Source organism: Tateyamaria sp. 7Alg 36, assembly GCF_059882455.1.
The window spans coordinates 1,302,252-1,357,054 of the sequence record NZ_CM187613.1 but is presented as its reverse complement, the minus strand read 5'-3'; the positions used below and the strand labels follow the sequence as shown (position 1 = coordinate 1,357,054).

The window sequence follows — 54,803 nt, the reverse complement described above, 5'->3', positions numbered from 1 at the left end:
GAACGGCTTGGCCTGACTGTGCGCTAAGGCTGACCCAGATATTGCCCGACCTCGTGATTGCCTGTGCGGCATTCATGCACACATTCAACAGCGCGCTTTCCAACTGGCCTGGGTCAAGCGTGACATTGAGGGGCGCATGGCCAAGATCAAGATGCAGCGCCACCGTGTCGGGCAGGGCGATGTCGAGCAGATCGACCATGCCCTCCACCAATGATCCGACATCGACCACCTCGGGATCGAGGTGCTGCTTGCGGGCAAAGGCGACCAGCCGTTCGGTCATCGACACGCCCAGATCAACAGCGGTGCGGATACGGCCCAGATGGATCGGCGCGGCGGTTTTCGAGGCGGTTTCGAGCAGATGCAGGTTGCCCGAGATTGTGGACAGGATGTTGCCGAAATCATGCGCAACCTCGCCCGTGACCTTGCCAAGGGATTCCACCCGCCGGATTTCTTCAAGCCGGTCGTCTATGCGCTTGCGCTCGGTCGCTTCGGACAGCAGCCAGACCGACCGCCCGTCGGGCAATTGCGATTTGCGCACTTCCAGCACATCGCCCGAGGGGGTGGTGTATTCTTCGAACCCGCCGCGATCGTCGGCGCTGCCTTGCAGGGTAAACGCCGAGGCTTCGAAATATTCCTCCATGCTGCGCACACCTTGGGCGGCGTCGGGGGGCAGGTGCAGCAGGGCGCGCACCTTGTCATTTTCCGCCTCGATCGTGCCGGTGGGCGAAAGGATGGCGACACCGTCCTTGATGTTGCTGAAAACGCTGGCAAACAGCGTGTTCTGCCGTTTGATCTGCGCAGTGCGGCGGTCAAGATTGCGGGCGTTTGCGCGAAAGACCCCAAAGGCGTGGAACAGGCGGCCAATCTCGTCATCGGGCAGCCCCTGATTGGGCAAAGTTGCCGCATGATCGCCCGAGGCAAGCCTGTGCATTCCGTCCGCAATAAGGCGCAGGTTGCGCGTCACATAGCGTGCCACGAACAGGGCCGAGATCACGGCGACACAAGCGCTGAACAGGGCCAGCAGCGCGACGCCCGTCTGCGCCACCGCCAGATCGCGCGAGGTTTGCATACGCGCCAGCCGCAACCGTTCCTGCGCCGCCTGAACCCGCTGCGTCGCATAGGCGCTGATGTCGCCGGACAGTTGGCGGATGCGGAACAGTGCGTTGTCCGCATCCAGTGCCGCCGTAAGGGAGCGGTACTTAAGCTGGAACAGATCGTCGCTCTGGCCTCTCAGGCTGGCCTCAATCTCCCGCAAGCCCTGACGCGCGATGGCCCCTGCGGGCAGGGACGCCCGCGCCGAGGTGTAGCGGCGGCTGAACTCGCCCACCTCGACCATGCCGTTCGCGCGGGTCACATTGCGCGCCTCGCTGGTCAGACGGTTCAAGGCGGCCCATGCCAGACGGTTGCGTGCGGTGGCGTCGGCAAGGTCGGCCTGCCGCGCGAACTTGTCCTGTAGCCGCGCGAGGTCCGCATCCACGCGGGCGATCTGGGTCTGTAGGCTGCTTTGTGGTGATGACACGCGCAGCAGTTTGTCGATGGCAACGCGGATGCGCGCCAGCGGCAGGGACAACTCGTCCGTATCCGCCGACAGCGCGTCGAGGCGGTCAATCGTTTCCAGTATCGCTGCCGCGTCGGCCTGACGCTGGAACGGCATCTGCACCGTCAGCAGAAAGGGCGCGGCCGTCGCCAGATCGGCGGCATTGCGCGACAGTTCCAGCGCTTGGGACACTTCGGCCAGCGTGTCGCGGTGGATGGTTTCCAACCAGTTTTCCGCATTGCGCAGCATCAGAAGGCTGATCCCCGAAATCACCAGCGTCACCGCACACAAGGTCAGGATCGCGAGCGACAGGCGGGCCTTGACCGAAAGGGCGCGAAAGGCGGACGGCATGGGCTAACCGGCATCCAGTTGAAAGAAATACCCTTGCGAGCGGCGCGTTTGCAGGTGCACGGGTTTGGAAGGCGTGTCCTCGATCTTGCGGCGCAACCGCAGGATCAGCACGTCGATGGTGCGATCCACATAGCGTTCCATGTCCGAACCAAGCTCGGACAAAAGCTCGGGGCGCGAAATGACGCGGGCAGGGTTGCGGGCGAGGTATTCAAGCAACCTGTATTCGCCATTGGTCAGCGGGATTTCGTGGCCCGCATGATCCAGCAGCACGCGGCTTTGCAGATCAATCCGTTTGGTTCCAAAGGCGATCGTGTGCTCTGGCGCGGACGGCGCGCGGTTGACCCCGTGCCCATAGCGACGCAGCACCGACCGGATGCGCGCCACCAATTCGCGTGGATTAAACGGTTTCATCAGGTAATCATCCGCGCCGGTCTCAAGGCCGATGATCTTGTCGATCTCGTCCCCGACGCCGGTCAGCATCACGATGGGCAGATCATAGCGCGCCCCGATATGCACGGCGAGGTCCAGACCGCTTTCGGCCCGCAGACGCAGATCAATGATTGCCAGATCGACAGGGGGCGGGTCGCCAAGGGCCAGAAAATCCGCGCTGCCTTCGCAGGCCACAGGGGAAAACCCGCTGCCTTCCAGCAGTTCGTACAAGGTCGCGCGGACCTCGTGATCGTCGTCCACAATGGCAACGACGGGCAAGGCGCGCATCTGGTTCTGGCTCTCCACCACTGCGCTGATCCTCCCCGATACACCGCCTCGACAGATGACTGTCCTAAAGTGCGTGTACGGTACAGGTCAATTCATGTCAGGGGAAACGGGTCTGTAACACTGTTAACATAAATCCCCCGCGCTGTAACGCTGTGTTAACACAGCCAGCCTCGCCCTGCGCCTGCACCTGCCCGTAGGGTTGCCGGATCGCCGTGGCAGCGGTTGGAGGACCCTGCCACATTATGCGATCAAATTAGGGAGATTTACATGACGATCAAAGTGACTCATGCAGCCTTGGCTGCAAGCCTTATGGTGCTTGGTGGTGTATCCGCCGTTCAGGCCGAAGACTGTGCGGAACGCGGTGCGCTGGACGCGCTTTATTGCGACGCCAACGGTGACATGGTGGCAGATGCCCCAACCGATCCGGCCGAACTGAACGACCCCAACACACTGGTCTTTGCCTACACACCCGTCGAAGACCCTGCCGTTTACGCCGACATCTGGGCACCGTTCATCGCCCACCTGTCCGAAGAAACAGGCAAAGAGGTGCAGTTCTTTGCGGTGCAGTCGAACTCTGCCGAGGTCGAGGCGATGCGCTCGGGCCGTCTGCATATCGCAGGCTTTTCCACGGGTCCGACACCGTTCGCTGTGAACCTCGCGGGCGCTGTGCCTTTCGCGATCATGGGCGGCGAGGATGGCCAGTTCGGCTATCGCCTTCAGGTCTTCACCCAAGCGGACAGCGACATTCAGGAAGTGTCCGATCTGGCAGGCAAGCGCGTTGCGCACACCTCGCCCACATCCAACTCGGGCAACCAAGCGCCACGCGCCCTGTTCCCCGGTCTGGGCGTTGTACCGGACGAGGATTACGAAGTGATCTATTCCGGCTCGCATGACCAGTCGATGCTGGGTGTTGTCGCAGGCGACTACGATGCCGCCCCTGTGGCGTCCGAGGTGGTGGACCGCATGGCCGAGCGTGGCCTCTATGACCCCGCAGACGTGCGCAAGATCTGGGAAAGCGATCCGTTCCCGACAACGTCGTTCACACTGGCGCATGACCTTGATCCCGACCTTGCCGAAAAGATCAAGAACGCGTTCTTCAGCTTTGATTTCGCCGGCACCACGCTGGGTGACGAATTCGAAGGCGTGAGCAAGTTCATCCCGATCACCTACAAGGACCAGTGGGCGGTGATCCGCGAGATCCAAGCGTCCAACGGTGTCGAGTACACGCCGCAGGGCCTCGCCGCGAACTAAAAACACCCCACACAGCCCGCCCCGATCGAATGATCGGGGCGGCACGCGTGTCTGAGAGGCAAAATGTTAGAAATCAAGAATCTTGTGAAAAGATACGGGAAAGGTGCGCCTGTCCTGAAGGATCTGAACCTGTCTGTGCAGGGCGAACAGTTGATGTCGATCATCGGATCGTCCGGCGCGGGCAAAAGCACCCTGTTGCGCTGTGTGAACCGTCTGGTCGAACCCACGTCCGGCACGATCACGCTGAACGGCACCGACTTTACCACGCTTGGGCCCAAAGAGTTGCGCAAGGCGCGTCGCCGGATCGGGATGGTGTTTCAGGGCTTTAACCTTGTTGACCGTCTGAGCGTGATGGAGAACGTGCAGTCGGGCCGCTTGGGCTACATTTCGACATGGGCCGCGGTCACGCGACGCTACCCTGCCGAAGACATCCGCCGCGCTTTTGAGTTAATGGAGCGGGTCGGGATCGCGCAATATGCCGACAAACGTGCCGACGAACTGTCGGGCGGTGAACGCCAGCGTGTCGGGGTTGTGCGCGCATTGATGCAGCGCCCCGAAATTCTGTTGGCTGATGAACCGACAGCCTCGCTGGACCCGAAAACATCCGAACAGATCATGTCGCTGCTGCGCGATCTTGCGCGCGAGTTGAACCTGCCGGTGATCATCAACATCCACAACGTGACCGAGGCCAAGCAATACAGCGACCGTATCGTCGGCATGCGCTATGGCCGGATCATCTTTGACGACAAACCTGCCGCACTAGATGCCGAGCAGATGGAAGAAATCTATGCCGGCACCCCGTCCGAAGACCGTCAGGAAATCGGGGCGGTCGCATGACGACGCGGACAACATGGCGCAAACCGCCGTTTATCAAATCGCCGCTGGTGCGCTGGATTTTCTTCCTCACGGTCGGGGCCTATGTCGTCGGCACCCTCGCCACCCTTCCGGTGGATTGGGAACGGACCTCCCAAGGGCTGACCCGTGCGGCGCGTATCTTTAGCGGGGCGTTTCCGCCCAGCTTTGAACGCTCCGGTCTGATGATCTCGGGCTTTCTGGAAAGCCTGAAGATCGCGATCCTTGCCACCACGCTGGGGATGATCCTGTCGGTGCCGCTGGCCTTTATGGCGGCGCGCAACATCTCGCCCAAACCGGTGTATTTTCTGGGGCGTGGCGTGTTCATTCTGGCGCGCAGTTTCCACCCCGTCATCGTCGCCATCATCTTTGTAAAGGCGGTCGGCTTTGGCCCCTTGGCGGGGGCGCTGACTTTGACGATCTACTCCATCGGTTTTGTGGCCAAACTGCTGGCCGAACGGATCGAAGAGATCGACTTTGGTCAGGTTGAGGCCATGCGTTCGGTCGGGGCACCGTTCTACAGCACGATGGTCTATGCGATCCTGCCGCAGATCATGCCGCGCCTAGTGGGCTTGGGGATTTACCAACTCGACAGCAATCTGCGCGCCTCTGCCGTGGTGGGGATCGTGGGGGCAGGGGGCATCGGTGCCACCTTGGCCAACGCGTTCGGGCGCTATGACTACGACTTTGCGCTGGCCATCACCATGGTCATCGTGGGCGCCATCCTGTTGTCCGAAGCCGTCAGTGGCGTGATCAGAAAGCGAATGACATGACACAGAACCAAACACATGAATGGGCGCGCTTTACGCCCGTGCAGCGGATGAAACGGTATCTGGCGCTGTTGTTCGTGACCGTGATCGTGGTCTGGGCCTTGGGCAGCATCAACGTGATCTGGGAATGGGTCTGGGACGCGCCGATCCAATTGGCCGACCTGTTCACCCGCATGGTGCCGCCGGACCCCACCAACCTGCCGTCGATCCTTGAAGCGACATGGCAGACGATCAATATCGCGACCATCGCGACGATGATTGCCGTCCTGCTGTCGCTGCCCGTCGCCTATATCTCGGCCCAGAACACGACGCCGAACAGGGTGTGCCTGTGGATTGGCCGGTTCATTCTGGTGTCCTCGCGCTCGGTCAATACGATCATCTGGGCGCTGTTGTTTGTGGCCATCTTCGGCCCTGGCATTATCGCGGGGATCATCGCGATCATGTTCCGGTCGATTGGGTTTCTGGGCAAGCTTCTGGGCGAGGCGATCGAGGAGATCGACCACGCCCCGATCGAAGCGCTGGAAGCCTGCGGCGCGTCGCGGTTCAAGATCGTGCTCTACGGTATTGTGCCACAGGTGATGCCCGCCTTCTTCGCGATCAGCATCCTGCGATGGGACATCAACCTGCGTGAATCCACCGTGCTGGGACTGGTCGGCGCAGGTGGTATCGGCATCATCCTGCAAGGCGCGATTGATACGTTCCAGTGGCAGGAAGTATCGATGGTTCTGATCACGATCCTTGCCCTTGTCATCACCGGCGAGGTGATATCCTCCGCCCTGCGCAAGAAGTTGCTGTAGGGTTACCTCGGATCGGGGCCTGCGCGGATGTGCGGGCCCCGATTGCCATTTGCGGAGCCTTGCCTGTCGCCCCTTTGCGCCGAAACTTTTCTTGCACGCGCGCCAGCGCGACCGTTAAGGGAGTGTCTGCGGCAACCCGCAAAGGTGTAAAGATGACGAGTATCCAAGACGACAAGGCGTGGTTTCTGGCCCAGTTGAAGCCGAACTGCGCCAAGATTGCCGAAAAGAACCTGACGCGGCAGGGGTTCGAAACCTTCCTGCCGCTTGAGGAAGAGACCCGCCAGCGTAACGGCAAATTCACCACCGCAATGCGGCCATTGTTCCCGGGCTATATGTTCGTGTCCTTCGACGTGGGGCGGGGCCACTGGCGGGCCATCAACTCGACCAACGGTATCACGCGGCTGGTCAGTTTCGGAAAAGAGCCGAAACCCGTGCCGACCGAACTTGTCACGCAACTGCGCCAGCGCTGCGATTCCGAAGGCAGGCTTGTTCCCTTAGAGGGTCTTGAAGCGGGCGATCAGGTCACGCTGACCCACGGCCCCTTCGCCAGTTTCGTGGCCGAGGTTGAAAAGATCGCGCCGGACCGTCGGGTCTGGGTTCTGATGGACATCATGGGCGGTCAACAGCGCGTCGGGGTCGCACCGGAACAAGTGCGCAAGATGTGACGGTTTTCCCAGACGGACGCGCACGGTTCCGGAGTGCTAGAACTGTCGCAGCTTTGTCGCTACCCCGTAAACAATCCGCCGGATTGGCTCAAAACGCCCCTCAATTCACCGCAAATATTGGAAAATTCTGGACTTGCGCAGTGCGCAAAGGCAGGGTGTCGCATATATATCGTGGTAAGTTTTCGAAATGAGGGAAGATATGCGTTTCACACGGGTAATCACCGCTGCCGTCGCAGTGACACTGGTCAGCACCGTTGCCGGCATGGCCCAGCCAAAGATCTATGCCTATAACAGCAGCCACAATTTCTGCCCTGCCGGTTTGCAGCCGGTGACGATGGATGGGGCGATTTGCTGTGGCCAGCCGAACCAGCCGATCAGCTATCAGCAGGCGATGTCGCATCCTGTGGCCAAGCGCAAAGTGCATGTGCGCCGCGTGGCGACACGGCGTGCTGACTGCCCTGTCGGCACCAAGGGCTGCACGTTCGACTGAAGACAGCCGTAACGGAATTAGGGGCGGCGCAGGGTGTGCAACCTTGCGCCGATCCTGTTTGATTAGGTCAAAGCAGCTTCAGATCGCCCGCCATTTGCCGTCCGTCGCGCCCTTCAAGCAGTTCAAAGCCCACTTTCTGGTCATCGGCCAGTCCGGTCAGTCCTGACCGTTCGACAGCTGAAATATGTACAAAGATATCCTTGCCCCCGTCATCGGGTGCGATAAATCCATAGCCTTTGGTGGTATTAAACCACTTCACGGTGCCAGTCGGCATAGTCCGTGCCTCCTTATTGCCTTGTAGTCAGCCCCGAAATGCGGGGCATGTGAACAGGCGCGCTTTTGCCCGCCCGATGTAACAACAGATTGCGCATTGACTGAAAAAATCAAGTCGGAGACTGGGCAAAGCGGTGGGGCTGCTGCTTTAATCAACAAAAATGTGATGGTGAGACATGAAAATCTACGGTTTGAAAACCTGTGACACCTGCCGCAAGGCAATCAAGGCGCTGCCGGATGCGACCTATGTGGACGTGCGCAAGGATGGCGTCCCGACCGAGTTGCTGGCGCGTGCGCATGACAGCTTTGGCGCGGCTTTACTGAACACACGCTCGACCACATGGCGCGGCCTTTCCGAAAAAGAACGCGCCACGCCGCCCCTTGATCTATTGGCCGCACACCCGACGCTGATGAAGCGCCCGTTGATCGTGGACGGCGATGATCTGCACCTTGGTTGGACGCCGCAGGTCAGAACCGCCCTTGGCGTCGACTAGCGCGCTGGTGGGGACAGCGCGCGGTCGAACGAAATCGGCCCCGCGCCCTTAACCACCAACACCAGCAGCACAAACACCCACAGGGCGCGCTGGTCCATGATCAGGCTGCCTGAGGGCGCATCGAACCACGCGCCCAGAACCAGCGCGTCGTCCCATTTGTTGTGGCCGTACAGGTCGGTCAGCGACTGCACCACGATGAACCCGATCATCCCGAGCGATGCGAGGCGCGTCAAAAGGCCGATGATAATCAGCGCGGGCAACAGGAATTCTGCCAAAGTGCCCGCCGTGACCACGGCCCAGTGATAGACACCCAGTTGCGTGGTGTCATAGCCCACGGCCTCCATCACCTTCGGGAAAATCTGGGCATAAGCGCCTAGCGAGGGCTGGAAAACACCCCAGATGCCGTCGCCCACTTTGGTCAGCGCCGAAATCCAGAAATAGACCGCGAGGACGGCGGCAAAGAGGAAACGGGCAAGGGTGGGCAGTACCCAGTCTGCGCGGTCATGTGGCGCAAAAATGCGGGCGTGAAGACGGGCAAGGGCGTTCATGGCATTTCTTTCGGGGGCTTGAGGTCAGCAATCGCGTTATGCCCAAGCAACAGCCCAAGCAGTCCGGCAAGGTCGAAATCGGCGGCTATGGCGCAGGCGATGTCCTGCGCGGTGCCCAGCGTCTTTTGTTCAAGGACGGCGTTGATCCACGCGGCCTGTGCAGGCGACAGGGCGTGCACACTGGGATCGAATTCGGTGCGCAGCACCAGTGCGGTCTGCGCCACGGCACAGGGCTTTTCCGCGCCTTCTTCGGTGTTGTAACGCCAGATATCGACCAGCGGCCATCGCGACGGGATGCATTGCACCGGCGCGGCCAAGGTCAATGTCGCGCCCATCAGCGCCTCGGGCGCCATTGCGGCCAGCCGCGCAGGGTCGAAGGTGGGCGGATCAGCCGCGTGGTAGGACCGGCGCAAGGCCAATTCCAACCGCGCCACATCCGACAGGTACGGGATATGGGCCAGCGGGCCGAAACCCTCCAGAAAGCGCGGCATCGCCCCGCCATAGTGCATCATCAACGGGCTGTCTGGCGGGTGCGCACGGGCAAAGCGCAGCGCGAGCGCGTCGAAATTCTGCGACCCGAGCAGCTTGGCCAGTACCGGAAAGGCAGCGCGCAGCGCATCCACCAGCGCCACCGTGACATTGTTGCGATAAACGTCAAAGCGGCGGGCAGCGGGCTGGCCATCGCCATCCACCAGACCGCTTGGCACAGCCGCCTCGGGGTCCAGAAGGGCGGCGCGGAACTGGGATTGCGGACTGGTCATTGTGCCATGTGCGGGGCAAGCACGCGGGCGGCGCGTTCGGCTTCGGCGCGCAATATGGGCCAGTCGGGTACATCATTGTCCCACTCAACCAGCACGGGCTTGGGCCCGCTGCGCGCCAAGGCATAGTCCAGCAGATCCCAAACCGGATCGGCCGTTTGCGTCCCGTGGGAATCGATTAGCAGAGGCGCGCCGCTGTGGTCCGTGTCCTCATCATGCCCGCCCACATGGATTTCACCCACGGCGTCCAGCGGATAGGCATCCAGATATCCCTGCGGCGTGTAGCCGAGGTTGGTGGCCGAGATGAACACGTTGTTCACATCTAGCAGCAAGCCGCAGCCCGTGCGCCGCGTCAGTTCGGCCAGAAAGGCGGTCTCGGTCCATGTGCTTTCGACAAAGGCGAGGTAACTGGACGGGTTTTCAAGTAGCATCTGGCGACCCAGCTTGTCCTGCACCTGATCGATGTGCGCAGCGACCTGTGCCAGCGTGTCGTCGGTGTAGGGCAGGGGCAGCAGATCATCCAGAAACTCGGCCCCGTGGGTCGACCACGCCAGATGTTCGGAAAAGCTTGCCGGTTCCAGCCAGTCCACCAGCGTCTTGAGGCGGTCCAGATGATCGGGGTCAAGCGCGCCTTCGGACCCGATGGACAGGCCGACACCATGGACCGAGATCGCGAAATCGGGGCGCAATGCGCGGAGCTGCGCATGCGGGCGTCCGCCGTCGCCCATGTAATTCTCGGCATGGATTTCCAGCCATTTCACAGGGCCGGGATCAGCGCGCAGATCGGAGAAATGGGCCGCCTTATAGCCCACACCGGGTGCGCTTGGCAGGGTGCGGGACAGGCGTGTCGCATCCAGCATGGGCCGCGTCCTTTATCGGATATGGGGGATGACGCGCCGGACGAAAAACTGCTCAGTCCGGCGCGTGCATGGGTCTTAGTCCTTAGGCGGGCAGGTCGCGGTCGAGTTCTTCGAGCGAGCCTTCGCGAGGCGTGCCGTCTGCCATTTCGGGCAATTCGATTTCGGTGCAGGTGCCTGCGTCAACCAGTGTCCATGCGTTACCTTGGTAATCCACGGTGGATGTGCCTGCGCATGTGGTGCCGGGACCAGCGGCGCAATCATTGTCGCCAGCCAGCGACACGCCATAGCATTTTTCCTTGCTGGCGGCCTGTGCAGGGTTGGTGGCTTGTGCGGCCAGTGCGGCGGCAACGGCACCGGCGAGTGCGACGGTTTTGGCGGTGTTGGACATGGTAGACTTTCCTCCGGATAGATGTGTGACGGGTCTTCGTACCAAAGTGATACGCCATCTGCCGGAACGTTTACCATTCACAGGGCTGTGTGTCACAGACCCGTTATGATTTGTCAGAGATCGGGCCCGAATTTTTCAAAACGGGCCCGAATGTTACATGGTTGAATGCGTGTAATGTTTCAAAACCGCGCTTAGCGCAGGTCTGGCGGTGTCGCTTCCAGTGCGAGATCACGCACTACGTCATCAAGTGATTGCACGCTTGTCTGCTTTTCCCCGAGGCGGCGAACAGACAGGGTGCGGTCTTCGACCTCACGCGCGCCGACGGCAAGGATGACAGGCACCTTGCCAACCGAATGCTCGCGCACTTTGTAGTTGATCTTTTCGTTGCGCAGGTCGGCCTCGGCACGGATGCCTTTGGCGCGCAGCATGTCGACCACCTCGTTCACATAGTCATCGCCATCCGAAATGATCGACGCGACCACGACCTGACGCGGGGCCAGCCAGAAGGGCAGCTTGCCTGCGTGTTCCTCGATCAGGATGCCGATGAAACGTTCGAAACTGCCCAAGGTGGCGCGGTGCAGCATGACGGGGCGGTGTTTTGCGCCGTCAGCACCGATATAGTTCGCATCCAGACGTTCGGGCAGGACGAAATCCACCTGATGGGTGCCGCATTGCCAGTCGCGCCCGATCGCATCGGTCAGCACGAATTCCAGCTTGGGACCATAGAACGCCCCCTCGCCGGGGTTGAGTTCGGGTTCGATCCCTGCAGCACGGGTGGCGGCCAGAAGCGCGGCCTCGGCCTTGTCCCACACCTCGTCCGATCCTGCGCGCATCTCTGGCCGGTCCGAGAATTTCACGCGGAAGTTTTCAAAGCCGAGGTCGCGGTAAATGCCCGACAAGAAGTCGATATAGACGGCGGTCTCGGATTCGATCTGGTCCTCGCGGCAGAAGATGTGGCCATCGTCCTGCGTAAACCCGCGCACCCGCATGATACCGTGCAACGCGCCCGAAGGCTCATACCGGTTGCACGATCCGAACTCGGCCATGCGCAGCGGCAGGTCGCGATAGGATTTAAGACCCTGATTGTAGACCTGCACGTGGCAGGGGCAGTTCATGGGTTTGAGCGCGTTCACCGATTTTTCGCGGGCGTGTTCCTCGTCCACTTCGACGATGAACATGTGTTCCTGATATTTTTCCCAGTGGCCCGACTGTTCCCACAGCTTACGGTCCACGACCTGCGGGGTGTTCACCTCGACATAGCCGCCCTTGCGCTGCTGGCGGCGCATATAGTCCTGAAGCTCGGTGTAGATGGTCCAGCCGTTGGGGTGCCAGAAAATCTGGCCCGGCGCCTCTTCCTGCATGTGGAACAGGTCCATCTCGCGGCCCAGCTTGCGGTGGTCGCGTTTGGCGGCTTCTTCCAGCATGTTGAGGTGCGCGCGCAGCTTTTCCTTGCCGGTAAAGGCGACGCCATAGATGCGTTGCAGCATGGCACGATCGGAATCGCCGCGCCAATACGCGCCCGCAATCGACATTAGCTTGAACGCATCGCCAGGCACTTGGCCTGTATGCTGCAGGTGCGGACCACGGCACAGATCCTGCCAGTCGCCATGCCAGTACATGCGCAGCGGCTCGTCACCGGGAATGGCTTCGATCAACTCGACCTTATAGGGCTCGTTACGGTCTTCGTAGTATTTCACGGCAACATCGCGGTCCCACACCTCGGTGCGGACAGGGTCGCGTTTGTTGATGATCTCGCGCATTTTCTTTTCGATCAGGCCCAGATCATCGGGCGTGAACGGTTCGGCGCGGTCAAAGTCGTAATACCACCCGTCCTTGATGACGGGGCCGATGGTGACCTTGGTGTCGGGCCAGATTTCCTGCACGGCGCGGGCCATGATGTGGGCCAGATCGTGGCGCACCAGTTCGTTGGCCTGTTCCTCGTCCGCCATGGTGTGGATGGCGATCTGGGCGTCGGTGTCGATGGGCCATGCCAGATCCCAGTGCTGGCCGTTCACGGTCGCGCTGATCGCCTTTTTCGCCAGTGATTTGGAAATGCTGCTTGCGACATCTGCGGCGGTGACGCCTGCGTCATAGTCACGTGCATTGCCATCAGGAAAAGTGAGAGAGATTTGAGCCATATCGGCCTCCTCGTCGGTTTGGCGCCCACGGAACGCCCGATTGCGGGTTATGTTGCAGGGGCGATGTGGCAGGGGATCGGCGCGCCGTCAAGCGCCGCGATGACCTGAGCAGCGGTGCGCGTTGCTGAGCGCAGCAGGTGTAGGGCGCATGAATGCGGTGGGTGGGGGCGGCAGAGTGCGGGGTCAAACCGACTCTCTGCCGTCATTTTGCGACGTTTTGGGCTGGACCTTTGGCGAAAAACCCTTATTTCTTCCCTTGTTCACTATCGGAAACTTTTGCAGGCAAAGGTGGATTTGCAGTGCCCAAATACAACACAACTTTTGAATTGAATGTCTCCGACCTCGACCTGATCGAAGATGCCCTGCGCCGCGCCAAGCTGTCGCCAGCGCAAGAGGGCCAGAGTGACGGGCGCAGCCACGAAGACGTGCGCCAGATCCACGAACTGCTGGGCAAGCTGCACAATCAAAAGACGTTCTACCGCCCCGCACGCGGCACCTATGTCGGCGGCTGATCCGCACGACTGACGCCCTGTAACGATGACAGCGCCGCGCTTGGCGCTGACGCCCTTTCACATTGCCAGCCTGCCGCCGCGTTGTCCCCGCAACGGGATGGACAGCCGCGCCGCCCCCGCGCATGATCGCGCAAAAGCGCATGGGGGACATATGGCATCGCCTGAATATCTGGAAACGCCACAGGGCCGTCGGCTGGCCTATCACCGTCTGGACGGAACCGGACCAACGGTCGTGTTCCTCGGCGGTCTGAAATCCGACATGGAGGGCACCAAAGCCGTGCATCTAGAGGCATGGTGCGCCGCACAGGGACGCGCGTTTCTGCGGTTCGACTATTCGGGCCATGGCCAAAGCTCCGGCACGTTCGAGGAAGGCTGCATTGGTGACTGGGCCGAAGATACGGCAGCCGCCCTGTCGGCGCTGACTAAAGGTAAGCTGGTCGTGGTGGGCAGTTCCATGGGGGGCTGGCAGGCATTGTTGTATGCGCGCGCCCATGCCGACCGCGTGGCGGGGCTCGTCACAATTGCCGCCGCGCCCGACTTTACCGAAGACGGCTATGCCGCGTCCTTTAGCGCCGAACAGCATGCCGCTCTGGAACGCGATGGCCGCGTGGAAATGCCGTCGGACTATATGGAACCCTATATCATCACGCGCAGTCTGATCGAGGACGGGCGCGCGCAACTGGTTCTCCGCTCAGCCCTGCCGCTGCCCTTTCCGGTGCGCTGCCTGCAAGGGACCGAAGACAGTGCCGTCAGCACCGAAACCGCCGTGCGGCTGCTGAACCATGCGGACAGCCCCGACATGCGGCTGCTGCTGGTGAAGGGCGCGGATCACCGGTTTTCGGATGGGCCATGTCTGGAACTGATCGAGGACGCGATCAAAGATGTGCTGACGGCAGCGTCATGAGGCGGGGGGCGGGCATCGTTGGCATTGTGCTGCTGGGCCTGTCGCTGTGCATTGCCGCGCTGTGCCTGCTGGGCCCATACGAGGATGCGACGCTGACGCCACGCGGCATTTCGATCAACCCCGATCTGGATGCGTATTTTGCTGAAGTCGAAGGCGCGTTTGACGACATCACCCCCGGCGTTGAAAAGCGTGTGATCTGGGCTGGTGCACCCGGTATCCAGACCGAATGGGCCATCCTGTATGTCCACGGGTTTTCCGCGACGAGCGAGGAAATCCGCCCCGTGCCGGACAGGCTGGCGCAACGGCTGGGCGCGAACCTGATCTATACGCGGCTGCAAGGGCACGGGCGCAGTGGTGATGCGCTGGCAAGCGGCTCGGTACAAGGCTGGGTCACGGATCTGGACGAAGGGTTGCATGCCGCGCGCATCGCGGGTCGCAAGGTTCTGGTGCTGTCGACCTCCACAGGCGGCACACTGGTTGCGGCGGTGTCGCAGAACCCCGAGATGATGCAGGATGTGGCGGGGCTGATCTTTGTCTCACCGAACTTCGGGCTAAACAACCCGCTGGCAAAGCTGCTGAGCTGGCCTGCGGCGCGCTACTGGTTGCCGCCACTGGCAGGGGCCACGCGCAGTTTTGAACCACAGAATGCCGATCACGGGCGTTATTGGACTACCGAATATCCAAGCGTTGCGGTCATGCCCATGGCGGCGCTGATCGACGCAACCATGGCACAGGATCACAGCAATCAGACCCTTCCCGCACTTTTCTGGTTCTCGCCCGACGATACGGTTGTGCGCCCTGATATCACGGCGCAAGTCTCGGCGCGTTGGGGCGGAGAGGCGACTGTCGTGAACCCCGTGATGGGGGCGAAAGACGATCCGAACGCCCATGTGATCGCTGGTGACATCCTGTCGCCCAGCCAGACCGACGGCGCGGTGAGCGGCATGTATGAATGGGTGCAAGGATTGGGGCGCGAGTGATGGAACAGCGGATTTCCCTGATCACCTTGGGCGTGCGCGACATGGACACGATGGCGGCCTTTTATACCGCACTTGGCTGGGCACGCGTTGACAGCCCCGATGGCGTGGTTGCCTTCGACCTGATCGGCCAGACGCTGGGCCTTTACCCGCTTGAGGCTCTGGCCAAGGACATCGGCGTCGATGTTGACACGTTGGGCCATGGCGCGGTCACGCTGGGCCACAACCTGCGCGAAAAGGACGACGTCGCCCCATTGCTGGCGCGGGCTGAGGCGGCAAGCGCGCGTATCCTGAAACCGGCGACGGACGTGTTCTGGGGCGGGCATCACGGCTATTTCGCGGACCCCGAGGGGCATATCTGGGAAATTGCGTGGAACCCGTTTTCGCCGCTTGGCCAGGACGGCGCATTCCAGTGGAACGGCGCTGGCTGATGCGCCGCCCTGCCAGCATATGGAGCCTTGAGACCCTAGGCCGCGTGCGTCTGTCCAAACATTTCTACATGCGTGATTTCCTGTATTCCGAGATCGGAAATTTCCACCGGATACAGAACCTGCCAACCGATCCCGACCTAGCGATTGAACACGGGCGGATGCTGTGCACGCAGCTTCTTGATCCGCTGGAAGAGACTTTCGGCAGGCTGGGCATCCGCTCCGGTTACCGCTCGCCCGAACTCAACGCCTATGGCAATGCGCACAAGCTGAACTGCGCGCGCAACGACTATCCAGCGGAATGCCACATCTGGGACCGTGCAGCGGGCGAGGGCGCGATTGCGGGCACATCTCTGGTGATCCCGTGGTTCGCCGACCAGTACGAACAGGGGCGTGACTGGCGCGATCTGGCGTGGTGGGTGCATGACCATCTGCCTTATTCCGCGATGTGGTTCTTTCCCAAACTCTGCGCCTTCAACCTTGACTGGCGCCCTGTGCCGCAGCGCGTGATCGCAAGCTATATCGCGCCCAAGGGGGTGCTGCTGCGCAAGGGGCAGGAACCGGACGAACCACCCGAGGCGCGCCGCGCACGCTATGCCGATTTCCCTGCGTTTCGCGGCATTACCTACCCGTAAGGGGCAGGGGCGCATGTCACAGTGTTCACAATATCTGCCTTATGCGTTGACGCGCCCCCACAATATGGGGAACCCTACGCGCACGTGTTGGGGAACGCGATGAAATGTATTCTGGGGATGGCGGCGATAATCGCGGCGGCGTGGATGACGCCTGCCGTCGCTCAGACCTGCGATGACATTTATGTGGTTCAAAGCGGCGACAGCCTGTCGGGTATTGCCGACCGTATCTACAAGGATGCGGGGCGTTGGGTGCGCCTACACCGCGAAAACGCCGAAGCCGTCGGCGGTGATCCCGACACATTGCGCATTGGCACGCGGCTGCGGGTCGAATGCCTTGAAACCGAACCCGCCATACCGGCCGCCGCCGCTGCGTCGCGCCCTGTTGATCCGTTGGACGGTTCGGTCCTCAATCTGGTGACGACGGGTGATTTCGCGCCCTTTGCAGATCGCGGGTTGGATCACGGTGGGTTGATCGCGGACATCGTCGATGCGGTGATGCAGGAAACAGGGCGGGGTGCGTCCTATCGGCTGAACTGGATAAACGACCGCTCGGCCCATCTGGACCCGTTGATGCGCGACGGGATGATGGACATGGCCTTTCCTTGGTACCGGCCCGACTGCGACGCCGTGCCCCAAGACCGGCTGTGCACCGATTTCCTGTTCTCCGACCCGATGTTCGAGGTGGTGGGCACCCTGTTCACGGCTAGCAAACGCCCCATCCCATTTGCCGAGGATCGCGATCTTGAGGGCCGCACCCTATGTCGCCCTGCGGGGTACAGCCTGCATGATCTGGACCGTCCCGACCGCGCATGGATACGGGACGGCAAGATCAAGCTGGTGCAGCCCGACCGTGTCGAGGACTGCTTTGACCTGCTTATGGCGGGCACGGTCGAGGCGGTGGCGATCAATGATTTCACTGGGCGCAGTGCGATCACCCGCATGAAGCTGGCGGGGCAGGTGACGCCCGTGCGCAACCGCGCCGTATCGCTCGAAACGCTGCATGTGCTGGTCGCGCAGTCCCATCCCGACGCGCAGAACCTGATGGCCAGCTTTAATGACGGGCTGCGGCGCATTCGCGAGAATGGCAAGTTCCAAGAAGTGCTGAACCGCCATTTGCGCCCCTATTGGGCGGTAAACTGATGCGATGGGCCATCATCGCCGCCTTTGCCATGGCGCTGGCTGAACGTGCAGCGGCTTGCGAGCCGCAGGTGACCGTCGGGCCGGGGGAGACGTTCTTTTCCATCGCCGAGGAACAATTGGGGGATTTGTCGCTTTGGTCGGCGATCTTTTATGCCAATCCGGATGTGCAGGGCGGGGGGCTGCTGGATATTCAACCGGGAACCGTGCTGACCATTCCGTGCCCCGATGCGCCTGCGCCCGTGGCAGAACCTGCGCCGCAAAGTGAACCCGCCCCACTGAATGCGCCTGTTTTGCAGGCAGCCCCCGCCGCGCCGACCCGCGTTGCGCCCATGCCGCGCCGCGCGCAGGACATCGGGATCAGCCTGCTGGCGCGGGCGGGGCATCCGCCGTTCAGTGATGCGAACTGGCCCGCACAAGGCATGCTGAGCGAGTTGGTGACAGCCGCGCTGGATGCGACGCCGAATGCGGTGCCCTACAGTCTGTCATGGGAAGGGGACTGGTCGCGCCACCTGTTCCCGCAGCTTGATGGTCACAAGTTCGACATGGGCTTTCCGGTGTTCAAACCCGACTGCGACGCCGAGCCAACGCAGGAGATGTGTACAGCATTCCACTTCTCCGATCCGGTGGTCGATATTGTCACGCTGCTTTTTACGCGCACCGATGATCCGATCACTTTCGCCGCTGACGAGGATTTGCATGGCAAGACGTTGTGCAGGCCCGCAGGCTATTTCACCCATGACCTCGACCGTGCCGACCGCCGCTGGCTGTCGCAGGGGCTGGTGATGCTGGTTCAGCCCGCAACCACGGCGGACTGTTTCACTATGCTGCTGGATAAACAGGTGGACGCCGTTGCGCTGGATGAATTCTTGGGTGTGCAAAAGCTGTTCGAACTGGATCTCACGGCGCGGGTGACGCCCCTGCCGCGCCCTTTGTCGGTCGAGGGGCTGCATGTGGTGATCTCGAAAACCCATTGGCGCGGGACGGCGCATTTGTTCCGCTTCAACGCGGGGCTGGCCAAGTTGAAACAGACCGAGCGTTTCAACCGGATCGTCAGCCGCCACCTCGCCCTGTTCTGGGATCAGGTCAAAAGCTGAAACCGCCGATGTTGGGCTTGCCGTGCGCGCAACTGCGGGCCATGGTGCACAAAAAAGAGAAACGGCAGGCAAAGATGACATTCGCAGTGGGGCAGGGCCATGGCTGAGCCGATTGTTTTCCTTCCAGGGATGATGTGCGACGCGCGCCTGTTCGGCCCGCAGATCGCGGAACTGTCTTCGGAATATGCGGTGATGGTGGCACCCGTCACCCGTGGTGAGCGGATCGAGGAGATCGCGAGCGTTTTGCTGGACGAACTGCCTGCGCGGTTCGCTCTTGCTGGGTTGTCCATGGGTGGGATCGTCGCGATGGAGTTGCTGCGCCGTGCGCCCGATCGGATCACCCGTCTGGCGCTTATGGACACCAATCCGCTGGCCGAAACCCCGCCCGTTGCCGCCGCCCGCGAACCGCAGATTGTCAAAGTGCGCGCCGGTCGTTTGCAAGAGGTAATGCGCGACGAGATCGTACCGAACTGCGTGAGCAACGGCCCCTACCGGAATGAGGTCGCCGGGTTGGTGATGGATATGGCGGACGCATTGGGGCCGGATGTCTTTGTGCGCCAGTCGCGCGCCTTGCAGCGCCGTCGCGACCAGCAGGGAACGCTGCGCAAATGCCGCGTGCCGACGATGGTGCTGTGCGGTGAGCATGACACTTTATGTCCGGTCAAACGGCACACATTCATGGCGGAACTAATCCAAGGGGCCGAGTTGAAAGTGCTGAACGACGCAGGCCACCTGCCCACCCTCGAAGCGCCCGCAGAAACCACCCAAGCCCTGCGCGGCTGGATGCGCCAGCCACTTATTCTGCGCTAGATAGACAAAAGGCGCGGACCATGCCGCGCCTTTTGTCTTGTATGCTGTACGGGCGCAATTGCGCCCGCTTGTCAGGCCGCGTTGGTATTCGCAGGCTTGGCTTTCGGAGCTTTGCTGGAATTTGCGTCGATAAAATCGAGCACGAGCGGACGGATATTGTTGCGCCAGCTTTTGCCCGCGAAAATCCCGTAATGGCCTGCGCCTTCCTCAAGATGGCTAGCCTTTTTGTCGTCTGGCAAGCCGGTGCACAGGTCCAGCGCCGCGATACACTGGCCGGGGGCCGAGATGTCGTCATTGGTGCCTTCGACGGTTTTAACCGCGACAGTGGTGATCTTGCCGATATCCACCTGTTTGCCCGCGACCACGAATTCGTTCTTGGCGATCTCGCCATTCTTGAAGATGCGGTCGACGGTGGACAGGTAGAACTCTGCCGTCATGTCCATCACGGCCAGATATTCATCGTAGAACTTGTTGTGCTTGTCGTGATCGCCTGCCGCACCGCTTGCCACGGCGCTGATCTGGTCCTGAAACGCCTTGGCATGTTTGTCGGCGTTCATCGACACGAAAGAGGCGAGTTGCAGCAGGCCGGGATACACTTTGCGCCCCACGCCGGGGTATTTGAAGCCGACGCGCTGGATCATCGTTTCTTCCAACTGGCCCATGGTGACGCGATGGCCGAAATCGGTCACATCGGTCGCATTGGCGTTGGGATCAATGGGCCCGCCGATCAGGGTCAGCGACAGCGGCTGCGCGGCTGGGTCTTCCTCGGCCAGATAGGCGGTCGCGGCCAAGGTCAGCGGCGCAGGCTGGCACACGGCGATCACGTGGGTGTCTGGGCCGAGGTGGCGCATATAGTCGACCAGATAGAGGGTATAATCCTCGATATCGAACTTGCCCGCGCTGACGGGAATGTCACGCGCATTGTGCCAGTCGGTGATGTAGACTTCGCAATCGGGCAGCAGCGACATCACGGTCGACCGCAGCAAGGTGGCGTAGTGGCCGGACATCGGCGCGACCAGCAGAACCTTGCGATCACGCGGTTTGCGTCCTGCGACGTTAAAGTGGATCAGATCGCCAAAGGCACCGGGTACGACCATTTCGATATCGACCAGATGGTCCTTGCCATCCTCGCCAGTTACCGAAGGGATGTTCCAGTCGGGTTTCACGATCATGCGCTGGAAGGTCCGTTCCGTGACTTCACCCCATGCGCGCATCCATTGCATCGCAGGGTTTGGCACCATCGCAAAAGCAGGATAGCTGCCCAAGGCCTGCGCGGTTGCGCCCAGCCATTGGTTCGTGTTTCGCACCGTCTCCATAAAGTCGTAGTTGGCCATATAGCGCATCACGCACTCCTAACTGCTGTTGGGGGCGGGCGTAGGGTGCCCGCTCTCGGACTCGATGTCGCTTTGCCCCCCGAAACATGCGACCATATGCAGGCAGACGGTTCGACGTTGCGAATGCTGCATGTGCAAAGATTACGAGGAAGACGTTAATATGACAACCGATGACACCAAAGATGGTGCCAACTCTGGCGAAAACCTCGATAAATTGAACACAAATCTGCGAAAAGTGGAGGAGCTGACGCAACGTCTCACCCACGTAATGACGCACCGCAGCATGCACAACGCTGCCCTTGATGGCCCGAATCAGGAACTGTTCACCAAGGCCGCCAGCGCTTACTGGACCGAAGCGTTCCGCGATCCGGCCAAAGTTCTGGAACACCAGCTACAGTTCTGGTCGAAATCCGTGACCCATTTTGTCGAAGCACAGCAAGCGCTTGCCAGCGGCAAATTGACGGCCCCCGCCAATCCGGGGCCAAAGGACCGCCGCTTTGCCAACCCGTTGTGGGACACGCATCCCTATTTCAACTTCGTCAAACAGCAATACCTGATCAACGCCAAGGCGGTCGAACAGGCCATCGAAGACGTCACCGACATGGATGACAAGGAAAAGCAGCGGCTCAGCTATTTCTCGCGGCAAATCCTCGACATGATGTCGCCCACCAATTTTCTGGCCACCAACCCCGATGCGCTGGAAAAGGCGGTGGCGACCGAAGGGCAAAGCCTTGTGCAGGGGCTTGAGAACCTGATCTCGGACCTTGAGGCCAACAATGGCGAACTGATCGTCAAACTGGCTGATGACAAGGCGTTCGAACTGGGCGGTAACATCGCTACCACGCCGGGTAAGGTGGTGTTCCGCAACCGGATGATGGAGCTGATCCAGTACACGCCCACCACCGAAACCGTGCACAAGACGCCCATCGTACTGTTCCCGCCGTGGATCAACAAATTCTACATCCTCGACCTGAAACAACAGAACAGCATGGTCAGATGGCTGGTCGAACAGGGCTATACCTTGTTCGTGGTCAGTTGGGTCAATCCCGACGCGGCCTATGCCGGTGTCGGGCTCGAGGACTATATTCAGGACGGCTACCTCGCCGCGATCGAAGAGGCCAAGGCGATCACTGGCGAAAAGCAGGTCAATGCGATCGGCTATTGTATTGCGGGTACGACGCTGACCCTGACGCTTGGCTTGCTGAAACAGCGCGGCGATACGTCGATTAAATCCGCGACCTTCTTTACCGCCTTGACCGATTTCGGGGATCAGGGGGAATTCGCGCCGTTCCTGACCGATGACTTCATCGACGGGATTGAGGCGGAATGCGCCGACAAGGGCATCCTGCCGTCGATCATCATGGCGCGCACCTTTACGTTCCTGCGCTCGAATGACCTCGTCTATCAGCCCGCGATCAAAAGCTACATGATGGGCGAAACGCCGCCTGCATTCGACCTGCTGTACTGGAACGGGGACGGGGCCAACCTGCCGGCCAAGATGGCGATGCAATATCTGCGCGGCCTGTGCCAGCGCAACGAACTCGCCACGACTGGTTTTGATCTGATGGGGCACCACCTGACGCTGGACGATGTCGAGGTGCCGATCTGCGCCATCGCCTGCGAAACCGATCATATCGCCCCGTGGAAGGCGAGTTATCGCGGCATTCAGGCGATGGGGTCAAAGGACAAGACGTTCATCATGACAGAGTCCGGCCACATCGCGGGCATCGTGAACCCGCCCAGCAAAAAGAAGTACGGCCATTACACAAACACCGACCTGAGCCTTGATTGCGAGGACTGGCAGGAGGGCGCGACGTTCCACGAAGGATCGTGGTGGCCGCGGTGGGGTGCGTGGCTGAAAAAGCGCGCCGGCGGTCAGGTAGAGGCACGAATCCCGGGCGATTCTGCGCACCCGATCCTGTGCGACGCACCTGGAACATACGTTACCGTCAAGGCGAAACCCTGAGGAAACGGGCGGATTATCCAAAGTTTTCGTAGGGTTAACTTTTCTGCTGCGCCGCAGCAAAAAAGGTTGAAATGCTGCGCCGCAGCATCTATATTCTTCTCAGACGAGAAACAGCGGGGCCCCTCCCGCAGAGATTTGAGAAGGATCTAATTCAATGGCTAATACACCTGACATGACAGCAATGTTCAAAGACGTAATGGGTTCTTTCCCTGTTGACACAGCAGCAATGGAAGACGCGTTTAAAACAGCAACATCGCTGAACGAAAAACTGAGCTCCGTAGCGATTGACGCGGCCGAGAAGTCGACAGAAATCTCCACAAAGTGGACAAAAGAAACTCTGGCGAAACTGGCGGACATGTCCAAAGCCAAGTCCGAGCCTGCCGACTACGCAAAAGCAATGACCGATTTCGCGTCGTCCTACGCCGAAGTCACATCCGAGCACATGGCTGCCTTCGCTGAAGTCGCCAAGAAAGTTCAGATGGACACAGTCGAACTGATGATGGCCGCTGGTAAAGACATCAGCGAAGACGCATCTGCCGCTGTTCAAAAAGCGACAGGCGACATGACAGCTGCTGCGAAAAAAGCGACAGCGAAGAAGTAAGTCGAAAAAGACCATCGCGCGATCTTCCTCCCTGAAATAGCGCGATTACTTCAACGGGCCCCTTTGCGGGGCTCGTTTTTTTGTGCCGGCTGTTGGGCAGGGTGTCGTTTCGACGCCTGCATACGCTGCACGAGCGTAGTCCTTTCTTTTTGCAAAGCCTGCCCCTAAGCTGCGATGCAGCACGCAGACAAGGGAGAGTCGGCTCGTGACAGAAAAACCAGCACCACTTTTGATCAAGCGGTATGCCAGTCGGCGTCTATATAACACTGAAACAAGCGACTACGTGACGCTGGACGATATTTCGGGGTTTATCCGTGATGGGCGCGAAGTGCAGGTGGTCGACCTGAAAACCGGTGACGACCTGACGCGCCAGTACCTGTTGCAGATCATCGCAGAACACGAAAGCCGCGGCGAAAGCGTGTTGCCCGTCGATGTGCTGAACGACCTTGTGCGCAGTTACATGGGCGGTGGGGCTTCGGTGGTGCCGCAGTTCCTTGAGGCGTCCTTTGAAATGCTGCGCAACGGTCAGAGCAAGGTTCTGGAGAATGTCAGCGCGATGAACCCGATGGCAAAAATGCCGGGGTTCGAGATGATGCAAGCCCAGCAGGCGGCCTTCATGAAGGCGATGACCGGCGGTTTGGCCCCTGCGTGGACGGCAACCGAAAGTACGGGCGATACCGCGAAAGACGCGGAAGACGCAGAGGATCTGGCCACGATCAAAAAGCAGCTGGCCGAGTTGCAGGACAAGCTGTCAAAGCTGTCGTGAGATGAAGGGCGCATCTGGTATGCGCCTTTCGTGATATTCTGCGGATTGGCTGCGTTTGCAGACCTTTTATGAGGGGCTCTGCCCCCGGGTGCGATGCACCCGTCCCCGGGATTTTTTTGAACAGAGAAGGTTAAGTACCGTAGGCCGCTTGGGGTTCTGAGGCTCCTGCGACCGCGTGCAGTAGGACATCTGCGACGGCATCAAGCGTGTCGGTTGGCAGGTGCACCGGAAGGCGCACGTCACAGGCCCGCATCAACATGCGGCGCGTGGCGGGCAAGTCGGGCAGGTCGGGGATGAACTGCCAGTTCCAGAAAGCGCGGGCATTATCGGCGCTGGCCCCGAACACCTGAACCTTGACCCCTTGGTCAGCAGCGAGCGAGACGAAGGTTGCCACCTCTTCATCCGTCATATTAACCAGATTGAACTGGATGCTGTCGGGGGCGCGGATTTCACCGGGCAAGGGGGCTGGCACATCGATATGGGCGCTTTGGTTAAGCAAGGCCGCGACATGGTCGTGGTTGCGCCGACCATCCACCACGCGCCGCGCCAGATGTGGCAGCTGCGGGCGGATGACTGCGGCGCTGAGGTTGGACAGGCGCAGGTTGTACAGCGGAAGCTGGTTCTGGTGTTTGGCAAAGGCGTCTTGCAGGACGGCGTGCTTTTTCCAGTTATGTTCGTAGGCGCCGGACATAATGATCGCGCGTGCCACCAGATCGGCGTCGTCGGTGATCATGATCCCGCCTTCGCCCGCATTGATCATTTTGTAGGATTGGAACGAAAAGCAGCCGATCTTGCCAATCGTGCCGATCTTGGCCCCGTGCCATGTGGTGCCAAGGGAGTGGGCGGCGTCTTCGATCACGGGCACGTTCGCCGCGTTACACAGCGCCATGATCGCATCCATGTCAGAGGTGTGGCCGCGCATGTGGCTGACGATCACAGCCTGCACGTCGGGCAGTTTGGCGGCAAAATCATCGATGTCGATGCGGTAGTTATCCCCCACCTCGCACAGGACGGGCAGGCAATCGGCATGCATCACCGCCGAGGGAACCGCGGCAAATGTGAACCCGGGGATCAACACGCGCGCGTCCCGTGGCAGGTCCAGCGCCTTTAGCGACAGGAAAAGCGCCGCCGAACAAGACGACACTGCCAGCGCGTATTTCGCGCCCATCATGTCGGCAAATTCGCTTTCCAGCAGGGACACTGGCGCATCAGACGCAGCAGTATAGCGGAACAGGTCGCCCGATGTCAGCAGGCGGTCAATCTCGGCGCGGGCGGCTTCGGGGATTGCTTCCGCGCTGTGCATGTCGGGCAGGGCCATATTTCAGATTCCTTATGGATAGATTTCGTTTTCATAAATCCGTTAGGCGAAAAAAGAAACAGGTTTGTGACGCGCAGGCGGATGCACGCGCGACATGGGGCATTTCGGCAATAGCGGTGAAAGGGGGCGTTAAACGCCTAAACGGTCGCGCAGTCCGTACCAAAGCATGGCCAGCGTCAGCAGCGGCGTACGCAAGGCAGGACCGCCGGGGAAGGGTGACACAGGCAGGCGCGCCATCGTGTCAAAGCCGCGCGCGGACCCGTCAATCACATCCGCCATCAGCTTGCCCGCATGGGTCGCCGTGCCAACGCCGTGGCCGCTATACCCCGAAGCGGACAACACATTTGGGGCCAGACGCGCCAGATATGGCAGGCGCTTCATGGTGATCGCCAGGGTGCCACCCCAAGCATAATCAATCTGGACGTCCGACAAATGGGGGAAAATCTGCGTCATCTGGCGACGGACCTTGCCTGCGATGTCGCTGGGAAATTTGTAGCCATAGCTTTCGCCGCCGCCAAACAGCAACCGCCCGTCATGGGACAGACGGAAGTAGTTCACCACGAAACGGCTGTCTGCCACGGCGATATCGCGGGCGAGCACGTGCTTGGCCTCTTCCCCCAGCGGCGCGGTGGCGGCGATGAAATTGTTGATCGGCATTACGCGGCGCGCAACTTGGCCGTCGAGCCCGCCCAGATACCCGTTGCAGGCAAGGACCAGATGGTCTGCCGTGACCACACCGCCATCCGTGGCAATCCTGACCTGCGACCCTTGGGTGATATTGTGCACCGCACTGCGTTCATGAATAACCGCGCCCGCCTTTTCTGCCGCCGCTGCCAGCCCAACGGCAAAACGCAACGGGTGCAAATGCGCCCCATCCCAACTGACAATACCGCCCTTATAGGCGGGGGAGGGGCATAACGCTTGCATCCCGTCCGCATCTAGCTGGTCCATCGGATAGGCATAGTGGCGCGCCATATGATCGGCATAGCGGTGCAGCGCATCGACTTCGCCCGCGCTTTCTCCGGTCCACGCAATGCCCGGCCGCAGATGGCAATCAATACCGTGCGTTGCGACAAGAGATTTGACCAGCGCCGTCGCCTCTTGCGCCAGATCCCACAGGGCACGCGCATGATCCATCCCGACCATGCGTTCCAGATCCGGTTGTTCAACGCGCTGGCCCCAACCCAACTGCCCGCCATTGCGCCCCGACGCGCCGAACCCCGCACGATGCGCCTCAAGCACTACAACCTTGTGCCCCGCCTGCGCCAGATGCAGCGCGGCAGACAGGCCCGTATATCCCGCCCCGACGACACACACATCCGCCCGCACCTCACCGCGCAAGGGCGCACGCTCCGCAGGCAGGTCCATCGTCGCTGCATACCAACTCTTTGGATACGCGCCCACGCGGTCATTGGCATAAAGCAGGTTCATCAAGGTCTTCTCTGTTCTTAAAAAATCCTCCCCGAAGGGCCGATTTGCCACTCAGACATTGGTCAGCAAATGCTCGCGCTCCCACGGGGAAATCACTTGCAGAAACTCTTCGTATTCCGCGCGTTTCACAATCGAATAGACGCGCGCGAAGTCAGGGCCCAGAACGTCGTGCAACGCCGTGCAGGCGTCAAACTGGTCCAGCGCCGATCCAAGAACCCGTGGGATATCCCCGTCGCCCTCATAGGCATCGCCCATGAACTGCGCCGAAGGGTGCTTTTTCTCCATCAGCCCCAGATAGCCGCAAGCCAGCGACGCCGCGATGCCAAGGTAGGGGTTGCAATCCATGCCCGCGATCCGGTTTTCAACCCGCCGCGCCCGTTGCGAGGACAGTGGCACCCGAATGCCCGTGGTGCGGTTGTCCCGCCCCCATGCAAGGTTGATCGGTGCTGCATGATCCTTCACATATCGGCGATAGCTGTTCACATACGGCGCCATTACGGCAAGGGCCGCGGGCATATAGTTCTGAAGACCGCCGATGAAGTGATAGAACATATCTGAATCACCCCCCTGCGCATCGACAAAGAAGTTTTCGCCAGTTTTAGGGTCGATGATCGAGTGGTGGATATGCATCGCACTGCCCGGTTCATCCTCGATCGGCTTGGCCATGAATGTGGCAAAGCAGTCGTGCCGCAGCGCCGCCTCACGGATCAGCCGCTTGAAGTAGAACACCTCGTCCGCCAGCGTGACCGGATCTCCGTGCATGAGGTTGATTTCCAGCTGCCCCGCACCGCCTTCCTGGGTGATGCCGTCGATCTCGAAACCCTGTGCCTCTGCAAAGTCATAGATGTCGTCGATCACGGGGCCGAATTCGTCAACGGCCGTCATCGAATAGGCCTGCCGCGCAGCCGCAGGACGGCCCGAGCGGCCCGTCATCGGCTTGATCGCCTGTGCAGGGTCCAGATTGCGCGCAATAAGGAAGAACTCCATTTCCGGCGCCACGACAGGCTTCCAGCCCTGATCAGCATAGAGCTGCACAACACGTTTCAGCACGTTGCGCGGGCTGTAGGGCACGACCTCGCCGTCGCGGTCATAGGCATCGTGGATCACCTGCAAGGTCCAGTCACCGGTCCATGGCGCAGCCGTTGCCGTAGACATGTCGGGCCGCAGGATCATGTCTTTTTCGATGAACCCGTCCTCGTCTGCGGCCTCGCCCCAGCCGCCGGTGATGGTCTGGAAAAAGATGCTGTCCGGCAGGTGAAAGTAATCCTGCCGCGCGAATTTCGACGCAGGCACCGCCTTACCGCGCGCGATGCCGGGCAGGTCGGGGATCACACATTCCACCTCGTCCAGCCGCTTGCCCTCAAGATAAAGACGCGCCGCATCCGGCAGGTTGTCCAACATTGGTCCCTTCATGGCTCAGCCCTCTCGCTTGAGAAACGCAACCATGTCGGCAGCGATGATATTCTGTTGTGTCGGTGTCTCCAGCGCATCCCGCGCTGCCGCCAGCAGCGGTTCAGGCACCACGCCGGGACCGCGATGGGTGGCAAGTGCGTCGACCATATCGGCCCCGAATTCGGGATGCGGCTGGATGGTCCAGATGCGATCCCCATAGACCAGCGCCGCATGATCGCTCGCTTCGCTGGTGCCGATGATCTCGGCCTCTGGCGGGGCGACGACCACCTGATCCTGATGCCATGCATTCAGTGCCAAGGACTGCCCGCGATAGGCATAGTCGCGGCGGCCCACGATCCACCCGCCCTTGAATTTCTCGACCTTGCCACCCATGGCCTGCGCGATGATCTGGTGGCCGAAACAGATGCCCAGCATGGGACGGTCCGCCGCGTAAATCTCGCGGATCAGCGCCTCAAGCGGCGGGATGAACGGGTGATCCTCATAGGCCCCGTGTTTGGACCCCGTCACGATCCACCCGTCACAGGCAGTGGCATCGGGGGGGAACTCCATATCGACCACGTTGAAGGTCACAAAGTCAAAGCCGTTGCCGTCCAGCAGCCGCCGGAACATGGCGTCATAGTCACCGATCGAGCCCAGAACTTCTTCGGGCGCGTGTCCGGTTTGCAAAATGCCGATTTTCATGGATCACCTGAGGTTTACGAGAAAAAGATAAAGCAGCGCTCAAACCGTGTCGAGATAGATCTCAGTCTGCTCGTCCTCGCTCAGTTCGGCCATGTACAACGCCTCTTGCCGCTTGGTCATCACAAAGTTGCGGATCAATTCGGCGTCGAAAATGCGCTTGGTCTCGGCGCTGCTTTCAAAGGCGTCAATCGCGTCGGTCCAGTGCATGGGCACCGAGGGCAGGTCCTGGGTATAGGCGTTGCCGGTGATCGGGGCGTCGGGCGCGACCGCATCTTCGATCCCGTTGATCGCCGCCCCCAGAACCGCTGCAATGGACAGATAGGGGTTCACATCCCCGCCCGCCAGACGATGTTCGATCCGCCGCGCTGCGGGTGGGCCGGACGGAATGCGGATGGCCGCGGTGCGGTTCTCGTAGGCCCATGCGATCCCCGTGGGCGCATGGGCACCGGGCACGAACCGCGCATAGGAATTGGCATGGGGTGCAAATACCAAGGTCGATCCCGGCATCCCGTTCAAACAGCCCTGCACGGCATGGCGCAGCATGTCACTGCCCTTGGCCGAACCGTCGTTGAAAACGTTGTTACCGTCTTCGTCCAGCACCGAGAAATGCATGTGCAGCCCGTTGCCCGCGTAATCCTCATAAGGCTTGGCCATAAAGGATGCGGCAAACCCGTGCTTGCGGGCCATGCCGCGCACCAGCATCTTGAACAGCCACGCATCATCGGCGGCCTTCAACGCATCGCTCTGGTGCATCAGGTTGATCTCGAACTGTCCCAATCCGGCCTCGGAAATCGCCGTATCTGCCGGAATGTCCATTGTTTCGCATGCGTCATAAAGCTCGGAAAAGAACGCATCGAACTGGTCCAGCGCTCGCAATGACAGGATTTCCCCCGCCACCCGACGCTTGCCCGAGCGTGGAGAAATCGGCACGCGCAGGTTCTTGCCCGCATCGTCGATCAGAAAGAACTCAAGCTCCACCGCCACCACGGGGGTCAGCCCCTTGGCCTTGTAGCGTTGTACCACCTGCGCCAGCGCATGGCGCGGATCCCCCATGAACGGGCGGCCATCCTCGTGGAACATCCAGATCGGCAACAGGCCCGACGGGTTCTCAAGCCACGGCATGGGCATGAACCCGCGCTCGGTCGGCTTCAGCACCCCGTCGCGATCACCGCTGTCCATGACCAGCGGGCTGTCATCAATATCCTCGCCCCAGATGTCGAGGTTCAGCACCGACATGGGAAACCGTGTCCCGTCCGTGGCAACCTTGTCTGCAAAGCGTACCGGCATCCGCTTGCCGCGCGCCACCCCGTTCAAATCCGATGCCGCCACCCGAATGGTGCGGATGTGCGGGTTTTCGATCAACCACTCATGCATGGGTCTTACTTCTCTGTTCTAAAAAATCCCCGCCGGAGGCATAAAATCCCGAATCCTAGCGGATCAGATTGGGACGCAGCTTGATCTTCTGGCGCGTGTTCGCGGGCAGGTGCCGGTTCAGTCGCGTGTTCACCAGCCCGAAGATGCCGATAATCACCAATGTCAGCAAAATGAAGTACATCGCAAGGATCGGATAGGGCACGAACGGATTAAACGTCTTGTCCGCAAAATAGCTGGCGTAATAGAGGGCATCGCCGCGCTGCTGCCATGCGGGAAATCCCGAGAAAAACACCAGCGTCGTGGCGTGGAACAGAAAGATCGCCTCGTTCGTGTAGGCAGGCCATGCAAGGCGCAGCATCGTGGGCCACACCACACGGCGAAAGCGGGACCAGCCCGACAGGCCATAGGCATCAGCCGCCTCGGTCTCGCCCTTCGGGATCGACTGCAACGCGCCATAGAAGATCTCGGCCGAATAGGCGGCGGTGTTCAGGAACAACACGATCAGCGCGCCCAGCCATGCGGCGGTGAAGGCCGAGAACACCGGATAACTGCCCTTGAGGCTCAGGAACAGGAAGTAGGCAAAGAAGAACTGGATGAACAAGGGCGAGCCGCGGAACAGAAAGATGAACCATTCGGCGGGCTTGCGGATCCACGGGTTCGCCGCGCCCTTGGCCACGGCAATCGCGGTGGCAAGGAAAAAGCCGGTGCACAGGGCCAGAATCCCGAAATAGACGTTCCAGATCATGCCCGAGCCGATCAGCGTGAACTGTTCGCACAGGGTAAAGTCCGATTTCGGCAGCAACCGCTCGCCAATGCCGACGGCGCGCAGCCCATAGGACTGAATGGTCTCAAGACAGCTCACACCACGGCCCCTTTACGTTGGGCTTCGCCGCCGCTTGTGGCTTGCCCTCGGGTCAGGCGCGCCATGATCCGGCCAAGTATCTTTTCGGACCCCCATGTCATGAACAGGTAGAACACCAGCAGCGCAAAGAAGTACCACATGCGCCAGTCCCCGTGCGGATAATCGGTAAAGCGCGCCGTCTTGGTGCCGCCCAGTTCGCGCGCCCAGTACACCACATCCTCGATCCCCAGCAGGAAGAGAAGCGGTGTCGCCTTGATCAGCACTTGCCACAGGTTCGACAGGCCCGGCAGCGCATAGACCCACATCTGCGGCACCAGCACCCGCCAGAAGGTCTGGGGCGGGGACATGCCATAGGCCTCGGCGGTTTCAAGCTGCGCGCGGGGCACGGCGCGCATGGCGCCAAAGATCACGTTGGCCGCAAAGGCCCCGAACACCAGCGCAAAGGTCAGCACAGCAAGGCCGAATGCATAAGTCTGGTGGACCACCTGCGGTGCGGTGCCAAGGGGCAGCTTGGCCTGCGGGCAGACCAGAAAATCGTTGCCCTGCCGGATCGGGTCGGTCCACTCGGGACACAGCATCTGATGGCGCATCCATTCGAACCCCTGATCCAGCGCGATGACAAAAAACAGGAAAAAGGCGATGTCGGGCACGCCGCGCACAATCGCGATATAGCCCCGCCCGAACCATGACAGGGGCGGGATGCTGGACCGTGCCGCCATCGCACCGCCAAAGCCGAAGGCCAGTGCCACGGGTGCGGTCACGGCCAAAATGCCGATCACCTTCAAAAAGCTGTAATAGAACGAGAAATGCACGCCCGTTGTAAGGTAACAGGTCAGCCACCGAAACGTGGCCAGAACTTCGGGTTCGGTGCAATATGAAAACATAAGTCAGGGGGTAAGGCGGGGACTGGCCCCGCCTTGCCTTTTTACTCGTATTGCGTGGTTTCTTCGCCGAACCACTTGACCAGCATCGTGTTCAGCGTGCCGTCGGCTTTCATTTCGGTGATCACGGCGTCGAACTTCTCTTTCAGTTCGGTGTCGCTTTCACGCAGACCCATGCCGATGCCGCCGCCCAATGGCACGTCATCGCCGATGAACATCAGTTCACCACCCGAAGCTTCGACGAGCGGGACCAGATAGTCCTTGTCGGCAAAGACCGCGTCCGCTTCGCCGTTGCGCACGGCAGCAACAGTTTCTTCGGGTGTTGCGAATTCAACCAGTGTCGCGCCACCTTCGGCCACGTAACCGGCCTGAATGGTTGCGGTTTGTGCGGCCACAACGCCGTTTTCGAAATCGGCACCATCAGATGCGGCGACATAGGCCGACGCGGTGGGCGGATAGTAGTTCTGAGTGAAGTCGATGACTTCGTCACGCTCGTCCGTGATGCTCATGCCGGCCATGATTGTGTCGTAGTTGCCGGACACGAGGTTCGGGATGATGCTGTCCCAGTCGTTCTTGACCCATTCGCAGGTCAGCTCGGCGCGTTTGCACAGCTCGTCGCCCAGTTCACGCTCGAACCCGTCGACTTCGCCGGAGTCGTTGATGAAGTTGTAGGGAGGGTAGGCGCCCTCGGTGCCCATGCGCACAACGGAGTGACCGTCGGCAAGGGCGAAGGAAGCGGACATCGCAACTGCGACGGTTCCGAAAAGGATGGATTTCATTGTGGTTACTCCCGTTTATTGATTTTGGGTTACGCCGCGTGGGTTGCCGAAAGGAACCCGCGCAATCGTTCTGATTTGGGTGCGCCGAACACAGCGTCCGGCGTCCCTTGTTCTTCGATCAGGCCTTGGTGCAGGAATACGACGTGATCGGACACGTCGGCGGCCAGTTTCATGTCGTGGGTCACGATCAGCATCGTGCGACCTTCGCTTGCCAAGTCCTTGATCACGCGCACAACTTCCTGCTCAAGCTCGGGGTCGAGCGCGCTTGTCGGTTCGTCAAACAGCAGCGCCTCGGGTTCCATGCACAGCGCCCGCGCAATGGCGGCGCGCTGTTGCTGGCCACCGGAAAGCTGGGCGGGATAGACATCGCATTTGTCCCCGATCCCCACCTTGTCGAGATAGGCGCGGGCGGATTTTTCCACCTCAGCCGGATCGCGGCGCAGGACGGTGACGGGTGCCTCCATCACGTTTTGCAGAATGGACATGTGCGCCCACAGATTGAACTGCTGGAACACCATCGACAGGTTCGTGCGGATGCGCAGCACCTGTTTGGGATCGGCGGGGCGGCGGTTGTGGCCGTTGCCTTTCCACGTGACGGGTTCGCCCTTGAACAGGACATCGCCCTGCTGGCTGTCCTCAAGCAGGTTGCAACAGCGCAGCAGCGTCGACTTGCCCGACCCCGAAGAGCCGATCAAGGACACCACATCGCCGCGCTTGGCCGCGATATCCACGCCCTTGAGCACCTCAAGGTGGCCGTAGGCTTTGTGAAGGTTCCGGATTTCGATAACGGGCTGGTCAGACAAGGGGCACCGCTTGGTTAAGGTTCAGCGGGTATAAGGCCGCAAATCGGCGGGCGAGTCCACGGGCAAATCGCAGGATCGCGGCCCCGTTTGCCCAATTTGACGTCAGGTGAGGCAGAATTCATCAGGCAGTGGCGGCATGGGCAGGGCGCGATAGGCGGCGGGCGGGATCTGCACGAGGCTGTCGAGCCGTAGCACGCGGCGATCTTGCGCAGAAATATCGCTGATTGCGTGGCTTAGGGCGCGCGCGATGGGCGCAGGGTCACGGTGAAAGGCGGTAATCATGGGCAGCGCGGGGCTGGGCGGGGTGCGGGCAAAGGCATTCAGCGGGGCGATCACCTGTGGGGCGCCGGTGGCCCACATCGCATAGGTGACGGCGTCAATCGCGGCATAGTCCGCCGCACCGGTCGCCACAGCGTGGGCCGAGGCGAGATGCGCGCCCGTCATCTGCACGGTCCTAGGGCGCAGGCCGTGTTCGGCCAGCAAGGCAGCAGGGGCCGCCCAGCCCGATTGGGACATGGGGTCGTTGATCGCCAAGGTGCCGCTTTGGGCCAGTTCGCGCAGGCTGCGCGGGTCGTCGTGTCGGCGGATCATATGGCTGAAGTAATAGCCGCGGGGGCAGTCGGGCAGCGCGTAATCCGGCGTGCCGACCAGTTGAACCTTGTCCCAAAGCTGTGCACGGTAGGGCAGGCCGCAGGTTTGACCCAACAGCAGATCGTCAGAGCGCCAGTGATCCCACAAATCTCCGTCGCGGGTCAGGTGCGCGGGGCCATAGCCAAGCTGCGCGCGCACCGCCTGCCACAGCCGGTCATAGGCCGCAGCGGCGTGGGGCATGTCATACATGCCCAGAACGGCAATCACTTGAGCAGGCGTTGACGCACCATGGCGCTGTCGGGATCGGATATGCCCAACAGGTTGCTCACAAGGCGCAGCAGGGCGTCTTCCTCTTGGGCGCGTTCGCCATCGGCCAGCACGACTTTCCACAGCGCCTCGATCACGGCGAGGCGGTCGTCATAGGCGACGGCGTCCTTGATGGCGCGCGTAAAGCGGACCGTGTCGGGGGCGGCGGTTTCCATCGCTTCGGCCTCGGCGCGCAGGGCGGTGGCGTCACCTTCGGACAGGCCATAGCGGTCCTGCGTGATCTGGTCGATCAGGGCCTTTTCCGCGCCGCTGTAATGGTTGTCGGCCCGTGCAACCCGCACCAGAAGGGCGGTCAGGGCAAGGCGGGCATCCGCGTCAGCGATTGGGGCGGGGTTCGGCTGGATCAGCCGGTTGAGCAATTCTTGAAACATAAATGGGGATATAGGGTTAGCAGCCTTGTTCGCCAAGGGCGCGTGCCTTGATATCAAGGCTGTCTTCGGGGGTGATGCCCATTGCGGCCTCGACCTGATGCAGGGTCGTTTCCTCAATCGCGGCGTGTTCGCCGTCGGCCAGAACCACGGTCCACATCGACAAGGCAAGGGTATAGCGGTCGTCGTAAGGTACTGCATCGCGGAGCAAATTCGCGAATTCCGGCGTGCCGGGGGCGTGGCGTTCAAGGGCCTCGCAGGTGGCGCGCAGCTTGGCCGCGGCGATGGGTTTGAGGTTGAACGTGCTGGACAGGATCTTGTCGATCGCGCCCACTTCGGCGGCCTGATAATCGCGGTCGGCCATGGCGATCCGCACCAGCAGCGCCCCTAGGGCGAGTTGCGGCGTCGGCTCGGGCAGGGCGGGTTTTTCCTTGGGGCGTTTGGGGAAAAGTCGTTCGAACACGTGAGGCGGGCCTATTTGCAAAGAGCGTCAAAGCGAGTTTTCAATTTTGCAGCCTCATCCGCAAGACCAAAGGGCGGGCGGATGACGAACAGGCCCGACCCGACCATCCCGTGACCGGGGCGGGCGGGGGGAAAGCGGACCTCGTGGCGCAGCGCCTCGGGGTGGTTATTTTCAAGCGTTTTCAACATGCTATGATGCGCGCCCGAGGTCAGGATCGGATACCACAGCGCGATGATCCCAACATTCCATGCGCGCACGTATTTTTTGATGTGCACGGGAATCGTCTGGTAGTCGTCCTTGATTTCGAAACTGGGGTCGATCAGCATCAGGCCACGGCGCGGGGTGGGCGGCAGCATGGCGTGGGCCATGTCAAAGCCGTCGATGCGGCGGCATTTGGCGGTGGGCAGGGCCAGTTCGAGGTTCAGATGCTCGGTCGGGTGCAGTTCGGCAAGGGTGATCGTGTCCGTCTCGCGCAGGGTCTGCACGGCGATCATGGGCGAGCCGGGATAGGCGTTTTCACCATGTATTTCAGCGGTTTGCGCAAGGCTGCGCGTATAGGGATGATCGGGGGCGAACCATGATTTTGCGCGCCGGATACCCTGCGCTGCCTCGCCCGTTTTGACCGCCTCGTCCGAGGTCAGATCATAGAGCGCGCGACCGCCATGGGTTTCGATATAGCTGACCGGTTTGTCCTTGCGCGTGAGATAGTCGAGCATCCAAGCGAGCAGGGCGTGCTTGTGTACGTCTGCAAGGTTTCCGGCGTGATAGATATGTTGGTAGCTGAGCATGGGACGCTTATGGGGGCCCCGCAGCGTGCGCGCAACGGTTAACGGCGACGGCGGCACGACGTGGGGCGAATCTGTGGTTAACGCCTGTGTTTTCTGGCGAAACGGCGATGCACAGCCCGTACAGAACCTGTGCACAACCTGTACACCGTCGGTACACGCGGGATGGGTTTAACGCGGCGTGCGGTGGCGAGCGTTAACGGTGTGTGAACGAAAATGGGCGCGCTGGGCGGTGATTAGTCGACCTGTGTGAGCGGGCTTTCCACCGGTGGCGGGGCCACGTCCATGACGCCAAGCGCGTCCAGACCGCCAAGGATCGAATCCACCGCGATGGTGGCCAGCACGATGCCCATCACCCGACTGATGACGCTGGCGCCAGTATTGCCGATCACCTTGTGCACGGCGCTGGCCATGAGCAGCAGCACCAGTGTCATCAGCAGCACCAGCAAGAGCAGCCCAGCGGTGATGACCTGTTCGCCAATGGTTTCGGTGTGATTGTCGGTCAGGATCACGATGGCCAGCATCGCACCGGGGGAGGCGATAGAGGGCATGGCGAGCGGGAAGACAGCACCGGCGAGGTGGTCACGCTCTGCCTCTTCGATCTCGCGTGCGGGTTTGGAATCGCCGAACACCATGGTCATGGCAAAGAGGAACAGAATGACCCCGCCCGCGATCTGGAACGACCCGAAACGCAGGCCCAATGTTTCAAGCAGCAACTGCCCGCCCGCGAGGAAGGCCAGCAGCACAAGCGCCGAAATCGCCACGGCGCGCAGGGCAAAGCGGCGGTGCAAACGGCGCGGCACGCCTTGCACGGCAAAAAGGAACACAGGGATCGAGCCGACAGGGTCGATAACCACGATCAGCGTTATGAGCTCTTTGGTGAGTGCAGCCCAATCCATGTAATTTTTGCCCTTCTTTTACGTTGTGAACGGTTGAACCTGTTGCGGGGGAAACCGGCAGGGAGAGGATAGGATGACCGCGAACGGGATCCGTGGAAAACTTGGTCAATCCGACCCGCACCGCTGTCGCTGCTGTGTCATCGCAACAGTTTTAGGCGTCTTTGACAGTTTTACGCGTCTTCGACGTGGCGCGGACCGTGGCGCGGCGCTTGCCCGTCGTGGTTGGCACCATGCGGGGCAGGCTGTCGCCGCGGTCGGAAGCGTCGGAACAGGGCACATGCCCGAAGGCGGCGCCGGATCCGGTTGATGATTCGCCCCGAAGTGGGGGGCGAGGTCAGGAGGCAGTGTAGCGGATCGGGCCATGGCCCGACCAGAGGGTTACACCAGCCGCGATACATCCTTGGCGGCGCGCACAAAGCTTTCAAACAGCGGGTGCGGCGCAAAGGGTTTGGATTTCAGTTCGGGGTGGAATTGGACGCCGATGAACCATGGATGATCGGGCCATTCGACGATTTCGGGCAGCGCCCCGTCCGGTGACATGCCCGAGAATTTCAGGCCCGCCTTTTCCAGTTGCTCGCGGTATTTGGTGTCGACCTCGTAGCGGTGGCGGTGGCGTTCGTCGATGGCGGTGGTGCCATAGGCCTCGGCCACGCGAGACCCTTCGGCCAGCACGGCGTCATAGGCGCCAAGGCGCATGGTGCCGCCCTTGTCATCGCCCACCTTGCGGCTGACTTTGTGGTTGCCCTGCACCCATTCCTTGAGGTGGTAAACGACGGGTTCGAAACGCTTTTTGCCCGCTTCGTGGTCGAATTCCTCGGATCCGGCGGTGGTGAGGCCCGCGACATTGCGCGCGGCCTCGATCACGGCCATCTGCATGCCCAGACAGATGCCCAGATAGGGCACCTTGCGGGTACGGGCGAATTCGGCGGCGCGAATTTTGCCTTCGGTGCCGCGTTCGCCAAAACCGCCAGGCACGAGGATCGCGTGGTAGCCCGACAGGTACGGCGCGGGGTCTTCGTTTTCGAACAGTTCGGCATCGACCCATTCGATTTTCACGCGCACACGGTTGGCCATGCCACCATGAGTCAGCGCCTCGGCAATGGATTTATAGGCGTCTTCAAGCTGCACATATTTGCCGACAATGGCGACTTTGATCTCGCCTTCGGCGTTGTGGATACGGTCGCTGACATCTTCCCATTTGCTCAGGTCCGGCTTGGGCGCGGGGCTGATCTGAAAGGCGTCGAGAACGGCCTGATCCATGCCTTCGCGGTGATAGGCCAGCGGGGCGTCGTAAATGGTGCTGAGGTCTTGGGCGGCGATTACCGCCTCGGGGCGGACGTTGCAGAACAGGGCCAGCTTTTCGCGTTCCTTGACCGGAATCGGCCCTTCGGAGCGGCAGACAAGGATGTCGGGCGCGATGCCGATGGAGCGCAGTTCCTTGACCGAGTGCTGGGTCGGCTTGGTTTTCAACTCGCCGCTGGCCTTGATGTAGGGCAGCAGGGTCAGGTGCATAAAGATACACTGCCCGCGTGGTTTGTCCTGAGAGAACTGGCGGATCGCTTCGAAGAAGGGCAGCCCTTCGATGTCGCCCACGGTGCCGCCGATTTCACAAAGCATGAAGTCGACCTCGTCCGCGCCGATGTCGATGAAATCCTTGATCTCGTTCGTGACGTGCGGAATCACCTGAATGGTCTTGCCCAGATAGTCGCCGCGCCGTTCCTTTTCGAGGACGTTGGAATAGATGCGGCCCGAGGACACGGAATCGGTGCTACGCGCCGCAACGCCGGTGAAGCGTTCGTAATGGCCAAGGTCCAGATCGGTTTCCGCGCCATCGTCGGTCACGAACACTTCGCCATGTTCAAAGGGCGACATCGTGCCGGGATCGACGTTCAGGTAGGGGTCAAGCTTGCGCAGGCGGACCGAAAAGCCGCGCGCTTGCAGCAAAGAGCCGAGCGCCGCAGAAGCCAGACCTTTGCCCAGCGATGAAACTACGCCACCGGTGATGAAAATAAAGCGCGCCATATGGTGGTGTCCCCCGTGGATCAATCTGGGCCAAGGCCGGTTTGAAGGGGCGCAAAGTTACGCTCCCCACGGGGCCTCAGTTTAACAGGATTCGGTTGCAATGGGCAAGCCGCGCGCAACATGATGTTGCACGTGCTTGGCTTGCCTCAAGATTTCGTTAATCGGCTTGTGGTACCAGCGGCGCTTCGTCGTCGGCCGACGGGGGCAGCAGGTCGCCGCCCACAGGCGCAAGGTCCGCATCCGGTGCGTTCTGCGCGGGCGGTGTGATGCCCAACTGGTCGATCACGGATGTGCCCGACGCGTTTTGCGCCGCAATAATGGTCAGCGTCAGCGATGTGATGATAAAGCCGATGGCCAGAATCCACGTCACCTTGCCCAGTGCTGTGGCCGCCGCACGGCCCGACATGGCGCCGCCGCCACCACCACCCATGCCCAGACCGCCCCCTTCGGAGCGCTGCATCAGCACCACGGCAATGAGGCCGAGTGCGAGGAACAAGTGGACGATAAGAACGACGTTTTCGTATTGCATGAGGGATCGGTGACCTTTGCTGCGCGATGGGCGGTATCTATGCAGAAATGCCCAAGCCCGCAAGGCGTCTTTCGCGGCAATCTGGGAGGGCGTGGATTTCGCGGCGTTCGGGGGCTGGATTTCTGCGCCGCGCGGGCGCAAAGTCGCGCCATGCCACATGACCATACAGACCACGATCACCCTCACAGCCTGCTGCCCAGCGACCCTGCGTTGCGGGTGAAGGCGCTGGAAACCGTTCTGACGCAAAAGGGTCTGGTGGACCCCGCCGCGTTGGACGAGATCATCGACACCTATGAAAACAGGATCGGCCCGAAGAACGGCGCGCAGGTTGTGGCCCGCGCCTGGAGCGATCCTGCCTTCAAGGCGGCACTGCTGGAAGATGCCGATCCGGTGCTGGCCGAACTCGGCTTTTATGGCCGTCAGGGCGAACATATGGTGGTGGTCGAGAACACGGATCAGGTGCACAACATGGTCGTGTGCACCTTGTGCTCGTGCTATCCGTGGCCGCTGCTGGGCATTCCGCCCGCATGGTACAAATCCGACGCCTACCGTGCCCGCGCCGTGCGCGAACCGCGCCGCGTGCTGGCCGAGTTCGGCGTGACCCTGCCCGACACCTGCGCCGTGCGCATCTGGGATTCAACAGCCGAGGTGCGCTACCTCGTGCTGCCGCAACGCCCCCAAGGCACCGAAGGTCTGGACGAGGATGCGCTCGCCGCTCTGGTCTCCCGCGATAGTATGGTGGGCTGCGCGCTGGTGGCGGCGCCGTGACGCGGGTGCATGACATGGGCGGGCGTTTTGGCGATGGCGCGGTGGTGCCCGAAGGGGAAGACGTGAAGTTTCACGCCGACTGGCACCCGAGGGCGCTGGCGCTGACACTGGCCTGCGGAGCGCTTGGCCTGTGGAACATCGACACGTCGCGCCACGCCCGCGAGTCGCTGGACCCCAAGGATTACGCCCGCTTCGAATATTACGAAAAATGGATTGCCGCGTTGGCCGACCTGCTGGTCGATGGCGGCATCCTGAGCCGCAGAGAACTGGAAACCGGACAGGCCGAAGGCCCCAGCCCGCAGGCGGAAAAATGCCTTGTTGCCAGCGCCGTGGCCGCGGCACTGGCCCGTGGTGGCCCTGCGAACCGCCCGCAGGTCGCGCCGCCCCGCTTTGCCAAAGGCGACGCGGTGCGCCTGTGCACGCTGCCGGAAAACATGAAAGTCGCAGGGGGCCATACCCGCCTGCCAGCCTATGCGGCGGGGGCCACGGGCCGCATCCAGCGCCTGCACGGCACCCATGTCCTGCCCGACAGTAATGCGCACCGGATGGGCGAAGCGCCCGAGCCGCTTTATGCCGTGGCCCTGCGCGCTGCCGATATTTGGGCGCATCCCGAACATCCCGAGGACGAGGTGATTCTCGATCTTTGGGACAGCTATCTCGAACCCGCATGAAACCTGAACCCGTCTTTGAGTCCCCTTGGCACGCGCAGGTCTTTGCGCTGACCGTACACCTGAATGCCACGGGGGTGTTCACATGGGCCGACTGGGCCGCCCGCTTTGGCGCAACGCTGAAACGCCATGGCCTCGCCCGCGAATTGAACGGGGGTGATGACTACTTCCATGCATGGCTCGAAACGCTCGAAGAATTCACCACCACCCAAGGCCTTGCTGACAGGGCCGATCTGCAAAACACCCGCGCACGTTGGGAAAAGGCGTACCTCGCCACCCCGCACGGACAGCCCGTCAGCCTGTCCTGATCTTCTCTGTTCCAAAAAATCCCGGGGGAGGCGCAGCCGGGGGCAGAGCCCCCTCTACCGCAGCCATCAGGCACGGCCCATTAATCAGGCGTGTCTACTCGTCGACATCATCCATATCGGCCTGACCCGACAGGGCGCGGCGCACATGGCTCCAGCTGAGGCCGATGCCCAGCACGACCGATAGGGCGACCAGCCCCAGCCATGTGTTCAGCCCCGGATTGTCGAGGCTGAGCACGCCGAAATCATAGAGCACCCAGAGGATCGCGCCCACAAGCGCCAGCACCAGCGCCATGCCGAACGCCCCGATGGAACGCAGCGTGGCGCGCAGGTAGATGATGTAGCCCACCAGCAGCAATAGCCCCACCAGCACCGCGATGGACAGGTTTTGCCCCCCATAGTCCATTACCCAGCGCAGATAGCTGTATTCGGTTGGATTGTAGGTCGCCGCCAACAGGGCGAATGCAAAAAGCCAGCGCCAGAAAAAGCCCATGAACATGGCACCTCTTGATTGGAATGGGGTGAGTGATGCCGAAAAAAGGCACCAAGCTCAACCTGCGGGAGCCTCCGGCGGCAGTATTTTTCGCCAAAAGAGGCGCAGTTATCGGTTTGCCTTGGGCGGTGGCATCGGTATACGGGCGCGGGTTTCATTGAAAGGATCCGAGCATGGCCAACGTGGTGGTTGTCGGCGCACAGTGGGGTGACGAGGGCAAGGGCAAGATTGTGGACTGGTTGAGCGAGCGGGCAGATGTCATCGCCCGTTTCCAAGGGGGCCACAATGCGGGCCACACTTTGGTGATCGACGGCACAGTCTATAAATTGCATGCGCTGCCTTCGGGTGTTGTGCGGGGTGGAAAAGTGTCGGTCATCGGTAACGGTGTCGTGCTGGACCCGTGGCACCTGCTGGGCGAGATCGAAACGATCCGCGCACAAGGTGTCGAGATTACGCCGGAGACGTTGTTGATCGCGGAGAATACGCCGCTGATCCTGCCGATCCATGGCGAGTTGGACCGCGCCCGCGAATCCCAGAATTCTGTGGCCAAGATCGGCACCACAGGTCGGGGCATCGGCCCTGCCTATGAGGACAAGGTGGGGCGCCGTGTGGTGCGTGTGGCCGATCTGGCCGACCGTGCCACATTGGAATTGCGCGTGGATCGCGCGCTTGTCCACCATGACGCCTTGCGCCGCGGGCTGGGCCTTGACCCCGTGGACCGCGATGCGCTGATCAACAGTCTGCTGGAAATCGCGCCCAAGATCCTCGCCTATGCCGCACCGGTGTGGAAGGTGATGACCGAGGCGCGCAAGGCGGGCAAGCGTATCCTGTTCGAAGGGGCGCAGGGCGCGCTCTTGGACATTGATTTCGGCACCTATCCCTATGTCACGTCGTCGAACGTGATTGCGGGGCAGGCGGCCACGGGTGTGGGCGTCGGTCCGGGTGCGATTGATTTCGTGCTGGGTATCGTCAAGGCCTATACCACCCGCGTCGGTGAGGGGCCGTTCCCGACCGAGTTGCATGACGCGGATGGCGATCGCCTTGGAACGCGCGGGCACGAGTTCGGCACCACCACGGGGCGCAAGCGGCGCTGCGGCTGGTTTGATGCCTGCCTTGTGCGCCAGACCTGTGCCACCAGTGGTGTGAACGGTATTTCGCTGACCAAGCTGGATGTGCTGGACGGGTTCGAGACGCTAAAAATCTGTGTCGGCTACGAGCTTGATGGCGTGCGCATGGACTATCTGCCCACCGCTGCCGACCAGCAGGCGCGCTGCACCCCCATCTACGAAGAGATGCCGGGCTGGTCCGAATCCACTGAAGGTGCGCGCAGCTGGGCCGATCTGCCTGCCAACGCGATCAAATATGTGCGCCGCGTCGAAGAGTTGATCGACTGCCCTGTCGCGCTACTTTCCACCTCACCCGAGCGGGAGGACACAATTCTGGTCCGCGATCCGTTTGCAGATTGATAAGGGGATGACGTGAGTTACAGGGCGCGAAAATGGCTGGCGGGGTTGATCCTTGTTTTCGGGGTGCCGCTTTATATCGTGGCAGCCGTCAGTCTGGTGGCCCTGTTCGAGCGTCCGTCGATCCTTGTCGAATTGCTGATCTATGTGGGTTTGGGCATTCTGTGGGCGATCCCGTTGAAATATGTGTTCAAGGGCATCGGCCAGCCGGATCCTGACGCCTGAGGGCAGCGGTTCCGGCACTAGCACAGCAAAAAGGGCGGCACTTGCGTGTCGCCCTTTTGTTTTGGTCATGGTGCGGCGCGGTTAGCCTGCGGCGCGTTGGTCGGGGCGGTAGCCGATATCGCTGGTCACGGCAAAGCGGCCGCCTTTGCGTTTCTCGATCTTGCCGGTGCGCAGCAATTGCCCGAAGGAGCGCAGGCCGTCCTCGCGGCTGAACCCTTCGGTTTCGGCCAGACGCACGGTGTTCATCAGCTGCGGGCGCGAGAAGTTGTCGTGCCCTTCGACGAAGGCAAGGTAGCTTGCCGCCGCTTCCAGTACCGCGGGCAGATTGTGTGCGCCCATGTCTTCGACATAGTCGGCAAAGCTGGGGCCGTTGCCGGATGTGGCGGCGGCTGCGGTCGGTTCGATCTTGGACACGCGGCGCGGGCGCACGGGCGCTTCGGGGGCCGCCACTTCGGCGCGGTCGACGCGCTGGGCGGCAACCAGTTTCAGCGGTGCGGGGCGGGGCCCGTCGGGGCGCTGGCTGCGGGTCGGGACCGCCTCGGGGCGGCGGGGTTTGACCACAGAGGCCAGATCGGAGCGGAACGCCCCTTCGTCCTTGATCGAATCGTTGCCGATGTCTGCATCTGCCTTCTTGGCCTTCACGGCGGCCTTGAGGTGGGCAAACGCGTCGCGGCGGCTGGACGCTTCGGGTTCGTCCATCTGGTTGTCGGCTTCGGCCATCAGGCGCGACACGTCCGCATCCACGACCGGCTTCTTGCTTTCCTTCGCGCTTTCGGGCGCGGCGGTGACAAGGGCGGGCTGGGCTGTTTCGCGTGCCGTTTCTTCGGGCGTGCTGTCCCCTGCGGGCGCTTCGGCTTCGACTTCGGCCAGTTCGGCAAGCAATTCCGCCTCTTCCTGTTCGGAGAGGGAGGACGGGCCGAGCGTGTCCATGTCGATGTCATCATCATCGTCGTCGTCTTCGTCGACTTCTTCCAGATCACCTTTGGCGAGGGCCGCTTCGATATCCGCGCGCTTGACCTTGATGACGCGGGCCTGACGCGGTTTGGCGGCGGGCGCAGCGGTGTCTTCGGCGCTTTCGAACAGGTTGTCGGCATCGTCTTCGGCGTCGTCCTGCGCATCGTCTTCCTGCGCCATCAGCGCGGCGAGCGTGTCGAGACCGAGGTCATCGTCGTCGTCGCTGTCATCTTCGGCGGTTTCAACATCCTGACGGGCAAGGGCGGGTTGGGCGAGGTCGGTGTTTTCCTCGGCTTCGGCCTCTGCTTCGATGTCGTCGTCGCTGTCATCATCCTCGAAACGGGCAAGGATGCTGGCGATGTCGTCATCGTCCTGCGCGTCGTCCGCATCTTCGGCAGCGGCTTGTACAGCATCGTCGACTTTTTGTGCGTCTTCGATGTCGCGGGCTGCGTCCTGCAAAGCGTTGCTTGCGGCGGTGCGGGAAACGGCGGCAAGGATGCTGTCGTCGCTCTCATCGCTGTCGTCTTCGTCGTCCTGCATCAGCGGCGCGGCGTTTTGTGCCGAGAGGTCGTCGGCATGTTCGTCTTCGAACATGTCGCTGTCCTGCGAGGATTGTTGGCTGTGCGAGACCACGGCGCGGATGCGCTGTAGCTTGGCGGCGATAGAGTCCACGGCAGCAGGGGCAGGGGCGACGACGGGTTCGGCGGTGGCTTCGGCGTCATCCTCTGCTTCGGCCTCAACTGCCTTGGCGTCTTCTTGGGTGTCTTCGGCGCTGTCCGCTTCTTCTTCTGCGAGGTCTTCTTTGGCTGTCAGTTCTTCGGCGTCGCTGGCCAGATGCTCGACGATCAGGTCGTCGGCTTCTTCGTCTGTAGTATCAGCTTCGGCTTCTTCGGCAACGGGTTCCGCTTCGGCCTCTGCTTCTGCTGGGGCTTCGTCTGCTTCGGGCGTTTCCTCAACGGCCTTCGCCGCCTCTGCGACAATGTCGGAGGCGTCTGTTGTTACTTCTTCTACTTCTTCGGCAGCGGCGGTTTCTTCCACCTGCGCAGCCTCTTGGGGTGCGGCAGTGTCTTCGGCGACTTCCTCCACCTTCTGGTCGGCTTCGGGTGCCTCGGCGGCGTCGGCCTGTGCAGCAGTTGCAACGGCAGCAGCAGCCGCAGGCACGGCGGCCATTGCGGCGGCGGGGGGCGCTTGTGCTGGGGTGGCGTCGCTGTCGCTTGCGCTCAGGACAATGCGACCTTCATGTTGGCGGGCCTCGACGCGGCGCGAAATCTCGCGCTCGGCAATGCGGGTCAGCATTTCTGCGTCGGGTTGGGGCGGTTCTGCGCCGAAATAGCGGTCGTCCGATGCAAGGTCGCGGAAATATTCCGCAATCGCCTTCATCGTTCCGAAACTGTCATCGAATCCCTCTAGCGTGCAGGAAAACGTGCCATAGGAAACTGTTAAAATTTTATTATTACTCATCATCGGATGCTCGTCCTCTGCCAGTATGCAGAGCAATCTATAGGGGGTGATAACGGACGAAAGCGGCCCGAATCTGTGCAACGGAGGGTATCATTTCAAGGCGAGATTGTGATCTGTTTCTAAAAATTGCATTAAACCCGAATGATTGACAGCATTGTTCACAGTTCAGAGCCCGTTACCCTTTTGGGGGGTGGTGCGGCGACGCTGGACGATATCGAAGAGGCGCGCGCGCTTGCGCCTGTCTGTGTGGCAGCGGATGGCGGGGCCGAACTGGCGCGTCGTGCGGGCGTTGAACTGACGGCGGTGATCGGGGACTTCGACAGTGTGACGCCCGAAACGCTCGCGCTGATACCGGCAGAGCGGCAGCACCATATCGCAGAACAGAACAGCACGGATTTCGGCAAGGCGATGCGCAATATCTCGGCCCCTGTCGTGTTGGGGGTGGGGTTCACGGGCGCGCGGCTGGATCACCAGTTGGGCGCGCTGCATGTATTGGTGTCCCATCCCGAGCGTCCCTGCGTGTTGCTGGGCGCGGGCGAGATTGTGTTCCTGTGCCCGCGGTCGATCAAGGTGCCGACGCAAGCGGGTGATGTTGTGTCGCTGTTTCCCATGGGGGCGGTGACGGGGCGGTCTGTCGGCCTTCGCTGGGATCTGGCGGGGTTGCAGTTTGATCCGATGACGCAGATCGGCACGCTGAACGAGGCGACGGGGCCGATCGAGTTGACCATGGACGGGCCTGCGATGATTGTCGTGTTGCCACGCCGCTATCTGGGCGAGGTCATGCAGGCGCTGGCGTCCGTGCCGCCAGACGTGCGATGGACCGCTCGCGCAACACGATATACAGACCCGACGCAATCGTGATGCAGATGCCAAGGGCGGCCATGCCGTTGGGCAGATCGTAGAAAACCAGAAATCCGATCACCGTGGCGACGGGGATTTCAAGGTATTGCATCGGGGCCAGCGTGGCCGAGGGTGCAAAGCGCAGCGACCATGTCATCAGCAGGTGCGCAAGTGTGCCAAGGATGCCGATGGCTCCCAGCAGCGCGACCTCGACCCCGTTCACAGGGGTGATTTCGAGGGCGGGGATGCCCGCGCTGCCAGTGAGGTAGAGAAGGGGTGCGAGGATCAGCACGGCGATCACGCCGCTGACCGCTTGCAGGCCGATGGGGTCCGTTTCTTTGGCGATCTGGCGTGTGACCAGCATGAAGAAGGCAAAATTCACCGCCACCACCACGGGCAGCAGCGCGGGCCAGCCGACCTCGGCAAAGCTGGGCTGCACCACAAGCAGGGTGCCGACAAAGCCGACGAGGCAGGCAAGCAGGCGGCGGGCGCCGACCTCTTCCCCCAGCACGAACTTGCCCAGCAGCAGCATGAGGAAGGGCATGACAAAAGCGATGGCGATGGCGTCGGCGAGGGGCAGGTACAGCAATGCGCTGAACATCGCGCCGATGCCAAAGATGTGCAGCACGGTGCGTAGGATGGTCAGGCGCAGGACGCGGCCCTGCATCTTCCATGTGCGCCGCCCGATCCACACCAGCGGGATCAGGATCACCGCCTGCACCGCAAAGCGCACGAGGATGAGTTGGCCGAGCGGCACTGACTGGCCCAGCAGTTTCGCCACCGCATCCCCCATCGGGGCCACGATGCAGAAACCCAGCATCAACAGGATGCCGAGGAGAGGGCGGTCTTGGCTCATGGCGGCAGGCTAGCAGTGCAGCACGCGAAGGCAAATGGTGAAAAACGGGCGGGGTGGCGCGCTTTGGCGTCGTTTCGCCTGTCGGCCCTGTTTCGCACCTGCGCGAAAGGCACCCGCCCGCTGACCAGTCAGCAATTGGGGATGTTGACGGCCAGCCCGCCGAGCGAGGTTTCCTTGTATTTCTCGGACATGTCCGCGCCGGTCTGGCGCATGGTTTCGATGCAAGCATCCAGCGGCACAAGGTGGGTGCCATCGCCGCGCAGCGCCAGCGAGGCGGCGCTGACCGCCTTGATCGCGCCCAGACCGTTGCGTTCGATGCACGGCACCTGCACCAGCCCGCGCACCGGATCGCAGGTCATGCCGAGATGGTGTTCCAGCGCGATCTCGGCGGCGTTCTCGATCTGGGCGGGGGTACCGCCCATCACCGCACATAGGCCCGCGGCGGCCATGGCGGCGGCGCTGCCTACTTCGGCCTGACATCCAGCCTCGGCACCGGAGATGGAGGCGTTGTATTTGACCAGCCCGCCGATGGCGGCAGCGGTCAGCAAAAATTCCTCGACCCGCGTTTCGGAGGCACCGGGCACATGGTCGAGGTAGTAGCGCAAGGTGGCAGGCAGCACGCCTGCCGCGCCGTTGGTTGGGGCGGTGACGACCTGACCACCGGCGGCGTTTTCCTCGTTCACGGCCATGGCATAGACGGCCATCCAGTCGTTGATCGTATGGGGTGCGGTGAGGTTCATGCCCCGTTCGGTCTGTAACTTGTCGTGGATCGCCTTGGCACGGCGGGGCACGTTCAGCCCGCCAGGCAGGGTGCCATCAGTGGTCAGCCCACGCTCCATACAGTCGCGCATCACCTGCCAGAGCCGCGCGGTGCCTGTCGCCAGCCCTTGGGCCGTGCCGCGCGACACCTCGTTGGCGCGCTTCATCTCGGCGATGGTGCGGCCCGAGGACTGCGCCATGGAGAGCATTTCGTTGGCGGTTTTGAACGGGAAGGGGACGGGCGGGCCGTCTTGGGTGGTCTTGCCGTTGGCAAGTTCCTCATCGGTCACAACGAAACCGCCGCCGATGGAGTAGAACACCTGTTGCAGGATCACGTCGCCCTGCGCGTCCGTGGCCATCAGCGTCATGCCGTTGGCATGGCCCGCAAGGGCCGTGTCATAGTCAAAGCGCAGATCGCGCGCCGGATCGAAGCGCAAGGCAGGCAGGCCCTCGGGATGCAGGGTCTTGTCGGTCTTGTTCGCGGCCAACAGCGCCTCGGCATGGGCGTGGTCATAGGTGTCGGGCACCACACCGGCGAGGCCGAGGATCGTGGCGCGGTCGGTCGCATGGCCGACGCCGGTGAAGGCGAGGCTGCCATGCAGCGAGGCGCGCAAACCTGCAAAGCGGAACGGGGCGGCGCGCATCATGTCGAGGAACCGCGCCGCCGCCATCATCGGCCCCATCGTGTGCGACGAGGACGGGCCGATCCCGACCTTGAACATGTCAAAGACCGAAAGGAACATGCGCGGGTCTCCTATCTGCGGCGCCATGGCGGGCGGCACCTTTAGTAGAACCTAGCGCGGGGTCTGGGCGCGCTGATGGCGAATAACGACGCTTTTGGGGCGCTCCGGCCCTTTTGGCATCGCGCTGTCGGGGGGCTGTGCAGGGTTCACATGGCGTTAACACTTCTACGGTCAGATCAACGCGTAAGGAGAAGTGAGATGCGTCTGATTCTGATCCTGTTGTCGATGGCGGCCTGTATGATGCCGTGGCGTATGGCCTTGGCGCAGGTGCCACCGCCGACAAACGCGGCGGTTCCGGCCCGGCTCTAGCGCAATTCGGGTCCGTTTGGTGCCAACGGGACGCGGGCGCCGGTTTTTGTGTCAAAGCACAGGTTTGAGGGTCGCAACACCACCAAGCTGTGACTATAACGCAAGGACAAGCGGGGAGTCCTTATTATGACCGGAGAATTGTCGCCCATCGACAAAGCCAAGTTCGTTGCCGCCAAACGGGCTGCGGATTACGTCGAGGACGGCATGCGTGTCGGTCTTGGCACGGGGTCCACTGCGGCGTGGCTGGTGCGCTGTCTGGGCGATCAGGTGCGCGATGGCGGGTTGCGGTTCAAAGGCGTGCCCACATCCTCGCGCACGGCGGATCTGGCGCGCGAGGTCGGGATCGACGTCATCTCGCTGGACGAGGCGAAGTGGCTGGACCTGACCATTGACGGCGCGGACGAATTTGATGGCGATCTGAACCTGATCAAAGGCGGCGGCGGTGCCCTGCTGCAAGAGAAGATCGTGGCGACCGCCTCGGATCAAATGGTGGTGATCGCGGATGTGGGCAAAGAGGTCGAACACCTCGGGGCGTTTCCATTGCCCATCGAAGTGATCCCCTTTGGCTGGCAGACAACGCAGGCGCTGGTCGAGGAAACGCTGATTTCGATGGACGTGCTGGGGCGGCAATCCAGCCTGCGGATGAACGGTTCGCACGCCTTTGTCACGGACGAGGGCAACTATATTCTGGACCTGCATTTGCAGCGTATCGGCAACCCGCGCCAGTTGGCGCTAGTCATCAATCAGATGCCGGGTGTTGTGGAAAACGGTTTGTTTATAGATATTTGCGACGCGGTGGTGATCGGGTACGGCGACGGACGGGTCGAAGTGCGCGATATCAACGAAGGCACGGTCGAACAGGACCGCCTTGATTTTCTGGAAACTGACAATCTGTTTTCCGACCTCGCCGACTAGGCGCGGTTGCGCACCCGACCGATGGTGCGGCCTGTCGCGGGGTTTACGATCCTTTGCAAGGGGCCAAAGCGGACCTGTCCCCATGCGCTGCGCGCGCCTTTCAAGCCAACGCTGCACCGCCCGTGGGTCTGGTTTTACCAGCGCTCATGTGAGATATGAACGCTGCACCGAAACTGAGGAAGCTGACCATGAGCGAGTATGACTATGACCTGTTTGTAATCGGCGGCGGGTCCGGCGGCGTGCGTGCGGCGCGGGTGGCTGCGGGCGAGGCAGGGGCCAAGGTCGCGCTGGCCGAAGAGGACCGCTATGGCGGGACGTGTGTTATACGCGGCTGCGTGCCCAAAAAGCTCATGGTGTTTGCCAGCGAATTTGCCAACATGCCGAGCCTTGCGCGCAACTACGGCTGGGACATTGCCGACGGTGCGTTCGAGTGGCCTGTGTTTCAGGACAAAATGCGGTCTGAACTGGACCGTTTGGAGGGGATTTACCGCAACCTGCTGGCCAATTCCGGTGTGGAGACCTTTGATGCGCGTGCGCGGCTGAAGGATGCCCATACGGTCGAGTTGTCTACCGGCGAGACCAAGACCGCCAAGACGATCCTGATTGCGACGGGCGGTCATCCGGTGCGCCCCGATCTGCCTAATGCCGATCTGGGCATTGTCAGCGACGATATTTTCCACCTTGAAAAGCTGCCCAAGTCGATCCTGATCATTGGTGGCGGCTACATCGCTTGTGAGTTTGCGTGCATCTTCAACGGTCTGGGCGTCGAGGTGACGCAATATTACCGTGGTGCGCAAATCCTGCGCGGCTTTGACGACGAGGCACGCGGCCTGATCGCCGAAACTATGCGCGAGAACGGTATCAATCTGCATGTGGGCACCGACATCGTTGAAATGGGCCCCGCCGGTTCTGGCGAGGGGCGCGAGAACGGGCCGACATCCTCGGATGCGACGATGGGCCCTGATGTGGCGCAATCCGAAGACCTGAATGCGGAACGGTCCGGCGACGGCCCCGGTGTGCCGGTCTGGGTCAAGCCGACAGCGGGCGAGGCACGCGAGTTCGATCTGCTGCTGTTCGCCACGGGCCGTGCGCCCAATACCGACGATCTGGGGCTTGAGGAATTGGGCGTAAAGCTGGGCCGCGGCAAGGAAATCGAGGTCGACAGCTATTCCCATACCGGCGTGTCCAATATCTATGCTATTGGGGATGTGACCAACCGCGTGAACCTGACCCCTGTGGCGATCCGCGAGGGCATGGCCTTTGTGCAGACAGCGTTCATGGACAATCCGACCGAAGTCGATCACGAATTGATCCCTTCGGCCATCTTTACCCAGCCCGAAATGGGCACTGTGGGCCTGAGCGAGGAAGACGCCGCCGAGCAGGAAGAGATCGAGGTGTACTGCACCTCGTTCCGCCCCATGAAGTCCGCCTTTGCCGGAGAGCCGTCACGCGTGTTGATGAAACTGGTGGTCAGCAAGGAAACCCGCAAGGTTCTGGGCTGTCACATCGTCGCACCCGACGCGGGCGAGATGATCCAGCTGGCGGGCGTGGCCATCAAGATGGGCGCAACAAAAGAAGATTTCGACCGCACCGTTGCGGTTCACCCCACGATGTCGGAAGAGATCGTGACAATGAAGACACCCACGCGGACTGCTTGAATATCAGCAGAAAAAGCACAGTTAAGAAACAACAGTGCAGCAAGGCTGCATGACAACAGGAGTACTGGACCATATGGCTGGCAATACAGGCGGCCCCTGGGGGGGCGGCGGAAACTCTGGTGGTGGCGATAACGATCGTGGCAATGGCCCGCGCCGTCCCGATCGTGGGAATGGCGGTCAACGCCCCGGCAACGAAGGACCGCAGATCCCCGAGATCGACGATTTGGTGAAAAAGGGTCAGGAGCAATTGCGCGTCCTGATGGGCGGTCGCGGCGGTGGTGACACCGGCGGCGGTCGTGGCAGTGGCGGCGGTGGTCCGTTCCTGACACGCGGCACCATCGGTCTGGGTGCGCTTGTGGCGCTTGTGCTGTGGCTGATGGCCAGCTTTTACACCGTCCGTCCTGAAGAGCAGTCGGTTGAGCTGTTCCTTGGCGAGTTTTCGGCCATTGGTAATCCGGGCCTGAACTTTGCGCCATGGCCTGTGGTCACTGCCGAGGTTATTCCGGTCACAACAGAACGTACCGAGGAAATCGGCGTCGGGCGCAGCGGCTCGGATGAGGGGCTGATGTTGACGGGCGATGAGAACATCGTCGACATCGACTTTCAGGTGCAGTGGAACATCAACGATCCCAGCAAGTTTTTGTTCAACCTGCGTGATCCACGCCCAACCATTCGCGCCGTGTCTGAATCGGCCATGCGCGAAATTATCGCGCAATCCGAACTGGCCCCGATCCTGAACCGTGATCGTGGCGTCATCGGTGACCGTTTGCAGGATCTGATCCAATCCACGCTCGACAGCTATGACAGTGGCGTGAACGTCATCCGCGTGAACTTTGACAAGGCCGACCCGCCACGCGAGGTCATTGACGCCTTCCGTGACGTTCAAGCCGCCGAACAGGAACGTGACCGTTTGCAAAACGTGGCTGACGCCTATGCCAACCGCGTGTTGGCCGAAGCGCGCGGTCAGTCCGCACAGTTGCTGGAAGAAGCCGAAGGCTATCGCGCCCAGCAGGTCAACCAGGCCGAAGGTGAGGCATCGCGCTTTACCGCCGTTCTGAGCGAATATGCCAAAGCCCCCGAGGTGACGCGCAAGCGCCTGTACCTCGAAACTATGGAAAGCGTGCTGGGCCAGATGGACAAGATCATTCTGGACGATACTGCGGGTGGTGGCACCGGACAGGGTGTTGTGCCCTACCTGCCGCTTAACGAACTGCGTCGCAGCACCGGAGGGACCGAATAATGCGTAAGACAACCTATTTGTTGCCGATCATCGTCGTTCTGGCCGCTGTTGGCCTGTCGTCGATCTTTATCGTGGACGAGCGTGAAAAGGCGCTGGTTCTGCAATTCGGTCGCGTCGTTGCGGTCAAGGAAGATCCCGGACTGGCGTTCAAGATCCCGCTCATTCAGGAAGTCGTGCGGTATGACGACCGTATCCTGAGCCGTGACATCGACCCGCTTGAAGTCACGCCGCTGGATGACCGTCGTCTGGTTGTGGATGCTTTCGCCCGCTACCGGATCGTCGATGTGAACCGGTTCCGTCAGGCTGTCGGTGGGGGCGGTATCGCCTTTGCCGAAGACCGGCTCGATTCGATCCTGCGGTCCGAAACACGTGAGGTGCTGGGTTCGGTGTCGTCCAACGATATCCTGAGTTCAGACCGTGCCGCACTGATGCTGCGCATCCGTAACTCCTCCATCCCGCAGGCGCGTGAGTTGGGTGTCGACATCATCGACGTGCGCCTGAAACGCACCGACCTGCCGACCGAAAACCTTGACGCGACATTCGAACGGATGCGCGCCGAGCGTGAGCGGGAAGCGACGGATGAGCGTGCCCGTGGTAACGAAGCCGCGCAACGTGTTCGCGCCCAAGCGGACCGGACCGTGGTGGAACTGGTGTCTGACAGTGAACGTCAGGCCGAGATCATCCGTGGTGAAGCAGACGCCCGCCGCAACGCGATCTATGCCGAAGCCTTTGGTGCGGACCCAGAATTCTTCGAATTCTACCGCTCGCTGACCGCTTATGAACGCGCCCTTCAGGGCAGTAACTCGACCATGGTGATGTCGCCGGACAGCGAGTTCTTCAACTACCTGCGCTCGGATCAGGGCACACGCAGCGCCGAAGGCGACTGATGGCGTGGATTTTACTCGCCCTCGGGCTTGTGATGATTGTGGAGGGGCTGGCCTATGTGCTGGCCCCTTCGCTTGTGGAACGTGTGCTCGAGCTGCTGCGCAGCCTGCCGCTGCCCGTGCGCCGCCAGTTCGGCGCGCTGGTGGTGGTGTCGGGGTTGATCAGCTTGTGGCTCGCCTTTTTCATCGGTTTGTGATCGCGCCGCGTTCACGGATTGGTAACGCGGTGTTGAAACGAACGGAGCATGATCCATCTTTAATGTTGCAAGGTTGCAACCCTACATGCACCCTATGCGCAGCTGCGCAAACACATGTGCAAGTATGGCCACAATGGCCGACAGAAGATGCAGGAGACACCTGATGCAAAGACAGGCAATCGCCGTCGCGGAACAGCGTTCCGCCACTCAATTCATCCGCGCCATGTGGCTGGGCGCGCTGGCACTGGCCTTTGTGCTGGTTCAGACCCTTTCCGCCCATGCGCGCCCCGAAAGCCTCGCGCCATTGGCCGAGCAGATCAGCCCGTCGGTGGTGAACATCACCACCTCGACCGTTGTTGAAGGCCGCACCGGACCGCAGGGCATCGTGCCCGAGGGCTCCCCTTTCGAAGACTTCTTTCGCGAATTTCAGGACCGTAACGGTCAAGGTGATCGCCCGCGTCGCTCTTCCGCGCTTGGCTCCGG

59 protein-coding genes (2 of these 59 cut by a window edge) are annotated in these 54,803 nt (G+C 61.4%); 30 read left to right on the top strand and 29 right to left on the bottom strand.

The features are described from left to right. A protein-coding gene (locus tag AC6GQJ_RS06580; protein WP_500772970.1) for an ATP-binding protein crosses the window boundary here: on the bottom strand, positions 1–1,888 show its 5' portion. 605 nt of this gene lie to the left of the window's left edge; only the first 1,888 of its 2,493 coding nucleotides appear in the window; it begins with the start codon at positions 1,886–1,888; its stop codon lies off the left edge, out of view. Positions 1,889–1,891: 3 nt separating this feature from the next. Continuing rightward, on the bottom strand, positions 1,892–2,605 hold the full coding sequence (locus AC6GQJ_RS06575; protein ID WP_500773833.1) for a winged helix-turn-helix domain-containing protein: 714 nt from the start codon (positions 2,603–2,605) through the stop codon (positions 1,892–1,894). A gap of 267 nt (positions 2,606–2,872) precedes the next feature. Here AC6GQJ_RS06575 and phnD point away from each other — a divergent pair, with 267 nt between their 5' ends. The 6 genes from phnD (at position 2,873) to AC6GQJ_RS06545 (ending at position 7,430) form a co-directional block, all read left to right on the top strand. Further along, a complete protein-coding gene (gene phnD / locus AC6GQJ_RS06570; RefSeq protein WP_500772967.1) occupies positions 2,873–3,856 on the top strand; it encodes a phosphate/phosphite/phosphonate ABC transporter substrate-binding protein in 984 nt (327 codons plus the stop codon). 63 nt (positions 3,857–3,919) lie between these two features. After that, positions 3,920–4,693: a phosphonate ABC transporter ATP-binding protein gene (gene phnC, locus AC6GQJ_RS06565; RefSeq protein WP_500772965.1), complete on the top strand. Its 774-nt coding sequence runs from the start codon at positions 3,920–3,922 to the stop codon at positions 4,691–4,693. Then, positions 4,690–5,481 carry a phosphonate ABC transporter, permease protein PhnE gene (gene phnE / locus AC6GQJ_RS06560; protein WP_500772963.1) on the top strand — a complete coding sequence of 264 codons (792 nt, stop codon included), beginning with the start codon at positions 4,690–4,692 and terminating at the stop codon, positions 5,479–5,481. The genes phnC and phnE (AC6GQJ_RS06560) overlap by 4 nt, the downstream gene beginning before the upstream one ends. Then, positions 5,478–6,275 (top strand): phosphonate ABC transporter, permease protein PhnE, encoded by a 798-nt coding sequence (phnE, locus tag AC6GQJ_RS06555; protein WP_500772961.1) that lies wholly within the window; start codon positions 5,478–5,480, stop codon positions 6,273–6,275. The genes phnE (AC6GQJ_RS06560) and phnE (AC6GQJ_RS06555) overlap by 4 nt, the downstream gene beginning before the upstream one ends. Positions 6,276–6,427: 152 nt before the next feature. Then, positions 6,428–6,940, top strand: coding sequence for a transcription termination/antitermination protein NusG (gene nusG / locus AC6GQJ_RS06550; protein WP_500772959.1), 513 nt, complete (start codon positions 6,428–6,430; stop codon positions 6,938–6,940). A gap of 199 nt (positions 6,941–7,139) precedes the next feature. Further along, a complete protein-coding gene (locus tag AC6GQJ_RS06545; RefSeq protein WP_500772957.1) occupies positions 7,140–7,430 on the top strand; it encodes a hypothetical protein in 291 nt (96 codons plus the stop codon). Between the two features lie 67 nt (positions 7,431–7,497). Here AC6GQJ_RS06545 and AC6GQJ_RS06540 read toward each other — a convergent pair whose 3' ends face one another. After that, complete coding sequence (locus AC6GQJ_RS06540; protein ID WP_415921051.1) at positions 7,498–7,704, bottom strand: cold-shock protein; 207 nt, start codon at positions 7,702–7,704, stop codon at positions 7,498–7,500. Between the two features lie 175 nt (positions 7,705–7,879). Here AC6GQJ_RS06540 and AC6GQJ_RS06535 point away from each other — a divergent pair, with 175 nt between their 5' ends. Further along, on the top strand, positions 7,880–8,197 hold the full coding sequence (locus tag AC6GQJ_RS06535) for an arsenate reductase family protein (protein WP_500772955.1): 318 nt from the start codon (positions 7,880–7,882) through the stop codon (positions 8,195–8,197). On the opposite strand, the gene AC6GQJ_RS06530 is transcribed toward AC6GQJ_RS06535, so the two are convergent. The 5 genes from AC6GQJ_RS06530 to thrS all read right to left on the bottom strand — a co-directional run bounded on the left by AC6GQJ_RS06530 (position 8,194) and on the right by thrS (position 12,889). Then, complete coding sequence (locus tag AC6GQJ_RS06530; RefSeq protein ID WP_500772953.1) at positions 8,194–8,745, bottom strand: DoxX family membrane protein; 552 nt, start codon at positions 8,743–8,745, stop codon at positions 8,194–8,196. The two genes, AC6GQJ_RS06535 and AC6GQJ_RS06530, sit on opposite strands and share 4 nt — an antisense overlap. Beyond that, entirely contained in the window at positions 8,742–9,506 is a 765-nt protein-coding gene (locus tag AC6GQJ_RS06525; protein WP_500772951.1) for an HvfC/BufC family peptide modification chaperone, read from the bottom strand. The genes AC6GQJ_RS06530 and AC6GQJ_RS06525 overlap by 4 nt, the downstream gene beginning before the upstream one ends. Next, positions 9,503–10,363, bottom strand: coding sequence for an MNIO family bufferin maturase (gene bufB, locus AC6GQJ_RS06520; RefSeq protein ID WP_500772949.1), 861 nt, complete (start codon positions 10,361–10,363; stop codon positions 9,503–9,505). The genes AC6GQJ_RS06525 and bufB overlap by 4 nt, the downstream gene beginning before the upstream one ends. Positions 10,364–10,445: 82 nt before the next feature. After that, complete coding sequence (locus AC6GQJ_RS06515; protein ID WP_500772946.1) at positions 10,446–10,751, bottom strand: BufA1 family periplasmic bufferin-type metallophore; 306 nt, start codon at positions 10,749–10,751, stop codon at positions 10,446–10,448. Between the two features lie 191 nt (positions 10,752–10,942). After that, positions 10,943–12,889 carry a threonine--tRNA ligase gene (thrS, locus tag AC6GQJ_RS06510; protein WP_500772945.1) on the bottom strand — a complete coding sequence of 649 codons (1,947 nt, stop codon included), beginning with the start codon at positions 12,887–12,889 and terminating at the stop codon, positions 10,943–10,945. Positions 12,890–13,188: 299 nt separating this feature from the next. Here thrS and AC6GQJ_RS06505 point away from each other — a divergent pair, with 299 nt between their 5' ends. From AC6GQJ_RS06505 to AC6GQJ_RS06470, 8 genes are all read left to right on the top strand, one after another. After that, complete coding sequence (locus AC6GQJ_RS06505) at positions 13,189–13,401, top strand: hypothetical protein (protein WP_500772943.1); 213 nt, start codon at positions 13,189–13,191, stop codon at positions 13,399–13,401. 151 nt (positions 13,402–13,552) lie between these two features. Further along, entirely contained in the window at positions 13,553–14,305 is a 753-nt protein-coding gene (locus AC6GQJ_RS06500; RefSeq protein ID WP_500772940.1) for an alpha/beta fold hydrolase, read from the top strand. Further along, complete coding sequence (locus tag AC6GQJ_RS06495; RefSeq protein ID WP_500772938.1) at positions 14,302–15,285, top strand: alpha/beta hydrolase; 984 nt, start codon at positions 14,302–14,304, stop codon at positions 15,283–15,285. Before AC6GQJ_RS06500 ends, AC6GQJ_RS06495 begins: the two co-directional genes overlap by 4 nt. Further along, complete coding sequence (locus AC6GQJ_RS06490) at positions 15,285–15,713, top strand: VOC family protein (protein ID WP_500772936.1); 429 nt, start codon at positions 15,285–15,287, stop codon at positions 15,711–15,713. Before AC6GQJ_RS06495 ends, AC6GQJ_RS06490 begins: the two co-directional genes overlap by 1 nt. Next, positions 15,713–16,345, top strand: coding sequence for a hypothetical protein (locus AC6GQJ_RS06485; protein WP_500772934.1), 633 nt, complete (start codon positions 15,713–15,715; stop codon positions 16,343–16,345). The genes AC6GQJ_RS06490 and AC6GQJ_RS06485 overlap by 1 nt, the downstream gene beginning before the upstream one ends. A 117-nt stretch (positions 16,346–16,462) precedes the next feature. Further along, positions 16,463–17,485, top strand: a complete 1,023-nt coding sequence (locus AC6GQJ_RS06480; RefSeq protein WP_500772932.1) for a peptidoglycan-binding protein LysM — start codon at positions 16,463–16,465, stop codon at positions 17,483–17,485. Further along, positions 17,485–18,579, top strand: coding sequence for an ABC transporter substrate-binding protein (locus AC6GQJ_RS06475; RefSeq protein WP_500772930.1), 1,095 nt, complete (start codon positions 17,485–17,487; stop codon positions 18,577–18,579). Before AC6GQJ_RS06480 ends, AC6GQJ_RS06475 begins: the two co-directional genes overlap by 1 nt. A gap of 99 nt (positions 18,580–18,678) precedes the next feature. After that, positions 18,679–19,389 (top strand): alpha/beta fold hydrolase, encoded by a 711-nt coding sequence (locus AC6GQJ_RS06470; protein ID WP_500772928.1) that lies wholly within the window; start codon positions 18,679–18,681, stop codon positions 19,387–19,389. 71 nt (positions 19,390–19,460) lie between these two features. On the opposite strand, the gene phaZ is transcribed toward AC6GQJ_RS06470, so the two are convergent. Next, positions 19,461–20,732, bottom strand: coding sequence for a polyhydroxyalkanoate depolymerase (gene phaZ, locus AC6GQJ_RS06465; protein ID WP_500772926.1), 1,272 nt, complete (start codon positions 20,730–20,732; stop codon positions 19,461–19,463). A 151-nt stretch (positions 20,733–20,883) separates the two neighbouring features. Here phaZ and AC6GQJ_RS06460 point away from each other — a divergent pair, with 151 nt between their 5' ends. From AC6GQJ_RS06460 to phaR, 3 genes are all read left to right on the top strand, one after another. Continuing rightward, positions 20,884–22,689: a PHA/PHB synthase family protein gene (locus AC6GQJ_RS06460; protein ID WP_500772924.1), complete on the top strand. Its 1,806-nt coding sequence runs from the start codon at positions 20,884–20,886 to the stop codon at positions 22,687–22,689. 154 nt (positions 22,690–22,843) lie between these two features. Next, the gene (locus AC6GQJ_RS06455) at positions 22,844–23,290 is read left to right on the top strand and encodes a phasin family protein (protein ID WP_500772922.1); all 447 of its coding nucleotides are present in this window, start codon (positions 22,844–22,846) and stop codon (positions 23,288–23,290) included. A gap of 205 nt (positions 23,291–23,495) precedes the next feature. Continuing rightward, positions 23,496–24,056: a polyhydroxyalkanoate synthesis repressor PhaR gene (phaR, locus tag AC6GQJ_RS06450; RefSeq protein WP_500772920.1), complete on the top strand. Its 561-nt coding sequence runs from the start codon at positions 23,496–23,498 to the stop codon at positions 24,054–24,056. Between the two features lie 130 nt (positions 24,057–24,186). Here phaR and AC6GQJ_RS06445 read toward each other — a convergent pair whose 3' ends face one another. From AC6GQJ_RS06445 to secG, 16 genes are all read right to left on the bottom strand, one after another. Next, positions 24,187–25,374 carry a DegT/DnrJ/EryC1/StrS family aminotransferase gene (locus AC6GQJ_RS06445; RefSeq protein WP_500772918.1) on the bottom strand — a complete coding sequence of 396 codons (1,188 nt, stop codon included), beginning with the start codon at positions 25,372–25,374 and terminating at the stop codon, positions 24,187–24,189. A gap of 129 nt (positions 25,375–25,503) precedes the next feature. Then, positions 25,504–26,805, bottom strand: coding sequence for an NAD(P)/FAD-dependent oxidoreductase (locus AC6GQJ_RS06440; RefSeq protein ID WP_500772916.1), 1,302 nt, complete (start codon positions 26,803–26,805; stop codon positions 25,504–25,506). Between the two features lie 51 nt (positions 26,806–26,856). Beyond that, positions 26,857–28,218 carry a glutamine synthetase family protein gene (locus AC6GQJ_RS06435; RefSeq protein WP_500772914.1) on the bottom strand — a complete coding sequence of 454 codons (1,362 nt, stop codon included), beginning with the start codon at positions 28,216–28,218 and terminating at the stop codon, positions 26,857–26,859. Positions 28,219–28,221: 3 nt separating this feature from the next. After that, positions 28,222–28,899 (bottom strand): type 1 glutamine amidotransferase, encoded by a 678-nt coding sequence (locus tag AC6GQJ_RS06430; protein ID WP_500772912.1) that lies wholly within the window; start codon positions 28,897–28,899, stop codon positions 28,222–28,224. A 39-nt stretch (positions 28,900–28,938) separates the two neighbouring features. Further along, a complete protein-coding gene (locus AC6GQJ_RS06425; protein ID WP_500772910.1) occupies positions 28,939–30,273 on the bottom strand; it encodes a glutamine synthetase family protein in 1,335 nt (444 codons plus the stop codon). Between the two features lie 55 nt (positions 30,274–30,328). Beyond that, positions 30,329–31,135 (bottom strand): ABC transporter permease, encoded by an 807-nt coding sequence (locus AC6GQJ_RS06420; protein WP_500772909.1) that lies wholly within the window; start codon positions 31,133–31,135, stop codon positions 30,329–30,331. Then, complete coding sequence (locus AC6GQJ_RS06415) at positions 31,132–32,019, bottom strand: ABC transporter permease (protein ID WP_500772908.1); 888 nt, start codon at positions 32,017–32,019, stop codon at positions 31,132–31,134. The genes AC6GQJ_RS06420 and AC6GQJ_RS06415 overlap by 4 nt, the downstream gene beginning before the upstream one ends. Positions 32,020–32,060: 41 nt before the next feature. After that, complete coding sequence (locus AC6GQJ_RS06410) at positions 32,061–32,795, bottom strand: transporter substrate-binding domain-containing protein (protein ID WP_500772906.1); 735 nt, start codon at positions 32,793–32,795, stop codon at positions 32,061–32,063. Between the two features lie 29 nt (positions 32,796–32,824). Then, a complete protein-coding gene (locus AC6GQJ_RS06405) occupies positions 32,825–33,598 on the bottom strand; it encodes an ABC transporter ATP-binding protein (protein ID WP_500772904.1) in 774 nt (257 codons plus the stop codon). Between the two features lie 102 nt (positions 33,599–33,700). Next, positions 33,701–34,456, bottom strand: coding sequence for a phosphate/phosphite/phosphonate ABC transporter substrate-binding protein (locus AC6GQJ_RS06400; protein WP_500772902.1), 756 nt, complete (start codon positions 34,454–34,456; stop codon positions 33,701–33,703). Further along, positions 34,453–34,887 (bottom strand): tellurite resistance TerB family protein, encoded by a 435-nt coding sequence (locus AC6GQJ_RS06395; RefSeq protein ID WP_500772900.1) that lies wholly within the window; start codon positions 34,885–34,887, stop codon positions 34,453–34,455. Before AC6GQJ_RS06395 ends, AC6GQJ_RS06400 begins: the two co-directional genes overlap by 4 nt. Positions 34,888–34,903: 16 nt before the next feature. Further along, entirely contained in the window at positions 34,904–35,347 is a 444-nt protein-coding gene (locus AC6GQJ_RS06390; RefSeq protein ID WP_500772898.1) for a tellurite resistance TerB family protein, read from the bottom strand. Between the two features lie 11 nt (positions 35,348–35,358). Next, positions 35,359–36,135, bottom strand: a complete 777-nt coding sequence (gene rlmJ / locus AC6GQJ_RS06385; protein WP_500772896.1) for a 23S rRNA (adenine(2030)-N(6))-methyltransferase RlmJ — start codon at positions 36,133–36,135, stop codon at positions 35,359–35,361. Positions 36,136–36,368: 233 nt separating this feature from the next. Then, on the bottom strand, positions 36,369–37,031 hold the full coding sequence (locus AC6GQJ_RS06380; protein ID WP_500772894.1) for a MarC family protein: 663 nt from the start codon (positions 37,029–37,031) through the stop codon (positions 36,369–36,371). 378 nt (positions 37,032–37,409) lie between these two features. Beyond that, positions 37,410–39,053 (bottom strand): CTP synthase, encoded by a 1,644-nt coding sequence (gene pyrG / locus AC6GQJ_RS06375; RefSeq protein ID WP_500772892.1) that lies wholly within the window; start codon positions 39,051–39,053, stop codon positions 37,410–37,412. A gap of 157 nt (positions 39,054–39,210) precedes the next feature. Continuing rightward, the gene (gene secG / locus AC6GQJ_RS06370; RefSeq protein ID WP_500772889.1) at positions 39,211–39,582 is read right to left on the bottom strand and encodes a preprotein translocase subunit SecG; all 372 of its coding nucleotides are present in this window, start codon (positions 39,580–39,582) and stop codon (positions 39,211–39,213) included. 150 nt (positions 39,583–39,732) lie between these two features. On the opposite strand from secG, the gene nthA reads away from it, so the two are divergent. Genes nthA through AC6GQJ_RS06355 form a run of 3 tightly spaced genes read left to right on the top strand, consistent with a single transcriptional unit; the run spans position 39,733 to position 41,326 of the window. After that, positions 39,733–40,350 carry a nitrile hydratase subunit alpha gene (nthA, locus tag AC6GQJ_RS06365; RefSeq protein ID WP_500772887.1) on the top strand — a complete coding sequence of 206 codons (618 nt, stop codon included), beginning with the start codon at positions 39,733–39,735 and terminating at the stop codon, positions 40,348–40,350. Next, positions 40,347–41,021 carry a nitrile hydratase subunit beta gene (gene nthB, locus AC6GQJ_RS06360; RefSeq protein ID WP_500772885.1) on the top strand — a complete coding sequence of 225 codons (675 nt, stop codon included), beginning with the start codon at positions 40,347–40,349 and terminating at the stop codon, positions 41,019–41,021. The genes nthA and nthB overlap by 4 nt, the downstream gene beginning before the upstream one ends. Further along, a complete protein-coding gene (locus AC6GQJ_RS06355; protein WP_500772883.1) occupies positions 41,018–41,326 on the top strand; it encodes a nitrile hydratase accessory protein in 309 nt (102 codons plus the stop codon). The genes nthB and AC6GQJ_RS06355 overlap by 4 nt, the downstream gene beginning before the upstream one ends. Positions 41,327–41,420: 94 nt before the next feature. Here the strand turns inward: AC6GQJ_RS06355 and AC6GQJ_RS06350 are convergent, their stop codons facing one another. Continuing rightward, the gene (locus AC6GQJ_RS06350) at positions 41,421–41,816 is read right to left on the bottom strand and encodes a DUF6524 family protein (protein WP_500772881.1); all 396 of its coding nucleotides are present in this window, start codon (positions 41,814–41,816) and stop codon (positions 41,421–41,423) included. A 173-nt stretch (positions 41,817–41,989) separates the two neighbouring features. On the opposite strand from AC6GQJ_RS06350, the gene AC6GQJ_RS06345 reads away from it, so the two are divergent. Beyond that, complete coding sequence (locus tag AC6GQJ_RS06345) at positions 41,990–43,282, top strand: adenylosuccinate synthase (RefSeq protein WP_500772879.1); 1,293 nt, start codon at positions 41,990–41,992, stop codon at positions 43,280–43,282. 12 nt (positions 43,283–43,294) lie between these two features. Then, the gene (locus tag AC6GQJ_RS06340) at positions 43,295–43,504 is read left to right on the top strand and encodes a DUF2842 domain-containing protein (protein ID WP_500772876.1); all 210 of its coding nucleotides are present in this window, start codon (positions 43,295–43,297) and stop codon (positions 43,502–43,504) included. Positions 43,505–43,585: 81 nt separating this feature from the next. Here the strand turns inward: AC6GQJ_RS06340 and AC6GQJ_RS06335 are convergent, their stop codons facing one another. Next, on the bottom strand, positions 43,586–45,922 hold the full coding sequence (locus AC6GQJ_RS06335; RefSeq protein WP_500772874.1) for a hypothetical protein: 2,337 nt from the start codon (positions 45,920–45,922) through the stop codon (positions 43,586–43,588). A gap of 138 nt (positions 45,923–46,060) precedes the next feature. Between AC6GQJ_RS06335 and AC6GQJ_RS06330 the strand changes: the two genes are divergently transcribed. Then, complete coding sequence (locus AC6GQJ_RS06330) at positions 46,061–46,780, top strand: thiamine diphosphokinase (RefSeq protein WP_500772872.1); 720 nt, start codon at positions 46,061–46,063, stop codon at positions 46,778–46,780. On the opposite strand, the gene AC6GQJ_RS06325 is transcribed toward AC6GQJ_RS06330, so the two are convergent. Both AC6GQJ_RS06325 and AC6GQJ_RS06320 read right to left on the bottom strand, forming a co-directional pair. Next, a complete protein-coding gene (locus AC6GQJ_RS06325) occupies positions 46,698–47,615 on the bottom strand; it encodes a DMT family transporter (protein WP_500772870.1) in 918 nt (305 codons plus the stop codon). The genes AC6GQJ_RS06330 and AC6GQJ_RS06325 overlap by 83 nt on opposite strands. Positions 47,616–47,743: 128 nt before the next feature. Then, positions 47,744–49,117, bottom strand: a complete 1,374-nt coding sequence (locus tag AC6GQJ_RS06320; protein WP_500772868.1) for an L-serine ammonia-lyase — start codon at positions 49,115–49,117, stop codon at positions 47,744–47,746. A 435-nt stretch (positions 49,118–49,552) separates the two neighbouring features. Here AC6GQJ_RS06320 and rpiA point away from each other — a divergent pair, with 435 nt between their 5' ends. The 6 genes from rpiA to AC6GQJ_RS06290 all read left to right on the top strand — a co-directional run. Beyond that, positions 49,553–50,341: a ribose-5-phosphate isomerase RpiA gene (gene rpiA / locus AC6GQJ_RS06315; protein ID WP_500772866.1), complete on the top strand. Its 789-nt coding sequence runs from the start codon at positions 49,553–49,555 to the stop codon at positions 50,339–50,341. Positions 50,342–50,529: 188 nt separating this feature from the next. After that, positions 50,530–51,999 carry an FAD-dependent oxidoreductase gene (locus tag AC6GQJ_RS06310; protein ID WP_500772864.1) on the top strand — a complete coding sequence of 490 codons (1,470 nt, stop codon included), beginning with the start codon at positions 50,530–50,532 and terminating at the stop codon, positions 51,997–51,999. A gap of 73 nt (positions 52,000–52,072) precedes the next feature. Beyond that, entirely contained in the window at positions 52,073–53,239 is a 1,167-nt protein-coding gene (gene hflK, locus AC6GQJ_RS06305) for an FtsH protease activity modulator HflK (RefSeq protein ID WP_500773831.1), read from the top strand. After that, the gene (gene hflC, locus AC6GQJ_RS06300) at positions 53,239–54,126 is read left to right on the top strand and encodes a protease modulator HflC (RefSeq protein WP_500772862.1); all 888 of its coding nucleotides are present in this window, start codon (positions 53,239–53,241) and stop codon (positions 54,124–54,126) included. Before hflK ends, hflC begins: the two co-directional genes overlap by 1 nt. Then, positions 54,126–54,320 (top strand): DUF2065 domain-containing protein, encoded by a 195-nt coding sequence (locus tag AC6GQJ_RS06295; protein ID WP_500772860.1) that lies wholly within the window; start codon positions 54,126–54,128, stop codon positions 54,318–54,320. The genes hflC and AC6GQJ_RS06295 overlap by 1 nt, the downstream gene beginning before the upstream one ends. Positions 54,321–54,483: 163 nt before the next feature. Further along, positions 54,484–54,803, top strand: partial view of a Do family serine endopeptidase gene (locus AC6GQJ_RS06290; RefSeq protein WP_500772858.1) — the 5' portion only. 1,156 nt of this gene lie beyond the right edge of the window; 320 of the gene's 1,476 nt are visible here — the first part of the coding sequence; the start codon lies at positions 54,484–54,486; the stop codon falls past the right edge of the window.

Bases quoted from the DNA above. Each gene is read 5' to 3' on its own strand.
- AC6GQJ_RS06575 (WP_500773833.1), bottom strand. From the start codon at position 2,605: ATGCGCGCCTTGCCCGTCGTTGCCATTGTGGACGACGATCACGAGGTC.
- phnD (WP_500772967.1), top strand. From the start codon at position 2,873: ATGACGATCAAAGTGACTCATGCAGCCTTGGCTGCAAGCCTTATGGTG.
- phnC (WP_500772965.1), top strand. From the start codon at position 3,920: ATGTTAGAAATCAAGAATCTTGTGAAAAGATACGGGAAAGGTGCGCCT.
- phnE (WP_500772963.1), top strand. From the start codon at position 4,690: ATGACGACGCGGACAACATGGCGCAAACCGCCGTTTATCAAATCGCCG.
- phnE (WP_500772961.1), top strand. From the start codon at position 5,478: ATGACACAGAACCAAACACATGAATGGGCGCGCTTTACGCCCGTGCAG.
- nusG (WP_500772959.1), top strand. From the start codon at position 6,428: ATGACGAGTATCCAAGACGACAAGGCGTGGTTTCTGGCCCAGTTGAAG.
- AC6GQJ_RS06545 (WP_500772957.1), top strand. From the start codon at position 7,140: ATGCGTTTCACACGGGTAATCACCGCTGCCGTCGCAGTGACACTGGTC.
- AC6GQJ_RS06540 (WP_415921051.1), bottom strand. From the start codon at position 7,704: ATGCCGACTGGCACCGTGAAGTGGTTTAATACCACCAAAGGCTATGGA.
- AC6GQJ_RS06535 (WP_500772955.1), top strand. From the start codon at position 7,880: ATGAAAATCTACGGTTTGAAAACCTGTGACACCTGCCGCAAGGCAATC.
- AC6GQJ_RS06530 (WP_500772953.1), bottom strand. From the start codon at position 8,745: ATGAACGCCCTTGCCCGTCTTCACGCCCGCATTTTTGCGCCACATGAC.
- AC6GQJ_RS06525 (WP_500772951.1), bottom strand. From the start codon at position 9,506: ATGACCAGTCCGCAATCCCAGTTCCGCGCCGCCCTTCTGGACCCCGAG.
- bufB (WP_500772949.1), bottom strand. From the start codon at position 10,363: ATGCTGGATGCGACACGCCTGTCCCGCACCCTGCCAAGCGCACCCGGT.
- AC6GQJ_RS06515 (WP_500772946.1), bottom strand. From the start codon at position 10,751: ATGTCCAACACCGCCAAAACCGTCGCACTCGCCGGTGCCGTTGCCGCC.
- thrS (WP_500772945.1), bottom strand. From the start codon at position 12,889: ATGGCTCAAATCTCTCTCACTTTTCCTGATGGCAATGCACGTGACTAT.
- AC6GQJ_RS06500 (WP_500772940.1), top strand. From the start codon at position 13,553: ATGGCATCGCCTGAATATCTGGAAACGCCACAGGGCCGTCGGCTGGCC.
- AC6GQJ_RS06495 (WP_500772938.1), top strand. From the start codon at position 14,302: ATGAGGCGGGGGGCGGGCATCGTTGGCATTGTGCTGCTGGGCCTGTCG.
- AC6GQJ_RS06490 (WP_500772936.1), top strand. From the start codon at position 15,285: ATGGAACAGCGGATTTCCCTGATCACCTTGGGCGTGCGCGACATGGAC.
- AC6GQJ_RS06485 (WP_500772934.1), top strand. From the start codon at position 15,713: ATGCGCCGCCCTGCCAGCATATGGAGCCTTGAGACCCTAGGCCGCGTG.
- AC6GQJ_RS06480 (WP_500772932.1), top strand. From the start codon at position 16,463: ATGGCGGCGATAATCGCGGCGGCGTGGATGACGCCTGCCGTCGCTCAG.
- AC6GQJ_RS06475 (WP_500772930.1), top strand. From the start codon at position 17,485: ATGCGATGGGCCATCATCGCCGCCTTTGCCATGGCGCTGGCTGAACGT.
- AC6GQJ_RS06470 (WP_500772928.1), top strand. From the start codon at position 18,679: ATGGCTGAGCCGATTGTTTTCCTTCCAGGGATGATGTGCGACGCGCGC.
- phaZ (WP_500772926.1), bottom strand. From the start codon at position 20,732: ATGCGCTATATGGCCAACTACGACTTTATGGAGACGGTGCGAAACACG.
- AC6GQJ_RS06460 (WP_500772924.1), top strand. From the start codon at position 20,884: ATGACAACCGATGACACCAAAGATGGTGCCAACTCTGGCGAAAACCTC.
- AC6GQJ_RS06455 (WP_500772922.1), top strand. From the start codon at position 22,844: ATGGCTAATACACCTGACATGACAGCAATGTTCAAAGACGTAATGGGT.
- AC6GQJ_RS06445 (WP_500772918.1), bottom strand. From the start codon at position 25,374: ATGGCCCTGCCCGACATGCACAGCGCGGAAGCAATCCCCGAAGCCGCC.
- AC6GQJ_RS06440 (WP_500772916.1), bottom strand. From the start codon at position 26,805: ATGAACCTGCTTTATGCCAATGACCGCGTGGGCGCGTATCCAAAGAGT.
- AC6GQJ_RS06435 (WP_500772914.1), bottom strand. From the start codon at position 28,218: ATGAAGGGACCAATGTTGGACAACCTGCCGGATGCGGCGCGTCTTTAT.
- AC6GQJ_RS06430 (WP_500772912.1), bottom strand. From the start codon at position 28,899: ATGAAAATCGGCATTTTGCAAACCGGACACGCGCCCGAAGAAGTTCTG.
- AC6GQJ_RS06425 (WP_500772910.1), bottom strand. From the start codon at position 30,273: ATGCATGAGTGGTTGATCGAAAACCCGCACATCCGCACCATTCGGGTG.
- AC6GQJ_RS06415 (WP_500772908.1), bottom strand. From the start codon at position 32,019: ATGTTTTCATATTGCACCGAACCCGAAGTTCTGGCCACGTTTCGGTGG.
- AC6GQJ_RS06410 (WP_500772906.1), bottom strand. From the start codon at position 32,795: ATGAAATCCATCCTTTTCGGAACCGTCGCAGTTGCGATGTCCGCTTCC.
- AC6GQJ_RS06395 (WP_500772900.1), bottom strand. From the start codon at position 34,887: ATGTTTCAAGAATTGCTCAACCGGCTGATCCAGCCGAACCCCGCCCCA.
- rlmJ (WP_500772896.1), bottom strand. From the start codon at position 36,135: ATGCTCAGCTACCAACATATCTATCACGCCGGAAACCTTGCAGACGTA.
- AC6GQJ_RS06380 (WP_500772894.1), bottom strand. From the start codon at position 37,031: ATGGATTGGGCTGCACTCACCAAAGAGCTCATAACGCTGATCGTGGTT.
- pyrG (WP_500772892.1), bottom strand. From the start codon at position 39,053: ATGGCGCGCTTTATTTTCATCACCGGTGGCGTAGTTTCATCGCTGGGC.
- secG (WP_500772889.1), bottom strand. From the start codon at position 39,582: ATGCAATACGAAAACGTCGTTCTTATCGTCCACTTGTTCCTCGCACTC.
- nthA (WP_500772887.1), top strand. From the start codon at position 39,733: ATGCCACATGACCATACAGACCACGATCACCCTCACAGCCTGCTGCCC.
- AC6GQJ_RS06355 (WP_500772883.1), top strand. From the start codon at position 41,018: ATGAAACCTGAACCCGTCTTTGAGTCCCCTTGGCACGCGCAGGTCTTT.
- AC6GQJ_RS06350 (WP_500772881.1), bottom strand. From the start codon at position 41,816: ATGGGCTTTTTCTGGCGCTGGCTTTTTGCATTCGCCCTGTTGGCGGCG.
- AC6GQJ_RS06345 (WP_500772879.1), top strand. From the start codon at position 41,990: ATGGCCAACGTGGTGGTTGTCGGCGCACAGTGGGGTGACGAGGGCAAG.
- AC6GQJ_RS06335 (WP_500772874.1), bottom strand. From the start codon at position 45,922: ATGATGAGTAATAATAAAATTTTAACAGTTTCCTATGGCACGTTTTCC.
- AC6GQJ_RS06330 (WP_500772872.1), top strand. From the start codon at position 46,061: ATGATTGACAGCATTGTTCACAGTTCAGAGCCCGTTACCCTTTTGGGG.
- AC6GQJ_RS06325 (WP_500772870.1), bottom strand. From the start codon at position 47,615: ATGAGCCAAGACCGCCCTCTCCTCGGCATCCTGTTGATGCTGGGTTTC.
- AC6GQJ_RS06320 (WP_500772868.1), bottom strand. From the start codon at position 49,117: ATGTTCCTTTCGGTCTTTGACATGTTCAAGGTCGGGATCGGCCCGTCC.
- rpiA (WP_500772866.1), top strand. From the start codon at position 49,553: ATGACCGGAGAATTGTCGCCCATCGACAAAGCCAAGTTCGTTGCCGCC.
- AC6GQJ_RS06310 (WP_500772864.1), top strand. From the start codon at position 50,530: ATGAGCGAGTATGACTATGACCTGTTTGTAATCGGCGGCGGGTCCGGC.
- hflK (WP_500773831.1), top strand. From the start codon at position 52,073: ATGGCTGGCAATACAGGCGGCCCCTGGGGGGGCGGCGGAAACTCTGGT.
- hflC (WP_500772862.1), top strand. From the start codon at position 53,239: ATGCGTAAGACAACCTATTTGTTGCCGATCATCGTCGTTCTGGCCGCT.
- AC6GQJ_RS06295 (WP_500772860.1), top strand. From the start codon at position 54,126: ATGGCGTGGATTTTACTCGCCCTCGGGCTTGTGATGATTGTGGAGGGG.